Here is a 57,671-nt window from a genome sequence, read left to right on the forward strand (position 1 = left end):
TGGGCCTGGGCCATGGATGGCCCTTCGCGGCGGCCCACGGAGCAATGCCGGAGTGAGGGCATGCCGAGCCTAAGCGAGGCACCGAGTGGTGGGGCAAAGCGCTTTTGGTTACTTTTGGCGCTCTTCCAAAAGTGACCCGCTGTAAGAGCGGAACCCTAAGCAGCCGTGACCGCAACAACGGATATACACACAAAACCCACACCCAATAAAAAACCCGCTGATCCACTCAGCGGGTTTTTCATTTAGCGATTCAAGCGATTCAAGCGCAGGAAGATCAAAAATCCTCCAACCGCCACACCTCATACGCCGGCGTCTCATAGGGATGGCTGAGCTTCAAAGCCACCACCACCGCACGAATCAACTCATCAGCAACGACAAGCTCCACCTTCCACTCCTCGACCTGCTCAACCTGCCCCGCCTCGCCAATGAACGGCTGGCTGCCGTCCAGAGGGCGAAACTGGCCCAGGCCCAACACTTGCCAGGCGCAGTGCTCATAGTCGCCGATTCGCCCGCCACCGGCAGCGAATACGGCGCTTTTGACCACGTCCAGATGGCTGGCCGGGACGAAGAAGCAGAGCTTGTACACCGCCTTAGTTCACCCAGACGCGCGCGTTGCGGAACATGCGCATCCAAGGTGCGTCTTCGTTCCAGTCATCCGAGCGCCACGAGTTCTGCACCGCGCGGAACACACGCTCCGGGTGCGGCATCATGATCGTGACGCGGCCGTCGCGGCTGGTCAGGCCGGTGATCCCGCGCGGCGAGCCGTTCGGGTTGGCCGGGTAGGTTTCGGTGACCTTGCCGTGGTTGTCGACGAAACGCAGCGACACGCAACCGGACAAGTCGGCTTCGAGCAGCGCTTCTTCGCTTTCGAATTCCGCGTGGCCTTCGCCGTGGGCGATGGCGATCGGCATGCGCGAACCGGCCATGCCCTGCAGGAAGATCGAATTCGACTCCTGCACCTGGACCATCGCCACGCGGGCTTCGAACTGCTCGGAACGGTTACGCACGAAGTGCGGCCAGAACTCGCTGCCCGGGATCAGCTCGTGCAGGTTGGACATCATCTGGCAACCGTTGCACACGCCGAGGGTGAAGCTGTCGGTGCGTTCGAAGAAACCCTGGAACGCATCGCGGGCGCGGCTGTTGAACAGCGCCGACTTGGCCCAGCCTTCACCGGCACCCAACACGTCACCGTAGGAGAAACCGCCACAAGCGACCATGCCCTTGAAGTCGTTCAGGTCGACACGACCAGCGAGGATGTCGCTCATGTGCACGTCGATCGCGTTGAAACCGGCGCGGTCGAACGCTGCCGCCATTTCCACCTGACCGTTGACGCCCTGCTCGCGCAGGACCGCCACTTGTGGGCGAATGCCCTTCTTGATGTAAGGCGCGGCCACATTTTCGTTGACGTCGTAGCTTAGCTTGGCGCTCAGGCCCGGGTTGTCTTCTTCCAGCAGCGCGTCGAATTCCTGCTCGGCGCAGTCGGCGTTGTCGCGCAGGCGCTGGATCTGGTAGCTGGTTTCCGCCCACTGGCGCTGCAACAGGCTACGCTGGCCTTCGAAGACGGTGTCGCCGTTGAAGGTGATGTTGATGTGGGCGTTGTTGATCGGCTGGCCGATCACCGAGACGCAGTCGGCCAGGCCAGCCGCGCTGAACTGGGCGAGGATGTCCGGGGTGGCGTCCTGGCGAACCTGGATCACCGCGCCCAACTCTTCGTTGAACAGGATGGCCGGGATTTCGGCCTTGGACTCGGCAACGCTGTCGAGGGTCAGGCTCAGGCCGCAGTGGCCGGCAAAGGCCATTTCCACCACGGTGGTCAGCAAACCGCCGTCGGAACGGTCGTGGTAGGCCAGCAGGTGACCGTCGGCGTTGAGACCCTGGATGACGGCGAAGAACGCCTTCAGGTCTTCGGCATCGTCGACGTCCGGCGCTTGCGAGCCGAGCTTGCCATGCACCTGGGCCAGGATCGAGGCGCCCATGCGGTTCTGGCCACGGCCCAGGTCGATCAGGATCAGGTCGGTGGTGCCCTTGTCCATGCGCAGTTGCGGGGTCAGGGTCTGGCGGATGTCGGTGACCGGGGCGAAACCGGTCACGATCAGCGACAGCGGCGAGGTCACGCTCTTGTCCACGCCTTCGTCGTTCCAGCGCGTGGCCATGGACATGGAGTCCTTGCCCACCGGAATGGTGATGCCCAGCTCAGGGCACAGCTCCATGCCGACGGCCTTGACGGTGTCGTACAGACGGGCGTCTTCACCCGGGTGACCGGCGGCGGACATCCAGTTGGCCGACAGCTTGATGTCGGAAATCTTGCCAATGCGCGAAGCCACGATGTTGGTCAGGGTCTCGCCGATCGCCATGCGGCCCGACGCCGGGGCGTCCAGCAGTGCCAGCGGCGTGCGCTCACCCATCGCCATGGCTTCACCGGTGTAGACGTCGAAGCTGGTGGCGGTCACGGCAACGTCAGCCACCGGCACCTGCCACGGGCCAACCATCTGGTCACGGGCCACAAGGCCGGTGATGGTGCGGTCGCCGATGGTGATCAGAAAGCTCTTGCTCGCCACGGCCGGGTGATGCAGCACGCGCTCGATGGACTCGGCGACATCGAGGGTCGACGGATCGAAATCGTCGCCCAGCTCTGCTTCGCGAACGGCCGAACGGTGCATGCGCGGGGCCTTGCCCAGCAGCACTTCCAGCGGCATGTCCACCGGGCTGTTGCCGAAATGGCTGTCGGTGACGGTCAGTTGCGGCTCGGCGGTCGCTTCACCCACTACCGCAAACGGGCAGCGCTCGCGCTCGCAAATGGCCTGGAAACGTTCGAAGTCGGCCGGGCCGACCGCCAGGACGTAACGCTCCTGGGATTCGTTGCTCCAGATTTCGTGCGGGGCCATGCCCGGCTCGTCGTTTGGAATGTTGCGCAGTTCGAAGCGGCCACCGCGGCCACCGTCATTGACCAGTTCCGGGAAGGCGTTGGACAGGCCGCCCGCACCGACGTCATGGATGAAGCTGATGGGGTTGTGTTCACCCAACTGCCAGCAACGGTCGATGACTTCCTGGCAACGGCGTTCCATTTCCGGGTTTTCCCGCTGGACCGAGGCGAAGTCCAGGTCTGCCGAGCTGGTGCCGGTAGCCATGGAGGAAGCGGCGCCGCCACCCAGGCCGATGAGCATGGCCGGGCCACCGAGGACGATCAGCTTGGAGCCGACCAGGATCTCGCCTTTCTGCACGTGTTCGGCGCGGATGTTGCCCATGCCGCCAGCGAGCATGATCGGCTTGTGGTAACCACGGACTTCCTCACCACGCGGGGTGGTGATGGACTGTTCGAAGGTACGGAAATAGCCGGTCAGGGCCGGACGGCCGAATTCGTTGTTGAACGCCGCGCCCCCCAGGGGGCCTTCGATCATGATGTCGAGGGCGTTGACGATGCGCTCTGGCTTGCCGTACGGCTTTTCCCACGGCTGTTCAAAGCCCGGTATCTGCAGGTTCGACACGGTGAAGCCGGTCAGGCCGGCCTTGGGCTTGGCACCGCGCCCGGTGGCGCCTTCGTCGCGGATCTCGCCACCGGAACCGGTGGACGCGCCCGGGAACGGGGCAATCGCGGTCGGGTGGTTGTGGGTCTCGACCTTCATGAGGATGTGCACCGGCTCCTGGACCGCACCGTACTGGCGGGTCTCAGGGTTCGGGTAGAAACGACCGGCAACGTTGCCGACGATCACCGCCGCGTTGTCCTTGTAGGCCGACAGCACACCTTCGTTGTGCATCTGGTAGGTGTTCTTGATCATGCCGAACAGGCTTTTTTCCTGGTCCTGGCCGTCAATGTCCCAACTGGCGTTGAAGATCTTGTGGCGGCAGTGCTCGGAGTTGGCCTGGGCGAACATCATCAGTTCGATGTCGTGCGGGTTGCGCTTCAAGCCCTGGAAGGCGCTGACCAGGTAATCGATCTCGTCTTCGGCCAGGGCCAGGCCCAGCTCGACGTTGGCTTTTTCCAGCGCGGCACGGCCGCCGCCCAGTACGTCGATAGCGGTCAGTGGCTTGGGTTCGGCGTGGCTGAACAGGCCGGCGGCCTGCTCCAGGTTGCCCAGCACGACCTGGGTCATGCGGTCATGCAGGCCGTCGGCGATCAGTTGGGCCTCGGCCTCGCTGAACTCACCGGCGACATAAAAGGCAATACCACGCTCCAGGCGCTGGATTTTCGCCAGGCCGCAGTTGCGGGCGATGTCGCTGGCCTTGCTCGACCACGGCGAAATGGTGCCGAAACGCGGCAGTACCAGGAACAGGCGTCCGGCCGGCTCCTGGACAGGAACACTGGGACCGTACTTCAGAAGGCGCGCGAGCACCTGCTGTTCGTCGCCGGTCAAACCGCCGGTGACTTCGGCGAAGTGAGCGAATTCAGCATACAAGCCACTGACAGCCGGAACCTTCTGGCTCAGTTGCTCAAGGAGTTTGCTGTGGCGAAAGGCAGAAAGGGCAGGAGCGCCGCGCAGGATCAACATCTTCGGGACAGCCTCGGGAAGGGGTGTGCTTTGAGGCCGTGCATTCTAGCCTAAACCGCCGGCAACGGCACCCGAAACGGCACGCGCAGTGCTGGCCGAATGTCGGTCTTTGCGCGCACGGCGCTATTGGACACCCGCGCCAAGGTTTTCGCAGAGATATTTTTCAGCCACGCAAAGCCCTGCGCACCCCGGCCGGCCGGTGCTGCGGACATGTTTTGCAATGGCTAGCAGACTGGCCTTTTGCTGTCGAGATATGGCGGTAGGGGCCGTTTGCGTATACTGCGCAGATGTTTTCCCCAACGGCTTTGCGTCCGCGATATGCCAGATGGCTGATCGCAACCGGACTCTTCCTGGTGCTCAGTGGTTGTGTTGAGAAACCCAACACACTGGAGCGCGTAAAGGAGGATGGCGTGCTGCGGGTGGTTACCCGAAACAGCCCCGCCACCTACTTTGAGGATCGTAACGGTGAAACCGGCTTCGAATACGAGCTGGTGAAGCGTTTCGCCGACGATTTGGGGGTGGAACTGAAGATAGAGACCGCCGACAACCTCGACGACCTGTTCAGCCAGATCGGCAAGCCCAACGGTCCGGTACTCGCGGCCGCGGGCCTGGTCAGCAGCGAACAGCGCAAGAAGCAGGTACGGTTTTCCCGCTCCTACCTGGAAGTCACCCCGCAGATCATCTACCGCAACGGCCAGTCACGCCCCACCGACGCCGCCGCCTTGGCCGGCAAAAAGATCATGGTGCTCAAGGGCAGCACTCACGCCGAACAACTGGCACAGCTTAAACAGCAGTACCCGGGCATCGAATACGAAGAGTCCGACGCAGTCGAGGTTGTCGACCTGCTGCGCATGGTCGACGAGGGCCAGATCGACCTGACGCTGGTGGACTCCAACGAAGTGGCGATGAACCAGGTGTACTTCCCCAACGTGCGCGTGGCTTTCGACCTGGGCGATGCCCGCAGCCAGAGTTGGGCGGTCGCCCCCGGCGAGGACAACAGCCTGCTCAACGAGATCAACAGCTATCTGGACAAGGTGCAGAAGAACGGCACCCTGCAGCGCCTCAAAGACCGCTATTACGGGCACGTCGATGTCCTCGGCTACATGGGCGCCACCACGTTCGCCCAGCATTTGCAGCAACGCCTGCCCAAATACGAACAGCACTTCAAGGCCTACGCCAAGCAAGAGAAAGTCGATTGGCGCCTGCTGGCCGCGATCGGCTATCAGGAATCGTTGTGGCAACCGGCGGTCACGTCCAAGACCGGCGTGCGCGGCCTGATGATGCTGACCCAGAACACGGCCCAGGCCATGGGCGTGTCCAACCGCCTGGATCCGAAGCAAAGCATCATGGGCGGCGCCAAGTACCTGGCCTACATGAAGGACCAACTGGACGAAAGCATCCAGGAGCCCGACCGCACCTGGTTCGCCCTCGCCGCCTATAACGTGGGCAGCGGTCACCTGGACGACGCCCGCAAACTGGCGGCCAAGGAAGGGCTGAACCCGAACAAGTGGCTGGATGTGAAAAAGATCCTGCCGCGCCTGTCGCAGAAACAGTGGTACAGCAAGACCCGCTATGGCTACGCCCGAGGCGGCGAGCCGGTGCATTTCGTGGCGAACATCCGTCGCTACTACGACATCCTCACCTGGGTGACGCAGCCGCAGCTCGAAGGCAACCAGGTGGCCGAGGGCAACCTGCACGTGCCGGGTGTCGACAAGAGCAAGCCTAACCAGGAATCCCCGCAGCTATAAGCTGTACACAACTTCTGATGCTGTGAGATGAACCCGTGGCGAGGGAGCTTGCTCCCGCTCGGTTGCGTAGCGACCGCAAAATCTTGGGGGCCGCTTCGCCCGAAGCGTCGGACCGGCCCAGCGGGAGCAAGCTCCCTCGCCACAATGGATCAGGCAAGCCTTAAGTAAGCTTTATGGGATGGGCTCAGGACTTGGCGGCAGCCAGGATCAGCGCTTTCATTTCCGACACAGCCGACTTGAACCCGACGAACAACGCATGGGCCACCAGCGCGTGGCCGATATTCAGCTCGTTGATGCCCTTGATGGCCGCGACGGCTTCGACGTTGTGGTAATGCAGGCCATGGCCGGCGTTGACGATCAAGCCCTGGGCCAGGCCGAAGGCGACGCCGTCAGCGACTCGCTGCAGCTCGTCGGCTACGTCCGTGGGGGTCACGGCATCGGCGTAACGACCCGTGTGCAGCTCGATGGCTGGCGCGCCAACACGCTTGGACGCCTCGATCTGTCGTTCGTCGGCATCAATGAACAGCGATACCTCGGCGCCGATCTTCGACAGGCGCTCCACTGCCAAGCTGATCCGCGCCTCCTGCCCCGCCACGTCGAGGCCGCCTTCGGTGGTCAGTTCCTGGCGCGTCTCCGGCACCAGGCAGATGTGCGCCGGGCGGATGAGCTCGGCGAACGCCATCATTTCTTCGGTCACGCCCATTTCGAAGTTCATGCGGGTTTGCAGCACATCCTTGAGCAGCAGCACGTCACGCTCCTGGATGTGACGACGGTCTTCACGCAGGTGAACGGTGATGCCGTCGGCGCCCGCCTCTTCCGCGTCCAATGCGGCCTTGACCGGATCCGGGTAACGCGTACCGCGGGCCTGGCGCAGGGTGGCGACATGGTCGATGTTCACGCCGAGAAGAATGCGATTGCTGGTGCTCACGAAAAGGCTCCTGAATGGACGAATAGTCGGCCCACAGCATACGGGTTGATCAGGGCTTGCGAAACAACTCGCGACTGACCAGTGGCCGCCCGCCCAGATGCACGGCCAGGGCCTGGCGCATCAGCCGCTTGGCTGCCGACAAGGCGCCTGGCGCACTCCAGTCGGCCTCGGCCATCGCCAGCAGCTCGGCACCGTTGAACAGCCCCGGTTGCAACAGGTAGACCTGCTCCAGGCCGGCATCCACCTGTAAGCGGTAAAGACCGTCCGCCGCAATGGGTTCGCCGTGCAGGTCAGTGTTCAGGGCGAAGCCGTAGCCCAGGTCATCCAGCAGACGCCATTCGAAGGAGCGCAGCAGCGGCTCCAGCGGCCGGCCTTCAGCCAGGGCCAGCAGCGTGGCGGCGTAGTGGTCGAAGACGGCCGGGTGGGGATCTTCGGCGGGCAGCAGGCGGATCAGCAGTTCATTGAGGTACAAGCCGCTGAACAATGCCTCGCCGTTGAGCCACGCCGCGACGCCATTGCTTTCCATGCGCCCGACATTTTTCAACTCGCCCCGGCCACGGAATTCGACTTCCAGCGGCACGAACGGCCGCGCCAGCGTCCCGGCCTTGCCCCGCGCCCCACGCAACACCGCCCGCAGCCGCCCTTGCGGCGTGAGGAAGTCCACCAGGGCGCTGCTTTCGCGGTAGGCGCGGCTGTGGAGGACGTAGGCGGATTGGCCGGTGGGTTGGGTTGGGGGCATGGGAATCAGAGTTCTCAATGGACGAGCAGAGTTTTAAACAGCCCCAAACCAATGTGGGAGCGAGCTTGCTCGCGATAGCGGTCTGTCAGTCAACATCCATGTTGAACATCAGGCCCTCATCGCGAGCAAGCTCGCTCCCACAATGGTTCTCGGTACATCCAGTCAGCTGATCAGAGGTCGCCGTAACCCAACGAACGCAACGCCCGCTCGTCGTCGGACCAGCCACCCTTCACCTTGACCCACAGGTTGAGCATGATCTTGGAGTCGAACAGCAGCTCCATGTCCTTGCGCGCCTCGGTGCCGATGCGCTTGATGCGCTCGCCCTTGTCGCCAATGATGATTTTCTTCTGGCCGTCACGTTCGACGAGGATCAATGCATGAATGTGCAGGGTCTTGCCCTGCTGCTTGAACTCTTCGATCTCGACCGTGATCTGGTAGGGCAACTCGGCACCCATCTGACGCATGATTTTCTCACGCACCAGCTCGGCGGCGAGGAAACGGCTGCTGCGGTCAGTGATCTGGTCTTCGGGGAAGAAATGATCGTTTTCCGGCAGGTGTTCGGTAATCACCCGCTCCAGCGCGTCGAGGTTATGGCCGTGCTGGGCAGAGATCGGGATGATCTGGGCGTTCGGCAACTGTTCCTGCAACCAGGTCAGGTGCGGCATCAGGTCAGCCTTGTCTTCGATGCGATCGGTCTTGTTCAGCGCCACGATCAAGGGACCTGTCACGTACTGGACGCGCTCGAGGACCATCTGGTCCTCTTCGGTCCACTTGGTGCGGTCGACCACGAAGATCACCACGTCGACGTCTTTCAACGCCGCCGAGGCAGTCTTGTTCATGTAGCGGTTCAGGGCCTTTTCGCCGCCCTTGTGCATGCCCGGGGTGTCGACGTAGATCGCCTGCACGGCGCCTTCGGTCTTGATGCCCAGCATGTTGTGGCGGGTGGTCTGGGGCTTGCGCGAGGTGATCGCCAGCTTCTGGCCCAGGATGTGGTTCAGCAGCGTGGACTTGCCCACGTTCGGCCGACCGACAATGGCGACATAGCCGCAGCGGGTGACGGTTGTATCAGTCATTGCCATTCTCCACACCCAGGGCAATCAGTGCTGCGGCGGCCGCTACCTGTTCGGCAATACGACGACTCACACCCTGACCCCGGCTTTTTTCATTCAATAGGACCACTTCGCATTCGACGAAGAAGGTACGGCAATGCGGCTCACCCTGGATATCCACGACTTCGTAGCGCGGTAGCTCGCAACTGCGCGATTGCAGGAATTCCTGCAAACGGGTCTTCGGATCCTTGTTGGTGTCCACCAGCGTGAGGCTGTCGATCTCGGAGGTCAGCCAGGCCAGCACGCGTTCGCGCGCCATTTCCATGCCCGCATCCAGGTAGATCGCGCCAATCAACGCTTCCAGGGCATCGGCCAGGATCGACTCACGACGGAAACCGCCGCTTTTCAACTCACCGGAACCCAGGCGCAGGTAGTCGCCCAGGTCGAAACCACGGGCCAGTACGGCCAGGGTCTCACCTTTTACCAATCGTGCGCGCAAACGCGACAACTGGCCTTCGCGGGCCAGCGGGAAACGCTCGAACAGCGCCTCGCCGGCCACGAAGTTGAGGATGGCATCACCGAGGAATTCCAGGCGTTCGTTGTTGCGCCCGGCAAAACTGCGGTGAGTGAGGGCCAGGAGCATCAGGTCCTGATCCTTGAAGGTGTAGCCGAGCTGACGCTCGAGACGACTTAGAGAAACGCTCACGGTTTACCCACGCTGAGTTCGTGGCTGGATTCCACCGCCACGGCGGCAAGGCGCCGTTGGCTTGGGACAATTAACGCTGTGTTCAAAAATACGTCCTGACTATCGTTGGCTTCATGCCTTCGGGCAACCTTGCGCAGGCTCCAGAAAAGCATTCGGCGCTGTGTTCAACAGCGCCGTGGGTGATTACTTGATCAGGCCAACCCGCGAGAAATTCGGCAGGTGACTGAGTTTGGGTTCCGGCCAGCTCATCCAGACCGCAAAGGCCTTGCCGACGATGTTCCGGTCCGGGACCATGCCCAGCAGGTCCTTGGGAATGTTCGGATCATCCCAGTACCGGCTGTCGTTGGAGTTGTCGCGGTTGTCGCCCATCATGAAGTAGTGCCCCGCCGGTACGGTCCACGAATGGTCCGGTGTAGCGCGGTAGCGGCTCATTTCCTTGCGGATCAGGTGCTCGGCCTCGCCGAGTTTTTCCCGGTAGAGCTCGGCACTGCCCAGCGTACCCGGCTCGGAGCCGAGCAACTGTTCGGCCACCGATTCACCATTGACGAACAGGCGCTTGTCGGCGGTGTAGCGAACCGTGTCGCCCGGCAGGCCGACGACACGCTTGATGTAGTTGACGTTCGGGTCGCTCGGGAAGCGGAACACCATGACATCGCCGCGTTGCGGGTCACCGACTTCGATGACTTTCTTGTCGATCACCGGCAGGCGGATCCCGTAGGAGAACTTGTTCACCAGGATGAAGTCGCCCACGTCCAGGGTCGGCTTCATCGAGCCGGACGGAATCTGGAAAGGCTCCACCAGGAACGAGCGCAGCACCAGCACGATGAACAGCACCGGGAAGAACGACTTGCCGTACTCGACCAGCAGCGGTTCCTTGTTGAGCTTTTCGACCACTACACCATCAGGCTGGCTGACGCTGCCCTGATAAGAGGCGATGGCCGCCCGGCGCCGAGGCGCCAGGAACAACAGATCAAGCAACGCCAACAGGCCGCAGACAAACACGGCGATAACCAGCAACAGCGGGAAATTTAGCGACATAGGACCTAACTATCCAACCTGAGCACCGCAAGGAAGGCTTCCTGTGGAATTTCCACGTTACCGACCTGCTTCATGCGTTTTTTACCGGCCTTCTGCTTTTCCAACAGCTTGCGCTTACGGCTGACGTCGCCACCGTAGCATTTGGCCAATACGTTCTTTCTGAGCGCCTTGACGGTTGTACGCGCCACAATCTGCCCGCCAATGGCGGCCTGGATTGCCACATCGAACATCTGCCGCGGAATCAGTTCCTTCATCTTCTCGGTCAATGCACGACCTTTGTAGTGCGCGTTGTCACGGTGCACGATCAATGCCAGGGCATCGACTTTCTCACCGTTGATCAGCACATCCAGCTTCACCAGATTAGCCGATTGGTAGCGATCGAAATGATAGTCCAGCGAAGCATAACCGCGACTGGTGGATTTGAGGCGGTCGAAGAAGTCCAGTACCACCTCGTTCATCGGCAGGTCGTAGGTCACCTGGACCTGCGTGCCGAGGAACAGCATGTCATGTTGTACGCCACGCTTCTCGATGCACAACGTAATGACGTTGCCCAGGTGCTCCTGAGGCACAAGGATGTTGGCCCGCACGATCGGTTCGCGCATGTCTTCGATGGCCGACAGGTCCGGCAGCTTGGACGGGTTGTCGACGTAGATGGTTTCGCCGTTCTTGAGCAGCAGCTCGAAGATTACGGTCGGTGCCGTGGTAATCAGGTCCAGGTCGTATTCGCGCTCCAGGCGCTCCTGGATGATTTCCATGTGCAACATGCCCAGGAACCCGCAGCGGAAGCCGAAGCCCAGGGCATCGGAGCTTTCCGGGGTGTATTGCAGGGACGAGTCGTTCAGGGTCAGCTTTTGCAGGGCTTCGCGGAAATCCTCGAAGTCGTCGGAGCTGACCGGGAACAGGCCGGCATAGACCTGCGGCTGGATGCGTTTGAAACCTGGCAGCACATCGACGTCGGGGGTGGAGCTCAAGGTCAGGGTGTCGCCGACCGGCGCCCCGTGGATGTCCTTGATACCGGCGATGATGAAGCCCACTTCACCGGCCTTCAGGTCTACGGTGGCGGTGTGTTTCGGGTTGAATACACCGACGCTGTCCACCAGGTGGATCTTGCCGGTGGACTTGACCAGGATCTTGTCGCCCTTCTTCACGCGGCCATGGCGCACGCGAACCAGGGACACCACGCCCAGGTAGTTGTCGAACCAGGAGTCGATGATCAACGCTTGCAGCGGATCTTCGATGTTGCCGGTCGGTGCGGGAATGGTGTGCACCAGGCGCTCGAGCACTTCGTCCACGCCCAGGCCGGTCTTGGCACTGCAGGTGACAGCGTCGGTGGCATCGATGCCGATGATTTTCTCGATTTCTTCCTTCACGCGGTCCGGATCGGCCTGGGGCAGGTCGATCTTGTTCAGTACCGGCATGACTTCCAGGCCCTGCTCGATGGCCGTGTAGCAGTTGGCAACCGACTGGGCTTCGACGCCCTGGCCGGCATCGACCACCAGCAGCGCACCTTCGCAGGCCGCCAGCGACCGGCTGACTTCATAGGTGAAGTCGACGTGGCCTGGGGTATCGATGAAGTTCAGCTGATAGGTGATGCCGTCGCGGGCCTTGTAGTAGAGGGTAACGCTGTGGGCCTTGATGGTGATCCCGCGTTCACGCTCCAGGTCCATGGAGTCCAGGACCTGGGCTTCCATTTCACGCTCGGCCAGGCCGCCGCACATCTGGATGAAGCGATCGGCCAGCGTCGACTTGCCATGGTCAATGTGGGCGATGATGGAGAAATTGCGGATATGACTCAAATCACTCACGGATCAACACTCAAAAAGGCTGCAGGCATAGCCCGCCGAAAAATAGCCGGGAATTGTACCTGATACACCGCGCGAGTGGGAGCAAAGCTTGCTCGCGAAACGGCCGCCCCGATCCATGAAAGACCGCAGGGCCTTCATCGCGGGCAAGCCTTGCTCCCACAGATTGCCACACAGCCTTGCTTCCACAGCCCCCTCGCTACACGTGCAATCAACCGGCCCGACGCAACAGCCAGAGCCCGGCCAACGCGCAGACACCGGCCGGCACCAGCACCGCAAACAGCGGCGAGAAGCCGAACACCAGGCTCGACGGCCCCAGCAGATCCTGGGCAATGCGGAAAGTGAAGCCCACCAGTACGCCGGTAAACACCCGCTGGCCAAGGGTCACCGAACGCAGCGGACCGAAAATGAAGGAAATCGCCATCAACACCAGGGCGGCGGTGACCAACGGCTGCAACACCTTGACCCAAAAAGCCAGCCAGTAGCGGCCGTTATTCAAGCCCTGGTCCGCCAGGTAGTGGATATACCCCCACAAGCCGGTAATCGACAGGGATTCAGGCGCCATCACCACGGTGCTGAGCAGCTGCGGGCTGATCGACACGTCCCAACGCTCCTGCGGGGCGGCGACCACCTCGGTGCGCTTGTCATGGAACAAGGTGGTCGTGACATCGCTCAACTGCCAGTGGTCCTCGGCGAAATTGGCGCGCTTGGCAAAGCTCGACGACAGCATGTGCCGCTGGTCGTCGAAGCGATAACGGGTCACGCCGTACAGAATGCCGTTGGGCTGGACCGAGTTGATATGGATGAACTCGTCGCCCTGGCGGTGCCACAGGCCGTGCTTGGCGCTTTGCGCATCGCCGCCGCCCTGGGCCAGGGAACGGTTGGCCTGGGCAGTATTTTCGGTGGCTGGGGCGATGTATTCGCCGATCAACACACCCACCAGCATCAACACCAGCATGGGCTTCATCACCGCCCAGACGATCCGACCAATGGACACGCCGGCGGCGCGCATGATGGTCAGCTCGCTGTTGCTGGCCAGGCTGCCCAGGCCGATCAGGCAACCGATCAGCGCGGCCATCGGCAGCATGTCGTACAAACGCCGTGGTGCCGTCAGCAGCACGTAGCTCGCCACGTCCGTCAGCGTGTAGGTGTCGCTGACATCGCTCATTTCATCGATGAAGGCAAACAGGGTCGCCAGGCCGAGGATGATCCCCAGCACCGCGAGGATCGCCATGAACACGCTGCTGCCGATGTAGCGATCGAGTTTAACCACGGGCCACCTCCAGCGCGCTGCGACGACTGGCCAGCTTCAGGCGTAGCGGCTCCCAATAGAGCAGCCCCAGGCCGATGGCCAGGAAGATCGAGTGCACCCACCACAGGCCCAAGGCTGGCGGGATCTTGCCTTTTTCCAACGCACCGCGAGCGGAAATCAGGATGGTCAGGTAAGCCATATACAGAAGAATCGCCGGCAGCAGCTTGAGGAAACGCCCCTGGCGCGGGTTGACCCGCGACAGCGGGACCGCCATGAGGGTCACGATAAACACCAGCAGCGGCAAGGACAGGCGCCATTGCAGCTCGGTACGGGCACGAATGTCCTTGTTGCCCAGCAGGCTGGCGGTGGGCATCGCGTCGCGATCAGTGACTTCGTCGCTGACCTCGGGCTTGGGCAACAGCACGCCATAGGTGTCGTACTGGATGGCCCGGTAATCGGCCTGCCCCGGCTTGCCGTCATAGCGATAGCCGTTTTTCAGGATCAGGTAGCGGTTGCCGTCGGGACTGATTTCCTGCCGGCCCTTCTCGGCCACCAGCACGGAAATGCCGCGGTCCTTCTTGGTATCCGAAGACAGGTTCTTTTGGGTAATGAAGACGCCACCCAGGTCGATCCGGTCGTCCGAGAGCTGTTCGGTGTAGGTCACCCGCGTACCGTCGCGCAGGGCCTGGAAACGCCCCGGCACCAGGGTGTCGAACTCGGTCATGGCGTCCTGCTGGTTGATCAGCAACTGGAACTGGTTGGCGCCCTGGGGGGCCAGGCTCAGGCTCAGCCAGGCCACCACCAGCGCCACCAACGTGGCCGGGAACAGCGTCATGCGAAACAGGCGCTGTTGGCTCATGCCGGTGGCCGACAGCACGGTCATTTCGCTGTCCAGGTACAAGCGCCCGTAGGCCAGCAGGATGCCGAGGAACAACCCCAGTGGCAGGATCAATTGCAAGAAGCCCGGCAGGCGGAACCCCATGATCAGGAACAGCGAGCCCGGGTCCAGGGCGCCGGAGGCCGCCTGGGCGAGGTATTTGATGAAGCGCCCGCTCATGATGATGACCAGCAGCACGGCGCTGACGGCGCTCAGGGTCAGCAGGACTTCACGGGATAGATAACGAAAGACGATCAAACCAGACACTCCAGGGTTGTCAGGCTAAGGCGGCCAAACAAGAAACGTATCGAGTCGGCCCGCCAACGCGAGCCGCCGAAAAAAGAGCCGCATTATCCTGTGATTGGAGGCGCCTGTCACTTCGCACGCTTTAAGCCGGTGCTTAAAGCCAAAAGTTAGCGCCGTCGAGGGTTGTCAGGCTCGGGCGCCGGGGTTCAAACTGCGGCCTTTGTCGCCGGCAAGCACCGGCGCTTCTTTTATATAGAAGAAGCTCGCTCAGCGCGCCATTGTGTCGGCGCCTGGCCTCTTGACCATTGACTCAGGGATCCGGACATGGAACTGGTTGTAAAAAGCGTCAGCCCAGAAACGTTGAAAACCGCCACACTGGTAGTCGCCGTCGGTGAAAACCGCAAGCTCGGCGTAGTCGCCACCCAGCTCGATACCCTGAGCGGCGGGGCCATCAGCGCCGTACTCAAGCGCGGCGACCTGGCCGGCAAGGTCGGCCAGAGCCTGTTGCTGCACAACCTGCCCAATCTCAAGGCCGAGCGCGTGCTGCTGGTGGGCGTGGGCAAGGACGCTGAACTGGGCGATCGTCCGTTCCGTAAAATCATTGCCGGCGTGCTGGGCACCCTCAAGGGCCTTGGCGGCGCTGAGGCCGCCCTGGCGTTGGACGAATTGGTGATCAAGGGCCGCGACAGCTACGGCAAGAACCGCTTGCTGGCCGAAACCCTGGTAGACGGCGAATACCAGTTCGACCAGTTCAAGAGCCAGAAAGCCGAACCCCGCGCCCTGAAAAAAATCACCGTGCTGACCATCAAGGCCGCCCAGGCTGAAGTCCAGCGTGCCGTGACCCACGCCACCGCGATTGCCAACGGCATGGCGTTCACCCGCGACCTGGGCAACCTGCCACCGAATATCTGCCACCCAACGTTCCTCGGCGAACAAGCCAAGGCACTGGGCAAGGAATTCAAGGGCCTGAAGGTCGAAGTCTTCGACGAGAAGAAAATCAAGGACCTGGGCATGGGTTCGTTCTACTCCGTCGGCCAGGGCAGCGCCCAGCCACCGCGCCTGATCGTCATGCAATACAACGGTGGCAAGAAATCCGAGAAGCCGTACGCACTGGTCGGCAAGGGCATCACCTTCGACACCGGCGGCATCAGCCTCAAGCCGGGCGCTGGCATGGATGAGATGAAATACGACATGGGCGGCGCCGCGAGCGTGTTCGGCACCCTGCGCGCCGTGCTCGAACTGCAACTGCCGATCAACCTGGTGTGCATCCTGGCCTGCGCCGAGAACATGCCCAGCGGCACGGCCTCGCGCCCAGGCGACATCGTCACCACCATGAGCGGCCAGACCGTGGAAATCCTCAATACCGACGCCGAAGGCCGCCTGGTGCTGTGCGATGCCCTCACCTACTCCGAGCGCTTCAAGCCGCAAGCAGTGATCGACATCGCGACCCTGACCGGCGCCTGCATCGTCGCCCTCGGCTCCCACACCTCGGGCCTGCTGGGCAACAACGACGAGCTGATCGGCCAACTGCTCAGCGCCGGCCAACAAGCCGACGACCGCGCCTGGCAGTTGCCGCTGTTCGACGAGTACCAGGAACAACTGGACAGCCCGTTTGCCGACATCGCCAACATCGGCGGCCCGAAAGCCGGGACCATCACCGCAGCCTGCTTCCTGTCGCGCTTTACCAAGAACCTGAACTGGGCGCACCTGGACATCGCCGGCACGGCGTGGACCAGCGGAGGCAAGGACAAGGGCGCCACCGGTCGTCCGGTGCCCCTGCTGACCCAGTACCTGCTGGACCGCGCCAAGGCCTGACACCAATGACCGTCGTTGGCGTCACCCTCGGGTGGCGTCAGCGGCGGCTCAGGAACCGCAATGACCAAAGTCGATTTCTATATCCTGCCCAGCGCCGACCCGTCGGCGCGGCTGGATTTCGCCTGCAAGCTCGTTGAAAAGGCCTGGCGCATGGGGCACCGCATCTACCTGCATTGCAGCGATGCCGCCCAGCGCGAGGACCTGGACGCACGCTTGTGGGCTTTCAAGGGCGAGAGCTTCGTGCCCCACGGCCCGGCCGAAAACGAACCCGAAGGGTTGATCGTGCTTGGGCTGGGGGATGACTGCGGCCAGCACCAGGACCTGCTGGTCAACCTCGACCTGAAAGTACCGGCCTTTGCCCAGCGCTTCGCCCGTGTGGCGGAAGTGGTGGTCGAAGACCCGGCCATCCGACAAGCCGCGCGGGAGAGTTTCCGTTTCTACCGCGAACAGGGCTATCCTCTGCAAGACCACCGTTTACAGCGACTCTGAGCCCTACGATGGACACTCCAAAACCGCCACAAAAGCCCGCGCACCTGCTGGATGACCTCGAGTCGATCCGCCAACTGCTCGGCGACGACAACCTGCAACCGCCGCTGCTGACCGACACGGTCGTGCACGAGCCGGTGCATGACGAACAGATCCCCCTGCTGTTCGACCCGATCAACGGCCAGCCGGAACCCAAGCCTGCTGCCAAGACCGAAGCCAAAGGGCCCGACGCCCTGCTGCACCTGGACAGCGAACTGCGCGCTGCCGCGCAGCTGATCATGCAAGACGTCATCGACGACTTCGCCCCGCACATCGAGACCGAGATCAAGCGTCGGCTGGATGCGCGGATGGAGCGGTTGCTCAGCCAGTACGAGTAACCCCCAGACTTACTGACCACCGAATACCTTGTGGGAGCGAGCTTGCTCGCGATAGCCGTGTGTCAGTCAACATCAATGTTGCTGATCTGCCGTTATCGCGAGCAAGCTCGCTCCCACATCGTTCCGTTGCGCCCACAAGCCATCTGCCAAGCTTCCAGCTTGCTGCATGTGGCTTGCACCAGCCCCGCCCGCTATACTTCCCGGCTTTTCCTGAATAAATGCCAATAGGGTCCCGCCGCGCATGGATAAGACCTACCAGCCGCACGCCATTGAAACTTCCTGGTACAACACCTGGGAGTCCGAGAATTATTTCGCTCCGCAAGGCGCGGGCGATTCCTACACCATCATGATCCCGCCGCCAAACGTCACTGGCAGCCTGCACATGGGCCACGGTTTCAACAACGCAATCATGGACGCGCTGATCCGTTTCCGGCGCATGCAAGGTCGCAACACCTTGTGGCAGCCGGGCACCGACCACGCTGGTATCGCCACGCAGATGCTGGTGGAACGCCGCCTCGAAGCCCAGGGCCAGAATCGCCATGACCTGGGTCGCGAGAAATTCCTCGAGAAAGTCTGGGAATGGAAAGACGAGTCCGGTGGCAACATCAGCCGCCAGATCCGTCGCCTCGGCTCGTCCGTGGACTGGAGCCGCGAACGCTTCACCATGGACGACGGTCTCTCGGAAGCGGTGAAGGAAGCCTTCGTGCGCCTGCACGAAGACGGGCTGATCTATCGCGGCAAGCGCCTGGTCAACTGGGACACCAAGTTGCACACGGCCATTTCCGACCTCGAAGTGGAGAACCATGACGAGAAAGGTTTCCTGTGGAACCTGAAGTACCCTCTGGCCGACGGCGCCAAGACCGCCGAAGGCAAGGATTACCTGATCGTTGCCACCACGCGTCCGGAAACCATGCTGGGCGACTCCGCCGTGGCGGTGAACCCGAACGATGAACGCTACCAGGCGCTGATCGGCAAGTTCGTCGAACTGCCGCTGGTTGGCCGTCGTATCCCGATCATCGGCGACGACTACTGCGACCCTGAATTCGGCACCGGCTGCGTGAAAATCACCCCGGCCCACGACTTCAACGACTACGAAGTCGGCAAGCGCCACAACCTGCCGCTGCTGAACATCTTCGACAAGAACGCCAACATATTGCCGGCAGCCCAGGCATTCAACCTTGACGGCACGCTGAACGAAAGCGTCGACGGCCAGATCCCGGCCGAATACGCCGGCCTGGACCGCTTCGAAGCACGCAAGCAGATCGTCGCGGCATTCGATGCCGCCGGCCTGCTGGTCAGCGTCGACGACCATGCCCTGAAAGTCCCGAAAGGCGACCGCTCCGGCACCATCATCGAACCGTGGTTGACCGACCAGTGGTACGTGTCCACCAAGCCGCTGGCTGAACCTGCGATTGCCGCCGTGGAAGACGGCCGCATCCAGTTCGTGCCCAAGCAATACGAAAACATGTACTTCTCGTGGATGCGCGACATCCAGGATTGGTGCATCAGCCGCCAGCTGTGGTGGGGCCATCGCATTCCGGCCTGGTACGACGAGTCGGGCAAGGTCTATGTCGGCCGCGATGAAGCCGAAGTCCGCGCCAAGCACAACCTCGGCCCGGACGTTGCCCTGGCGCAGGACAACGACGTCCTCGACACCTGGTTCAGCTCGGGCCTGTGGACCTTCTCGACACTGGGCTGGCCGCAGCAGACCGAGTTCCTGAAGAAATTCCACTCCACCGACGTGCTGGTCACCGGCTTCGACATCATTTTCTTCTGGGTCGCCCGGATGATCATGATGACCATGCACCTGATGAAGAACGAAGACGGCACGCCGCAAGTGCCGTTCAAGACCGTCTACGTCCACGGCCTGGTGCGCGACGGCCAGGGCCAGAAGATGTCCAAGTCCAAGGGCAACGTCCTCGACCCGCTGGACATCATCGACGGCATCGACCTGGAAACCCTGGTGCAGAAACGCACCTCCGGCCTGATGCAGCCGAAACTGGCGAAGAAAATCGAGAAAGCCACCCGCGAAGAATTCGCCGAGGGCATCGCCAGCTACGGCACCGACGCCCTGCGCTTCACCTTCTGCTCACTGGCGTCCACCGGTCGCGACATCAAGTTCGACATGGGCCGCGTCGAAGGCTATCGCAACTTCTGCAACAAGATCTGGAACGCCGCGCGCTACGTGCTGGACAAAGGCGAAGACTGCGGCCAGAACGGCGAAGCCTTTGAGCTGACCCTGGCCGATCGCTGGATCATTTCGCAGTTGCAACGCACCGAAGCCGAAGTGACCCGCCAGCTCGATCAGTTCCGTTTCGACCTGGCCGCGCAAGCCTTGTACGAGTTCATCTGGAACCAGTATTGCGACTGGTACCTGGAGCTGTCCAAGCCGGTGCTGTGGGACGAAAACGCACCGGTCGAACGCCAGCGCGGCACCCGTCGCACCCTGGTGCGCGTACTGGAAGTGGCCCTGCGCCTGGCGCATCCGTTCATGCCGTTTATCACCGAGGAAATCTGGCAGCGCATCGCACCGCTGGCAGGCGTCCAAGGCAAGACGATCATGCTGCAACCTTGGCCAGTGGCCAACGAAAGCCGCATCGATCCGGCGGCCGAAGACGACATCGAGTGGCTCAAGACCTTCATGCTCGGCCTGCGTAACATCCGCGCCGAAATGAACATCGGCCCGGGCAAGCCACTGGCCTTGTTCCTGAAGAACGCCAGCGCCGAAGACCTGCGCCGCCTCAACGAAAACGAGGCGCTGCTCAAGAAACTGGCGAAGCTTGAATCGGTGACGGTCCTGGCCGCCGGCGAAGAAGCACCACTGTCGGCCACCGCCCTGGTTGGCGAGATGGAAGTGCTGGTGCCGATGGCGGGCCTGATCGACAAGGCCGCGGAACTGGCGCGCCTGGACAAGGAAATCCTGCGCCTCAAAGGCGAAGTGCAGCGGGTCGGCGGCAAGCTGTCCAACGCCGGCTTCGTCGACAAGGCGCCGGCCGAAGTCATCGAGAAGGAACGGGCCAAACTGGCCGAGGCTGAACAGGCCTTGGGCAAGCTGGCCGAGCAGCATGGGCGGATCTCCAGCCTGTAACGGCGGTTCGCAATGAAAAAGGAGGTCCTATTGGACCTCCTTTTTTATGCCCACCCCTTTCCTTTCAAGTACCGCAACCCCTGTGGGAGCGAGCTTGCTCGCGATAGCGGCGGGTCAGCCAACCCATATGCCAACTGACAAACTGCTATCGCGAGCAAGCTCGCTCCCACATTTAAATCGCGCAGTCATCAAGACCGGGCCGGATGTGGGACAATGCCCGCCACTTTTTGAACCATCCCCGAATCGACTCGCCCATGACCGCCCCCCGCACACCCAAACCTGCCCGCCAGAAGCCCAAGCCCGCCCCAGCGGCTAAAACCGTGGCGCCGCGCGAGAAGGCCAGCCTGCATCCGCGCAACCGCCACCAGGGCCGCTACGACTTCCCAGCGTTGATCAAGAGCACGCCGGAACTGGCAAAGTTCGTGATCATCAACCCCTACGGCAAGGAAAGCATCGACTTTGCCAGCCCCGAAGCCGTACGGGTGTTCAACCGGGCGCTGCTCAAAGCTTTCTATGGCATCGCCCACTGGGATATTCCGGCCGACTACCTGTGCCCGCCGGTGCCAGGTCGGGCGGACTATGTGCACTTTCTCGCCGATTTGCTCGCCAGCCACAACGCCGGTGAAATCCCCCGCGGGGCGGCAGTCAAGGTGCTGGACATCGGCACCGGCGCCAACTGCGTCTATCCGTTGATCGGCTACAGCGACTACCGCTGGCACTTCCTCGGTTCGGAGATCGACCCGACGGCCATCGCCTCGGCCAAGGCCATCGTCCAATCCAATGGTTTGAACAAGGCCATCCAGTTGCGCCAGCAAGCCAACCGCAAGCAGATCCTCCTGGGCCTGTTGGAGGATGGCGAACGGTTCGACCTGACGATGTGCAACCCGCCGTTCCATGCGTCCCTGGAGGAAGCCACCAAGGGCAGCCAGCGCAAGTGGCGGGCACTGGGCAAGGCCGATCCGAAGCGCAAGCTGCCGGTGCTGAATTTCGGCGGTCAGGCTGCGGAGTTGTGGTGCGAGGGCGGGGAAGCCCGGTTCGTGACGCAACTGATCGGCGAAAGCGCGCAGTTGGCCGGGCAAGTGCTGTGGTTCAGCACCCTGGTGTCGAAAGCGTCGAACCTGCCGGCGATTCAAGCCGCGCTGAAAAAGGCCGGGGCGCTGCACAGCCAGGTGGTGGAGATGTCCCAGGGCCAGAAGCAGAGTCGTTTCGTGGCCTGGACCTTCCAGACCGAGGCCCAGCAACAAGCCTGGCGCCAGTCGCGTTGGGTTCGCAAGGATTAGAAAGACGCTGCTCTACTGTAGGAGCTGCCGAGCGAAGCGAGGCTGCGATCTTTTGATCTTTCACTTGAGATTCAACTGCCAGGGGAAAGATCGCAGCCTCGCTTCACTCGGCAGCTCCTACAGGTGGTTTCAAGGCAATAAAAAACCGTGCCCGGATCGCTCCGAGGCACGGTTTTTTTTACTGCGGTCTTACTTGTTGACCGCGTCGGTCAGGCCTTTGGCCACAACCAGCTTGATCACTTTCTTGGCAGCGATTTCGATGGCAGCGCCAGTCGAAGGGTTGCGGCCGGTACGGGCAGGACGCTCGGTGACTTTCAGCTTGCCAACACCTGGCAGAGTGATTTCGCCGCCATTTTCCAGCTGATCGGCAACGACTTGGCCCAGTTGGTCCAGCAGCGAACGCACGGTAGCTTTTGGTGCGTCTACAGATTCAGCCAAATCAGCGATCAGTTGGTCTTTAGTAAGAGCCATGTAGTGTTCCTTCCCTATCAAATTCATATGGATTGCAGAGTGCAGTGTCAGCCATCGAGCCCGATCTCTCTTGATCAGGCACCCTCGGCAATCACCGCGACGGATCGGGGTAATAGATGCCGAAAACCGGGTTTGGTTCGACCTGACAGATGCTGAATGCACGCTTAACGCAGTGACTTCGCGTAAGACCGGGCAAAACTAGCACAACGCCTCTGAAATATCCGCCTCTAGCTACCCATTTGGTCAGCTTTCTTGCGCTAAAACGTTAAAAAAATGCATATAGGGTGTCGGACGGGTCTGAAAGGGCCTTTGCCGGGTTCCAAAACCAGTGATTGCGGTACACTGGGCCCTTTTTCGGGGAGCGCGCCCTCCTCTCTTTCAACAGCCGAGAAATCCATGCCGATCCGTCATTGCATCGTCCACCTGATCGACAAAAAACCCGACGGCACCCCAGCAGTGCTCCATGCCCGCGACTCCGAACTGGCAGAGTCCTCGGCCATCGAGAACATGCTCGCCGACCTCAACGAGAGCTATAACGCCAAGCAAGGCAAGGCCTGGGGCTTTTTTCATGCCGAGTCCGGGGCGCATCCGTTCAGCGGCTGGCTTAAGGAGTACCTGGACGGCGGCAAGGACTTCACCGCCTTCAGTCGCGTGGCGGTGGAACACCTGCAAAAGCTGATGGAAGAGTCCAACCTGTCGGTGGGCGGCCACGTGCTGTTTGCGCATTACCAGCAAGGCATGACCGACTACCTGGCCATCGCCCTGCTGCACCATAGCGAAGGCGTGGCGGTGACCGATGAGCTGGACGTGACCCCGTCCCGCCACCTGGACCTGGGCCAGTTGCACCTGGCGGCGCGGATCAACGTGTCGGAATGGCAGAACAACAAGCAATCGAAGCAGTACATCTCGTTCATCAAGGGCAAGAACGGCAAGAAGGTCTCGGAATACTTCCGTGACTTCATCGGCTGCCAGGAAGGTGTCGACGGCCCCGGTGAGACCCGCACCCTGCTCAAGGCCTTCAGTGACTTCGTCGAAAGCGAAGACCTGCCGGAAGACGATGCCCGGGAAAAGACCAAGACCCTGGTCGACTACGCCAGCAGCCAGGCCAAGCTCGGCGAGCCGATGGGCCTGGAAGAACTGTCCGGGCTGATCGATGAAGATCGCCCGAAAGCCTTCTACGATCACATCCGCAACAAGGACTACGGGTTGTCGCCGGAAATCCCGGCGGATAAACGCACCCTCAACCAGTTCCGCCGCTTCACCGGCCGCGCCGAGGGCTTGTCCATCAGCTTCGAAGCGCACTTGCTGGGCTCCAAGATCGAGTACGACGAAGAGGCCGGCACGCTGATCATCAAGGGCCTGCCCACGTCGCTGACCGACCAGCTCAAACGTCGCAATTGATGTTTGGTGGGGTGCTGAAGAAATTCCTGCTGATTCTGCTGGTGGTGGTGGCCTATCAGAACTGGGGCAAGATCGAGCGGGTGTTCAACCCGTCACAGATGGTTTCCGAGCAGGTTCGCAGCAACGCCCGCGTCGTGCTGTATGCCACCGACTGGTGCGGCTACTGCAAGGCAACCCGGCGGTTCCTGGATGAGAAAGGCGTGCCGTTTCGCGAGTTCGATATCGAAAAGGACATCCAGGCGCGCAAGGCCTATGAGGCTCTAGGCGGTCGAGGGATTCCGATCCTGGACGTGAACGGCACGTTGATTCGTGGGTATGAGCCGGAGAATATTCTCAGGGCGTTGTCCGCGATATAGGTATGAGGGCCTCATCGCGAGCAAGCTCGCTCACGCACAGTGATTGGCGGCAAACGCAGATCCAGTGAACCACACACTGCCCCTGTGGGAGCGAGCTTGCTCGCGATAACGGACCGATATTCAACATCAATATCGACTGATCTGGCGCCATCGCGAGCAAGCTCGCTCCCACAGGGTCATTCGTTGTTCATCGAGCTTCGATCCGGAAGCCAAACCGCGGAAAGTGCACATGCACCACCCCGCCCCGCGCGTCTTCGCGACGCAGAATCAATTCTTCGCTGCCAGCAAACAACAACTCCCCGACCACCGGATCGACGCCATAGTCGGTCGCAGCGATACTCACCTGTTGCCCTGTCATGAACCCGTTCGGATCGTCGAATGCCTCATCCGGCAGCGCTGCCGGCGTAGCGTTGCGGGCAACGTCCAAGGCTTCTTCGGCGCTCATCTGGCTCGAGGCACCATGGCCGAAACCCAACACCCGCGCCAGCCAGGCCGAGACAGCCGGATACGCATCCACCAGCGACGAAGTGACCGGAGTGCCCTTGAGGAACCACAGCGGATGGGCCATGGCGAAGTCGGCAATCGACGGATCACCCAACAGGAAATCGCCCTCCTCACGCTGCAACTGTTGCTCCAGCCGGGCCATGATCGTCGGCCATTGGTGCTTGGCCTGCTCGGCGGCCAAGCGTGTAGTCGTGCCGCCACTGAACAGCCCGGCACGATCACTGATGAACGCCTTGATCGCTTCGGGCGATAGCTTGGCGAACCGCACCGCCACCGACTCCGGCTGGAACACCAGGCTCACCGTATGCTGGAACACCACCGAATCGGCCCAGGCCGCAAAGGACGCGGCAAGCATTTCCCGGCCTTCGGGGAACAGTGCCGGCGAGGCTTTTTCCTGCTCCAGGCGGCGGGCCATCAGCGACGTATCGCAATAGATATCCGCGCCGACCTGCAATACCGGCGTCTTGCGGTAACCACCCGTCAGCGCCGTCAGGTCAGGCTTGGGCATCATCGGCGGGATGCTCACCGAACGCCAGGACAGCCCCTTGAAGCCCAGCAGCAGCCGGGCTTTTTCCGCGAAAGGAGACGTTGGGTAATGATGAAGGATCAGCTCTGACATGAGATTAGCCACTGCAGGAATGAAGTCCTACAGCTTAGCGCGCCTGATCGAGACAGCCTACCGGCCTGATAAAGGCCTATCAGCCCGGCTGATCGAGCGACAGCGCACTGGCCACCAGGCATTCCTTGGCGCTTTTCTTGAGTTTTTTGATCAGCCGCTCCTGGCGCAGGGCCTCGCCCTTGTCGCGACAGGCCTCGGTGTACACCAAAGCCACTGCCGGGCTGGACAGGAAGAAGCGTGCCCCCTTGCCGCTTTGATGCTTGGCGAAACGCCGCACCGGGTCATCACTGATGCCGCAGTACAGCGAGCCGTTGGCGGCCCGCACCAGGTAGACAAACCAGGGTTTGTCCGCTTCGGTTGGGCCTTGTGCAGGCAGATCGGGAGAGGGGGTGGCGGTCGTCACTAGATGTTCAACAGATCGGCAAAGACAAGCCGCGATCTTATCAGCGACTGGCCTGGAACGCCCGCAGCCCCTTGAGCGCCTGGGCCCTGACGGCGTTGCGCACCAGTGGTGTCCAGCCCAGCAACAGGCCCTTGGCACCTAATGCCTGGCGAGACCAGCGCCACAGATCGAAGCTGTCGTGGTGCTCGCAGATCTTGCCGTCGCGAAAAACGAAGCGCGCCTGAATGTCATTGATCACGACGTTGCCGGTCTGGCTGAACAAGTACGTCGCCACCCAATGAGCACCACCGGTACGCTCATCGCTGCGCACGTTATCGAAGGTCAGGGAAAAATCCTTGGCCCGGGTCGTCAGCATGCGCCACATGTCGCCGGCATCGCGCCCGCGCAGCTCGCCGAACGCCGGGTCGCTGAACAGCACGTCGTCGGTGTAGCAAGCGCTCATGGCTTCGGCGTCCAGGCGTTGGAAGGCCTGATAAAAACGACTGATCAAGGCGTTGTGGGCATCACTCATGGACAGGCTCCGAAAAACGTTTCAGTAGGCCAGTACGATAATCTGCCGCCGCAGGGAAGACTATCGTCATTCGCCATGAAAATGATATCAACGAAGGTCAATGACCCTTTCGCTGCTGACCCCGACGTAAAACGCCCGGCCTGCGCCGATGCCCGCGACGATCGCCCCCAGGCCAACCAGGCCGAAGATCCAGCCCAGGGCATTCCAGCCGCCGGTCAAGTCGTGGACCACACCCACCGCGAACGGCCCCAGGGACGCCAGCGTATAGCCGAAGCCCTGGGCCATGCTGGAAAGGTTGGCGGCCACGTGGGCGTCCCGCGAACGCAGCACGATCAGCGTGAGCGCCAGGCTGAATGATCCGCCCTGCCCCAGCCCCAGCAGGATCGCCCAGCCCCACAAGCCATCGAGCGGAGCGTAGAGGCAACCGAACAACCCGCCCAGGACCATGAGCATGACGATCACGATGGCCAGGCGTTGGTCCTTGCCACGTGTTGCCAACCAGGGCGCCGCGAGGGAACTGATCAACTGCACGATGACCGAACCGGACAGCACCAGCCCGGCCTGGGTTGGCGTCAGGCCGCGTCCAATCAGGATCGACGGCAGCCAGCCAAAGACGATGTAGGCCAGGGACGATTGCAGCCCCATGTACAAGGTTACTTGCCAGGCCAGGGGATCTCGCAGCAAACCGCGGACCCGGTACGCCACTTGGTGGGCACCGTGTTTCTCGCCCACTTGCGGTAACCAGAACATCGCGGCCAGGAGCGCCGGGACCACCCAGAAGCCCAGGCCCAAGGCCCAGCTGTGGCCAAGCTGCTCGCTCAGCGGCACGGTCGCCCCGGCCGCCATCGCCGCGCCCAGGCACAAAGCCATGGTGTAGACACCGGTCATGGTGCCAGCCTGCTTGGCGAAGTCACGCTTGACGATGCCCGGCAGCAGCACGCCGATCACACCGATACTCGCGCCGGCCAGGATGCTGCCGACAAACAGCCCGACCTGACCGAAGGCGCTGCGCAAGACAATCCCACCCGCCAGCGTCAACAAGATCCCCAGCACCACGCGCTCGGCACCGAAGCGCCGCGCCAGCACCGGCGCCAGCGGCGCGAACAGGCCCAGGCAAAGCACAGGCAATGTGGTCAGCAAACCGGCCTGGGCAGCCGACAGGCCGAGGCTTCTTGATACTTCGCTGAGCAACGGCGCCATGCTCGACAACGCCGGACGCAGGTTCAGCGCCACCAGGATCAACCCGAGCAGCAACAGCCAGGGACGACGCACCAACGGATGGCGCTGCTGGGCCTGCTCATCGTCGGCCTCGGCGTCAATCAACAGTTCTTCGAGTTCGGCGGCGCGTTTGGGCGCCGTCGAAGTGGCAGGGTCAAGCAGATCGCGGGACATGGAAAGCTCGGGTTCAGGGTTCATTGATCAACTGCCGGCAAAGGGCCTTGGCCTGCTCCGGATCCTGTCGTTCGACGGCCTCAAGGATTTCGACGTGCAGGTCGAACACATGTTGATGGCGGGGAATGATGTTGAGGCTCTGGCGCAGCTGTGCGCCGATGACGCTCGAAAAGTAGCGATACAGCTCGCTAAGTGCGGGGTTGTGCGCGGCATCCACCAATAGACGGTGGAACACCAGGTCGCAGGCGATGTAGTGCTCCAGGTCCCCGTGGTAATGCTCGGCACTGGTTCGCAACGCCTGGCGCAAGGCAAGCAAATCCGCCTCGGTGCGCCGTAGCGCCGCCAGGCCAATGGCTTCAACTTCGAGGATGTGCCGGGTTTCCCGGGCCTGTTCCAGAGAGCAGCGCGACAGCACCTTGAGGGTATCCAGCGGATCGACCACCGCACGCACGTAGCTGCCGTCGCCCTGACGGATCTCGATCAAACCGGAAAACGCCAGCACACGCATGGCTTCGCGCACGGTGTTGCGGCTGATCCCCAGCTCCGCGACCAAATCCGGTTCGGTGGGCAAGCGCTGGCCGACAGCCCATACCCCGTCGCTGATACGCCGACGCAATTGCTCCAGGGCCTGATCGACCAGGGAGCGTTTTATTAATGGAGAAATATCTGACATGGAGTTCGCCCTTTCATCCAATCATGGGATGAATTTTCTGACATGTTAGTCAGCTTCGCGTAGGACAACAACCGCCTAGGGTCAATGGAGGGAAAAGAAGCTAAATTTTTGATTAGTAAAAACTACCCTATAAGGGTAATTTTGGAACAAGACCTCATGGAAAAGAGCACACCCCATTACGACCTAGGCGTGATCAAGGCGGATATCAAGCGGCTTGGAAGAAAGGCGTTCACCATCACCGCGACAAAAACCGCCGGGACGCTGGGTTTGGCAGTTTCGGACATGTTGGAGGTCGCTTGTGGGCTTCGGCGCCAGCAGTTCTACAAGTCCGTAACGACCTACGATGACCATCGGGTCTGGCACGACGTTTATCACACCGACTCACAGGGTCTGGAAATTTACATCAAGGTGACCTACCGCCCAAGCGGCGGCCCACCGGTGATTTCATTCAAGGAGAAAACCCCATGAAAGCTCAGCAGTGTTTCAGCTGCGGCGCTCCGCAGGGCATGTTGCATTTCGAGGGGCGCGCAGAGACCCTGTGCGTCAAGGGACTGGAACGCCGGATCGATGATTTGTCTGGCTGGGAATGCCAGATGTGTGGCGAGGTCGAACTCGACCCCGGTTGCTCGGATCGTTACACAGATGCGGGGGATGAACTGGTCATCGCCGCCAGGAAGATGATTGGCGAAGAGATGAAACGCATCCGTCGCAAACTGCATCTGTCGCAAAAAGAAGCGGTGTCGTTTTTGTCAGGTGGCGGGCACAACGCGTTTTCCCGCTACGAGCGCGGTGAGGTGTTGCCGCCAAGAGCGTTGATGCTGCTGATGCGCCTGCTTGATCGCTACCCGCATTTGCTTGCAGACGCGCGAGCCCTGGCTGAAGGTGCGGACTTGAGAGGATTCAAGACGACGGTGCACAAGGAGCACGAAACCCTCACGGCTTCCTGAACAGCCGAAGCAGCAAAAAATAAACCCGGACAAGTCCGGGTTTATTTCACTGCCTAAGGCCGGATCAATGCAGGATCTGGCTCAGGAACAGCTTGGTGCGGTCATTCTGCGGGTTGTCGAAGAAGTCGTTCGGCGCGGCCTGTTCGACGATTTCACCCTTGTCCATGAAGATCACGCGGTTGGCCACGGTACGGGCGAAGCCCATTTCGTGGGTCACGCAGAGCATGGTCATGCCGTCTTCGGCCAGACCGATCATGGTGTCCAGCACCTCTTTCACCATTTCCGGGTCGAGGGCCGAGGTCGGCTCGTCGAACAGCATGATTTTCGGCTTCATGCACAGGGCGCGGGCGATGGCCACACGCTGTTGCTGACCGCCGGAGAGCTGGCCCGGGTACTTGTTCGCCTGCTCTGGAATGCGTACGCGCTCCAGGTAATGCATGGCGATTTCCTCGGCCTTGCGCTTGGGCATCTTGCGTACCCACATCGGCGCCAGGGTGCAGTTCTGCAGGATGGTCAGGTGCGGGAACAGGTTGAAGTGCTGGAACACCATGCCGACTTCACGGCGGATCGCTTCGATCTGCTTGAGGTCGTTGGTCAGTTCCACGCCGTCGACCACGATGCGACCCTGCTGGTGCTCTTCCAGGCGGTTGAGGCAGCGGATGGTAGTGGACTTGCCGGAGCCCGACGGACCGCACAGCACGATACGCTCGCCCTGCTTGACGTTCAGGTTGATGTCTTTCAACACGTGGAACTGGCCGTACCACTTGTTGACGCCCTGCATCTGAATAATGCCTTCAGGGCTCACAGGCTGTTTGATCGCTTCACTCATAAACTACGCTCCTAACGCTTGTGGCCAGTGTCCAGCTTGCGTTCCAAATGCATGGAATAGCGGGACATACCAAAACAGAAAATCCAGAACACCAGGGCGGCGAACACATAGCCTTCAGTGGCCATGCCCAGCCATTTCGGGTCGGCGGCAGCTTGTTTCACGCTGTTGAGCAGGTCGAACAGGCCGATGATGATCACCAGGCTCGTGTCCTTGAACAACGCAATGAAGGTGTTGACGATACCCGGAATCACCAGCTTCAGGGCTTGCGGCAGAATCACCAGGCCCATGCTGCGCCAGTAACCCAGGCCCATCGCTGCGGCCGCTTCGTATTGCCCCTTGGGAATGGCTTGCAGGCCACCACGCACCACTTCGGCAATGTAGGCCGACTGGAACAGGATCACCCCGATCAACGCCCGCAGCAGCTTGTCGAAGTTCATGCCTTCAGGCAGGAACAGCGGCAACATCACCGAGGACATGAACAGCACCGTGATCAACGGCACGCCGCGCCAGAACTCGATGAAGGTCACGCAGACTACACGAATCGCCGGCATGTTCGAACGACGGCCCAAGGCCAGGACGATACCTAGCGGCAGTGCACCGACGATACCGACGGTGGCGATCACCAGGGTCAGCATCAGGCCGCCCCATTGGCTGGTCGCCACGGCGTCCATGCCGAACACGCCGCCGTGCAGCAGGCACCAGGCGATGATCGGATACAGCACCAGGAAACTCAGGCCGTAGATCGCCTTGCGCGGGAAGCGCGAGATGAACAACGGCGCCACACCGATCACTGCCAGCCACACGGTCAGGTCGACGCGCCAGCGCAGATCCGTCGGGTAATAGCCGTACATGAACTGACCGAAACGCTGCTGGATGAACACCCAGCAGGCGCCTTCCTTGGTGCAGTCGGCGCGGGTGGTACCGACCCAGTTGGCATCGAGGATCGCCCAGTGCAACAGCGGTGGAACGATCAGGTAGATCAGGTAGAACGCAAACAGGGTCAGCAGCGTGTTGATCCAGCTGGAGAACATGTTGGCGCGCATCCACGCCACCACGCCGATGCTGCTGCCCGGCGGGGGCATGTCTGGTTTGAAAGTATGAGTCGTCATGCGCGTTTCCTCACCGCTCGATCAGCGCAATGCGCTTGTTGTACCAGTTCATCAGCAACGAAATGCTGATACTGATCGCCAGGTACACACTCATGGTGATCGCAATCACCTCGATGGCCTGGCCCGTCTGGTTCAACACTGTGCCAGCAAACAGCGAAACCATTTCCGGGTAGCCGATACCGGCCGCCAGGGAGGAGTTTTTCGCCAGGTTCAGGTATTGGCTGGTCAACGGTGGAATGATCACACGCAGGGCCTGCGGGATGATCACTTTGCGCAGGGTCGGACCGTTGCGCAGTCCCAGGGAACGGGCGGCTTCGGTCTGGCCGTGGCTGACCGACTTGATGCCCGAGCGCACGATCTCGGCGATGAACGCCGCGGTGTACACGGTCAAGGCCAGGGTCAAGGCCAGCAGTTCCGGGATCAGCACCCAGCCACCGACGAAGTTGAAGCCCTTGAGCTCCGGCATCTCCCAATGCACCGGCGCACCAAAAAGCAGCGCGCTCAACGCCGGGATCACCAGGAACAACGCCAGGCCGACCCAGAACTTATGAAACGGCTCGCCAGTCGCTTCGAAACGCTTGTTGGCCCAACGCGTCATCAGCACGATGGCGACGATCGCCAGCACAACACTGATCACGAACGGCCAGAAGCCTTCGGCCATCAGCGCGGCAGGCATGTTCAGGCCCCGGCTGCTGACAAAGAAGGTATCGCCGAAGTTATGGGCGGCCCTCGGTCCTGGCATGCTCAGGAATACCGCGAAGTACCAGAACAGGATTTGCAGCAGTGGCGGGATATTACGGAAAACCTCGACATAAACGGTTGCCAGCTTGGAAATGATCCAGTTCTGCGACAGCCGTGCCACACCGATGATGAACCCCAGGATGGTTGCCAGGATCACACCGATGAACGTGACCAACAGCGTATTGAGCAACCCGATGAGAAAGACCCGGGCATAGCTGTCCGCTTCGGTGTAGTCGATCAGGTGTTGGGCGATGCCGAAACCGGCACTGCGTTCCAGGAAACCGAAACCGGAGGTGATGCCTCGGTGCTGAAGATTGGTTTGTGTGTTATCGAACAGAAACCAGCCCAGCGCGATAACCGCCACGACAGTGACGATTTGAAATACCCACGCACGCACTCGTGGATCGCTGAGGCTGAGCCTCTGCTTAGGTGCGCCGATTGAATTTTGCATGAAGTGCCCCGCAAAGAATGGAACAGAACATCACCCGGTGGTTGGCCCACCGGGTGATAGAACCATCAGCGCACTGGTGGTGCGTATTGAATGCCGCCAGCGTTCCACAGAGCGTTCAGGCCGCGATCGATTTCCAGCGGAGTGCCCTTGCCGAGGTTGCGCTCGAACATTTCACCGTAGTTGCCGACCTGCTTGACGATCTGCACAACCCAGTCTTTCGGCAGTTTCAGGTCTTTGCCGTATTCACCGTCAGCGCCGAGCATACGCGCGACGTCAGGGTTCTTGGTGGACTTGGCTTCGGCCTCGACGTTCTTCGAGGTCACGCCGGCTTCTTCTGCGTTGAGCATGGCGTAGCCAGTCCAACGGACAATGGCCAGCCACTCGTCGTCACCGTTACGCACGACTGGGCCCAGAGGCTCCTTGGAAATGGTTTCCGGCAGAACCACGTAGTCCTTTGGCGAAGCCAGCTTGCTGCGCTGGGCGAACAGCTGGGATTTGTCCGAGGTCAGTACGTCGCAACGACCGGATTCCAGCGACTTGGCGCTTTCATCGGAGGTGTCGAAAGTGATCGGGGTGTACTTCAGGCCGTTGGCGCGGAAGTAGTCGGAAACGTTCAGCTCGGTGGTGGTACCGGCCTGGATGCAGATGGTTGCACCGTCCAGTTCCTTGGCGCTCTTGACGCCCAGCTTGTTGTTGGCCAGGAAGCCGATGCCGTCGTAGTAGGTGATGAAGCCTGGGAATTTCAAGCCCATGCCCGCGTCACGGGAGCTGGTCATGGTGGAGTTGCGCGAGAGCATGTCGATTTCGCCCGACTGCAGCGCGGTGAAGCGCTCCTTGGCGTTCAACTGGCTGAACTTGACCTTGGTCGCATCGCCAAATACAGCAGCGGCCACGGCACGGCAGAAGTCAGCGTCGATACCGACGATCTTGCCGGTCGAATCAGGCACCGAGAAACCCGGCAGGCCATCACTCACACCACATTGCACAAAACCTTTTTTCTGCACGGCATCCAGAGTTGCACCCGCCTGAGCGAACCCGCTGACACCAAGGACTGCTGCTGCAGTCATGACGGCCAGGGTGGATTTCAGTAACTTCATTCAAACCTCCAGTTTTGCTCTTGTTGTGTCGGAGCTCGAGTCCTGTCGCACCCTTTTGGGGCGTTGCCGACCCTTGTTGGCTTTTTTTAGGGTCAACCGACGTCTGGACCTTCGCTATGAGTCTAATAATGAGGATGTCCGTAAACAGTGGTCATGCCCATCTCTCACCAATCGGCCGAACGGGCTGTAGCCCTTCACGTTCGCGAAGCCCGTAGCGGCTGCTGGCGAACATTCATCACCGGATTTCTGATATCCCATGCGTAGCGGTGAACTGATAGTGTTACCGCACAGCGTAAGAATCATCACTCAGGTACACCCATAGCAAAGCCCGTACCAGACCGCTGCGCTTAGCCCTTGTAAAACACGTCAAGACAAAAACTTTCAATTTTGCGACATCTAATTAACTGAGACACCGGGCACGCACTGTAATCACGCACTGATAGGGCGCGCCCGCACAGATTTGGAGCACAACCATGACCGACCCCCTGATTCTCGAGCCCAGCAGCACTGCCGACGCGTGCGTTATCTGGCTTCACGGCCTGGGCGCCGATCGTTTTGATTTCCTGCCAGTCGCCGAAATGTTGCAGCAAAGTTTGCTCACCACACGTTTCCTTCTACCCCAGGCACCGACCCAACCAGTAACGATCAACGGCGGCTATGCCATGCCCAGTTGGTACGACATCCGGGCCTTGAGCCCGGCGCGGGCCATTGACGAACAGCAACTCGAAGCCTCGGCACAACGGGTCATCGACCTGATCGAAACCCAGCGAGCCAGCGGAATAGACGCCTCGCGGATTTTCCTGGCGGGTTTTTCCCAGGGTGGCGCAGTGGTCTATCACACGGCATTCGTGAAATGGCAGGGCCCGCTGGGCGGCGTGGTCGCGCTGTCTACTTATGCACCGACTTTCAGCGATGAGCTGCAATTGTCGGCCAGCCAGCAACGCATTCCGGTCCTGGCGCTGCACGGGCAATACGACGAAGTGGTACTCAACCCCATGGGGCGGACCGCGAAAGAGTATTTAAAGCAGCATGGTGTCACCGTGACATGGCAAGAATACCCAATGGGCCACGAAGTGTTACCCGAGGAGATTCGCGACATCGGTACCTGGCTGGCCGAGCGGTTGCGCTAAGAGGCAGATCGCCACGCCGGTCCTTTGACGATCACACTACGCCGCGCCCGTTTCTTGCATTACACTGGCCGGCGTACATTCCTTAACCAATCGATGAGATGACCGTGCTCAAAGCACTCAAGAAGATGTTCGGTAAAAGCGAGGCCGAGCAACTCGCGCCTGGCTCCACTGCGCCGACCCACGGCCCGAGCCGTACCGATGCACAACAACCACGCCAGGCGGCACCCGTTGCACAAGCAACAAAAGAACCCGTCGCCCAGCCTGTTATGGCCCCCGAGCCCGAGAAACCACGCAACGAAGCCCCCAAGCCACGCCGCGAACGCGCACCAAAACCGCCGGTCGTCGCCTGGAAGCTCGAGGACTTTGCCGTAGAACCCCAGGAAGGCAAGACCCGCTTCCACGATTTCAAGCTCGCCCCGGAACTGATGCATGCCATCCAGGACCTGGGTTTCCCGTATTGCACGCCGATCCAGGCGCAAGTGCTCGGTTACACCCTCGCCGGCAAAGACGCCATCGGTCGCGCCCAGACCGGCACCGGCAAGACCGCCGCGTTCCTGATTTCCATCATCACCCAGTTGCTCCAGACCCCGCCGCCCAAGGAACGCTACATGGGCGAACCGCGGGCGCTGATCATCGCGCCGACCCGCGAGCTGGTGGTGCAGATCGCCAAGGACGCCGCCGACCTGACCAAGTACACCGGCCTGAACGTCATGACGTTCGTGGGCGGCATGGATTTCGACAAGCAGCTCAAGCACCTCGAGGCCCGTCACTGCGACATCCTGGTCGCCACGCCGGGCCGCCTGCTGGACTTCAACCAGCGCGGCGACGTGCACCTGGACATGGTCGAAGTGATGGTGCTGGACGAAGCCGACCGCATGCTCGACATGGGCTTCATCCCGCAAGTGCGCCAGATCATTCGCCAGACGCCACCGAAAAGCGAACGCCAGACCCTGCTGTTCTCCGCCACCTTCACCGAAGACGTGATGAACCTGGCCAAGCAATGGACCACCGACCCGGCCATCGTCGAGATCGAAGCCGAGAACGTCGCCAGCGAAAACGTCGAACAACATATCTACGCAGTCGCCGGTGCCGACAAGTACAAGCTGCTCTACAACCTGGTCAACGACAACGGTTGGGAACGCGTGATGGTATTCGCCAACCGCAAGGACGAAGTGCGCCGTATCGAAGAACGCCTGGTGCGCGATGGCGTCAACGCGGCCCAGCTCTCGGGCGACGTGCCGCAGCACAAGCGCATCAAGACCCTCGAAGGCTTCCGCGAAGGCAAGATCCGCGTATTGGTCGCCACTGACGTGGCCGGTCGCGGCATCCACATCGACGGCATCAGCCACGTGATCAACTTCACCCTGCCGGAAGTGCCGGACGACTACGTGCACCGCATCGGCCGTACCGGTCGTGCCGGGGCCGCCGGGGTTTCGATCAGCTTCGCTGGCGAAGATGACTCCTACCAGTTGCCGTCGATCGAAGCTTTGTTGGGGAAAAAGATCAATTGCGAAACTCCGCCGACGCATCTGTTGCGGCCGGTTGAGCGCAAGCGTCCCTGACGGCCAATAAAAACCCGCTGATCCAATCAGCGGGTTTTTCATTTAAGCGAGGAAGATCAGAAGTCCTCCAACCGCCACACTTCATAAGCGGGCGTTGGAGGCGGTGGTGCTGAGTCGTCAGGCGGATGTCAAAGCCTGAGCTTTCGTTGTCTGAAAGTCCGCTATCGCGAGCAAGCTCGCTCCCACAGTGGAGTTGTGTTGTTCACAAAACGTGTGATCCACACCAGACCCTGTGGGAGCGAGCTTGCTCGCGATGAGACCGGCACAAGCAAAACCAAATAACTGACACCCCCCAATCCCCGTGGCGAGGGAGCTTGCTCCCTCGCCACGGGTTTCGTCTTCACCCTGAATCGCGGCCAAACAGAAAGCGCAGCCACAAAGGCTGCGCTTTTTTTTCGCCCGGGATATTGCTCAAGCAAACTAAACGTCCATAATGGACAAATTAGTTTATAAAAAGCGCTCCGGAGCCCAGGATGTCCAGCACGCCTTATGTCATCACCCAAGCCCAGGCCCGAGCACTGCTCGCGCAAGTCGATGTGCCGCAAATCCTGCGCAAGCTGTTCCGCGACCTCGCCGCCGGGCAAGCGGTCCAACCGTCTCAGCAGCTTGTGGAATTTCCCAAGGGCGCCGGGGACTTCATCAACTACCTGGGTGTGCTGGCTGAAGACCAGGTCTACGGGGTCAAGACCTCGCCCTACATCGTGCGCGAGCAAGGCCCGCTGGTGACTGCCTGGACCTTGCTGATGTCGATGCAGACCGGCCAGCCGCTGCTGTTGTGCGATGCCGCCGAGTTGACCACCGCCCGCACCGCTGCCACCACGGCTGTTGCCGTCGATGCCCTCGCCCCGCACAACGCCCGGCGCCTGGCGGTCATTGGCAGCGGCGCCGTGGCGCGGGCACACGTGCAATACGTCAAGGGCCTGCGGGACTGGCAAGGTATCAGCCTCTATTCGCCAGGCCTGAAGACCAAGTCGGCAGAAGAACTTGCCTCCATCACCGATCTGGACCCGCGCCTGCACATCGCCGCCAGCCTTGAAGCGGCGCTGCACGACGCCGACGTGGTGATGCTCTGCACCTCGTCCGCCAAAGCGGTACTCGACCCGCAGACCCTGGGCAAACCGGCGCTGATCACCTCCATCAGCACCAACGCCCCACGCGCCCACGAAGTCCCCCCTCAAAGCCTCAACGACATGGACGTGTTCTGCGACTATCGTCAGACCACCCCAGGCTCGGCCGGTGAAATGCTGATAGCCGGCGAACAGCATGGCTGGGACGCGTCGCGCATTGTCGGCGATTTGCCCGACCTGCTCAGCGAACGGGTGGCGCGCCCAAGCTATGGACGCCATGTGTTCTTCCGTTCCATCGGCCTGGGGCTGGAAGACGTTGCGCTGGCGAATGCCCTGTATCGGTTGCATAACTGACACACCCATTTCCCCTTGTGGGAGCGAGCTTGCTCGCGATGGCGGTGGGTCAGTCACCTTCAATGTCGACTGTCAGGCCGCCTTCGCGAGCAAGCTCGCTCCCACAGGGGTCTTCGAGTTCCCGGGCACATTCTTCGCAGGAGAATTCATGAAACAAGCAGATTTCATCATCATCGGCGGCGGCATTGCCGGTGCATCCACCGGTTACTGGCTGGCCCCCCACGGCCGTGTGATTGTGCTCGAACGCGAATCCCATCCGGCCTACCACTCCACCGGACGCTCGGCGGCGCTGTATACCGCCGCCTACGGCACCCCACAGGTGCGGGCGCTGACCCAGGCCAGCCGGGATTTTTTCGACGCCCCGCCGGCCGGTTTCTGCGAACACCCCTTGCTGACCCCACGGGGCGAAATGACCGTGGACTTTACCGGTGACCCGGCCGAGTTGAACAACCAGTACCTCAGCGCCAAGGCCACGGTGCCGCAGATGCAACTGCTCAGCGCCGACGAGGCCTGTGTGCGGCTGCCGATCCTGCGACGGGACAAAGTCCACGGAGCGATCTACGACCCCACGGCCTGCGACATCGACACCGATGCGCTGCACCAAGGCTACCTGCGCGGTATTCGTCGTAATGGCGGTGAAGTGCACACCGACAGCGAAGTGCAGCAATTGAGCCGCGATGATCAGGGGCTGTGGCAGGTGAAAACCGCCAACCAGACATTCACGGCACCGGTCCTGATCAATGCAGCCGGCGCATGGGCCGATCACATTGCCGAAATGGCCGGCGCCCGGAAGCTGGGGTTGCAGCCCAAGCGGCGTGCAGCGTTCATTTTTGCCGGGCCCGAGGGCGTGGATATCCATGACTGGCCGATGCTGGTGAGCCTGGACGAATCCTTCTATATGAAGCCCGACGCTGGCATGTTCCTCGGCTCGCCGGCCAACGCCGACCCGGTGGAACCCCACGACGTGCAGCCGGAAGAGCTGGACATCGCCATGGGCATCTACCAGATCGAAGAAGCCACCACCCTGACCATCCGCCGCCCGACCCGCACCTGGGCCGGCTTGCGCAGTTTCGTACCCGACGGTGATTTGCTGTCCGGCTTCGATCCACAGGTGCCCGGACTCTACTGGGTCGCGGCCCAGGGCGGCTACGGCATCCAGACCTCGCCGGCCATGGGCCAGGCTAGCGCGGCACTGGTGCGTGGCGAACCGCTGCCCAAGGCCCTGGCCCGCTTTGGTCTGAACAGCGCCATGCTGTCACCCGAGCGCCTGGGCTGAGCCACCTTGAGGTGACGCATCGCCGCGATTGCGGCACACTCCCCCGCGCCCCTGTTTCACGGGGCGCTGACGCTGCCTGGAGCCCTGTCATGACTGCCTCGCCACCCGATCCGGCGCTGGAAAACTTCCGCACCATCGCCGACGCTATCGCCACGCTGTTCTACCCCCACGCCGAAGTGGTGCTGCACGACCTGCGCACCCAGAAAGTCGATTACATCGCCAATAACCTGTCCAAGCGCGAGATTGGCGATGACTCGTCCCTGGAGGACATGCTCAGCGAGGACATCAGCGAACGTAACATCGGGCCCTACGAAAAATTGAACTGGGACGGACAGAAGATTCGCAGCCTCAGCAGCGTACTGCGCGACGCCGACGGGCATCCGCTGGCGGTGCTGTGCATCAACCTGAATATTTCGCTGTTCGAGAATGCCAAGGCCGCGCTGGATCTGTTCCTGTCGCCGAGCAAGTTGATCCCCCAGCCGGACTCACTGTTTCGCGATGACTGGCAGGAACGAATCAACACCTTCCTGCATGCCTGGATGCGCGAGCGTCAGTTGAGCCTGAACCTGCTGACCCGCGACCACAAACGCGAGCTGGTGCTGGCGCTGCATGCCGAAGGCGCGTTCAAGGGCAAGAGCGCGTCCAACTATGTGGCCAATGTGCTGAATATGGGGCGGGCGACGGTGTACAAGCATTTGAAGGAGTTGAAGGGCTGAGGTTTGTGTTACCTGGCCTGACGCCATCGCGAGCAAGCTCGCTCCCACAGGGGACCTGGGTACAAAGATCCAGTGTGGGAGCGAGCTTGCTCGCGAAGGCGATGTATCAGTCGCCGTAGATATCCGACTTGAAATACTTGCCCTGGATCTTCTGATACTCCCCATTGGCCCGAATCCCATCGATGGCCTTGTTCAAATCCGCCACCAGTTGGGTATTGCCCTTGCGCACCGCGATACCGGCGCCTTCACCGACGTATTTGGGGTCCTTGAGCTCGGGCCCGACAAAGGCGTAGCCCTTGCCACGGGGCATCGACAGGAAGTCTTCCAGCGGGATGGTGTCGGCGAAAATCGCGTCGAGGCGACCGGACGCCAGGTCCATGTAGATTTCTTCGTTGTTGCTATAGCGCTTGACGATCACACCCTTGGGTTCGAGGACTTCAGTGGCGTAGCGGTCAGTGGTGGTGGCCCGCTGCACACCGACGGTCTTGCCCTTGAGGCTGGCGTACTGGTCATCGACCACCGCCCCTTCCTTCATGACCAGGCGCGATGAGGTGAAGTAGTACTTGTGGGTGAAATCCACCGATTTCTTGCGCTCTTCGGTGATGGTCATGGACGACAGCGCCAAGTCGATCTTCTTCACCTTGAGCGCCGGAATCAGCCCGTCGAACTCGCCTTCGATCCACTCGCACTTGACCTGCATCTGCGCGCACAGGGCGTTACCGATGTCGTAGTCGAACCCCTCGATCTTCCCTTCCGAGGTCTTGGAAGCAAACGGCGGGTACGCCGCCTCGATGCCGATGCGCAAGGTTTTCTCAGCGGCGAACAGGCTGCTGGAGGCCAACAAGCTCAAGGCCAGGCCGGTGATAAGGGGGAGTTTCTTCATGATCGATCTCTCGCGGGTTGTTGTTGGTTTGGCAGAGAAAGGTGGAGCGGTGACTTTGTGTGTACTTATAAATCCATACTGGACTTTAATGTATACATCGTCAATCGGTAGGCAGGGGAATGTGATGGGAGGTTGATGGCCTCATCGCGAGCAAGCTCGCTCCCACAGGGGCCCTGGGTACAACGAAGATCCACTGTGGGAGCGAGCTTGCTCCGGGCGGCGATCCGACGATGGCGACTTATGGCTTGCGAAAAAACAACAGGTTGCTTACTGCTTCCAGCGATCCGCCGCCGCATGATCACTGTCCCGCCCTTCAACCCAGCGCGGGCCGTCGACGGTGTTTTCCTTCTTCCAGAACGGCGCTCGGGTCTTGAGGTAGTCCATGACAAAGGCGCAGGCGTCGAACGCCGCCTGGCGATGGGCACTGGCGGCCCCGACGAAGACGATCGGCTCGCCCGGTTCCAGGGCGCCGATGCGGTGCAGCACCTCCAGCTTGAGCAATGGCCAGCGCTGCTCGGCCTCGCTGGCGATCTTGCCCAAGGCTTTTTCGGTCATGCCTGGATAATGCTCCAGGAACATCCCGGACACATCGAGGCCGTCATTGAAGTCACGCACGTAGCCGACAAAACTCACCACCGCCCCCACGCCGACATTGGCCGCGTGCATCGCGTTGACTTCGCCCCCTGCGTCAAACGGTTCGACCTGCACACGAATCGCCATGGTTCAGCCTCCGGTCACGGTGGGGAAAAACGCCACTTCGTCGCCGTCCGCCAGCGGTTCGTCGAGCTGGCAAAGGTCTTCATTGCGCGCGCACATCAGGTTTTGTTCCTTCAGCACTTCGGCCCCATCACGCTGGGCAAGCAGCACGCGCACATCGTCGACCGTGGCGAAATCACCTTCCACCTTTACCGAATCCACACCAAGCGCTTCACGGTAACGGGCAAAGAACTTCACGTTGATTTTCATGACGCATCCGCCTGGAAATGGCCGCTCTTGCCGCCGAGTTTTTCCAACACCCGCACGCCTTCGATGGTCATGCCACGGTCGACGGCCTTGCACATGTCGTAGATAGTCAGCGCGGCGACGCTGGCGGCGGTGAGGGCCTCCATTTCCACGCCGGTCTGCCCCGAGAGTTTGCAACGGGCGACGATGCGTACCCGGTCCTCGCCTTCGGCATTGAGCTCGACCTTGACGCTAGTGAGCAGCAGCGGGTGGCAGAGCGGAATCAGGTCACTGGTTTTCTTGGCCGCCTGGATGCCGGCAATGCGTGCGACGGCGAACACATCGCCCTTGGGGTGACCGCCGCTGACGATCATCTGCAGCGTGTCGGGCAGCATGCGCACAAAGGCCTCGGCCGTGGCTTCACGGAACGTCACGGCCTTGTCGGTCACGTCGACCATGTTGGCGCGACCTTGGGAATCGAGATGAGTCAGCACAGGGTTACTCCTGATCGGGAGTGTCGATTGTAAACCCGTGGGTCAAATTCCGGCAGGGCTGATTGTCGCACCTGCAATTTGCAGAACACCGGAGATCCCTTGTGGGAGCGAGCTTGCTCGCGATGAGGGTGTGTCAGATAAAAATAGGTGCCTGACTCGCCGCCATCGCGAGCAAGCTCGCTCCCACAGGGGTTATGTGTCAGGCATGAAAAACCGGGCGACCATAGGGTCGCCCGGTTTGGCTGGGGTTACAGGTGGGATTCGGCGTATTCGGCCAGGATCGAGCGCGGTACGCCCTGCAGGGTGATGTGGACCCCGTTGGGGAAGTCCTTGAAGCGTTCGGTCAGGTAGGTCAGCCCGGAGCTGGTCGCGGACAGATAAGGGGTGTCGATCTGCGCCAGGTTACCCAGGCACACCACTTTGGAACCGGCACCGGCACGGGTGATGATGGTTTTCATCTGGTGCGGGGTCAGGTTCTGGCATTCGTCGATCAGTATCAGGCTCTGCTGGAAGCTGCGCCCGCGAATGTAGTTGAGGGATTTGAACTGCAACGGCACTTTGCTGAGGATGTAGTCGACGCTGCCATGGGTGCTTTCGTCATCCATGTGCAAGGCTTCGAGGTTGTCGGTGATCGCCCCCAGCCACGGCTCCATTTTTTCCGCTTCGGTACCGGGCAGGAAACCGATTTCCTGGTCCAGGCCCTGCACGCTGCGGGTGGCGATGATGCGCCGGTAGCGTTTGCTGACCATGGTCTGCTCGATGGCAGCGGCCAGGGCCAGGATGGTCTTGCCGGAACCGGCGGCGCCGGACAGGTTGACCAGGTGGATATCCGGGTCGAGCAAGGCGAACAGCGCCAGGCTCTGGTAGATGTCACGGGGCTTGAGGCCCCAGGCTTCCTGATGCAGCAAAGGCTCCTGGTGCAGGTCGAGGATCAGCAGCTTGTCGACCTGGATTTCCTTGATCCAGCCGACGAAGCCTTGTTCGTCGATGATGAACTCGTTGATGTGCACCGCCGGCAGGTTGTCGATCAATTGCACCTGGTGCCAGGTGCGGCCGTGGTCCTGGCGGGTCTCGACCTTGCTCACACGGTCCCAGAAGGAGCCGGTCATGTTGTGGTAGCCATTGGGCAACAGCGAGACGTCGTCGACCAACTGGTCGGTGCTGTAGTCCTCCGCCGCGATCCCGCAGGCGCGGGCCTTGAGGCGCATGTTGATGTCTTTGGTCACCAGCACCACGGCCTGGTCCTTGGTGCGCGCGTGCAGATCGATCAACTGGTTGATGATGATGTTGTCGTTCAGGTGTTCAGGCAGCACCAGGTTGGGTTCGGTGCGCTTGCTCATCAGGATCGAAAGCAGGCCCTTGGGACCACTTTTGCCGCGCTGGATCGGCACGCCGAGCTCAACGTCCTCCGGAGAGGCGTCACCCAGGGTCTTGTCGATCAGGCGGATCGCCTGCCGGCATTCGGCCGCAACGCTGTGGTGTCCGCTCTTGAGTTTGTCCAGCTCCTCAAGCACGGTCATCGGGATGGCAACGTGGTGTTCTTCGAAGTTCAGCAGGGCGTTTGGATCGTGGATCAATACGTTGGTATCGAGTACATAGAGGATTGGCTGGTTGGAGGAAGGGCTACGTCCGTGGTCATCCATACTCGGTCACCTATGTGGGGGCCATTCGACGCAATACCATGACAGTGCTGCGCCTCGAGGTAGCCACCGAATTCACCCGCGAGGATTCAGGTGAACTGCACACAATCTGGGTCTTGGAAGACGCCACCTGTGTTGCAGGTTTCGGCGGTCTGACTTCTTGATACTCCAAAAACCATGACAGGAAAAAGCACTTTGACGCTTTTTTGAAATTTATTTTTCAGAGTGACGAATAACGCTTGGCGTACCGCCGTTGCGCCGTTAAAGTCGGAAGTCCGGTTGTCATGAATGTGTACCGGTTTTTCCGCCATCCCCAATGTTTCCGGGCCTTTTCAGGTTTCAGCGAAACGCTTCCTGGCAGTCCGCCCAACCGATCCCGCTTTGCGCCGTCTGCGTCATCAACCAGGGCATCGCCGTTTTCACCCCATCCTGCTTGGCATTGAAATTGATCACCCCGTGGCGCCACAGCAGCATCAGGGTGAGCACACGCTGGGCGCTTTGCTCAGGCTTGAGTCGATTGTTGCTGTCCTGGGGATCGATGTCCCACAGCGCCACTTGCAAGCCCTGCTGCTCAAAGAACGCTTGCGCATCGCCACGACGCTGGCCCTGGGGCGGACGGAACAGCGGCACATAATTTTCGGGCAGCTTGCCCTTGACCAGCTCGACACTGCGCCGGACCGAGTCTTGCCAGTCCTGCCAATAACTGTGGGAGCGGAACTCCCAGCCCTGCACGCCCACGCATTGTCTCGAATACAACGCCTGGAGATTGTTGACCGAGCCCTCTTGCAGCCGCGCCTGGATGTCCTTGCCCAGCACGAAGAAGGTGCCGTTGATGTTCGCCTTGCGCAGGTATTCGGTTAGCCACGCAGTGTTGTCCGGCACAACGTTGGCGGCGCTGTCGAAGGTCAACAGGAACAGGCGGTCGTTCATGTCTTCGCCGTTGCGTTCGTAATCGCCAAAACGTGCGATTTCGCTGCTGGTTTGCGGAAAAAGCGCGGCTTTACGCAGCAGTTCGTCGCGGTATTGGGTATGAAATATCTGGCTCGGCGCGGCCCACTTGATGTAGTAGGAGTTGTCATCCAGATGAAACCTGCGCGCCTCTTCGCGCAGGGTCGCCATGTCCTCGACCAGGTAACAGAAGGACGCGTCCTGATCGCAACTGCGTTGGGCAAAGTTGTAGCTGGCCAACAACCGCTGCCACAGCCGGGCGCGAAGCGCGTCGATCGCAACCATGTTGACCGAGCGCAGCCCCAGGTACTGCTTGAGCGCGATCTCGTCCATGGCATCGACGTCCAGCAGGACCCGGGCGAACATCAGGATCTCGGCCCGCGAGGCCACGTCGAACAGCGTCGGGCTGGTGAGTTGTTCCGGCCAGGTGCTGCGGTCCAGGGTCGCGGCATCATTGGGCGCGGGCGCGGCCATGGCACCCAGGCTCAACAGCCAGGCCGATAACAGAAGAACGATACGCAAAAGGGATGTCTCCATAACGAAACCCGCGCGGCATCATAGCCGATCCTGGCCCAATACCCTTGTGGTCAGCGGACTTAGGGAGCAGACGTGTGGGAGCAAAGCTTGCTCGCGATGCAGGCGACAAGGTCCATCTGCAAGATTGCGTCATCGTTCATCGCGAGCAAGCTTTGCTCCCACAGACTTTGCTCCCACAGCTCCCTCGCCACAAAAGCACCACCACCGATCACCTATCACCCCAATAGCTGGAGTCCACCCGGACAACCCCCTAGAATCGCCGCACCCTCAAGGAGACGATTTCATGCTGATGGTGATTTCCCCCGCCAAGACCCTCGATTACGAAACACCGCCGGCCACCGAGCGTTTTACCCAGCCGCAGTACCTGGATCATTCCCAGGAACTGATCGAGCAACTGCGCGAACTCTCCCCGGCACAGATCAGCGAGCTGATGCATGTCTCCGACAAGATCGGCGGCCTCAATGCCGCGCGATTCGGCAGTTGGACACCGGCGTTCACCCCGGCCAATGCCAAACAGGCGCTGCTGGCCTTCAAGGGCGACGTGTACACGGGTCTCGATGCGCAAAGCTTTGGCGAAGCCGACTTCGACTACGCCCAGCAACACCTGCGCATGCTCTCTGGCCTCTATGGCCTGTTGCGGCCACTGGACCTGATGCAACCCTATCGCCTGGAAATGGGCACGAAGCTGGCCAATGCCCGGGGCAAGGACCTGTATGCCTTCTGGGGCACGCGCATCAGCGAATGGCTGAACGAAGCCCTCGCCGACCAGGGCGACGACGTACTGCTGAACCTGGCTTCAAATGAATACTTCTCGGCGGTCAAGCGCAGCGCACTGAAAGCGCGCGTCATCGATACCGAATTCCGCGACTTGAAAAATGGCCAGTACAAGATCATCAGCTTCTACGCCAAAAAAGCCCGGGGCCTGATGAGTCGTTTCATCATTGAAGAACGGATCAACGACCCTGCGGCACTTAGCCAATTCGATGTTCAGGGCTATCGTTTCAACGCACAACAGTCGAGCCAGGACAAACTAGTGTTCTTGCGCGATCACGCTCCCGAATAAAGCATAACCTTATATCGCCCCTGATCGGGGGCTTCGATCAAGCCCCGATCTATCATCTTAGTTCCCCGCCTGTTTCGACAGTTTCATGACGTCAATAAATCGCCCCACTCCCCCGCTAACTTTTCTTTCACTCGACACTCGTCAGTTTTTTGCGTAGTGGCACCAAAAATTTTTATCCGTAGTGGCACAAAACTATCTCACCCCCCTAACTCCCCATTAATAAAGGGCGAAACGGCAAGTGCCATCATATTGAGGGCAGTGCCATCTCCGATAATATTTCGAAAAATTACGAAAATCGCGATGAGCGGATCGGAACTATGTGAAATTGCACGGCTCATACCACCCGTAACGATTCTCACGGAGCGTGTAAGAGATGACTTACACAGGCCGTCGATCCAAGTAACCAAGTTGTCATGGCAATTTAGCGAAACGGTCGCCTATTTGGATCCACCTTATAAAGGACAGGAGATAACGCACCATTACTATCCCCTACAAGGCCAAGGCTGCGCCCCTATAACGTGCTCACCCGAGCACACAAGCTTCTGATTTTGTGGGCTTTTGCCAGGGATCAGGGGTGAAAGACTTTTTGCACGAGCGTTCTTGATTTACAGGGACTGGCTGCATAACAGGGCAGGTCATAACAACTAGGCCGCTTTGCGCACAACTTGAGTGCACTTATTTAGACACTCGGAACTTAGTATGCCTGCACACGGCACTGTGGCGCCTGCATTCCACACTTCCGAGTGCTCGATGACCGCTGAACACTATTAACTCCGGCCATTTAATGGCGTGAAAACAGAGGTAAATGCGATGCGCATTAGCATATTTGGTTTGGGTTACGTCGGTGCAGTATGTGCCGGTTGCCTGTCTGCACGGGGCCATGATGTAGTTGGCGTAGATGTCGCCAAAGACAAAATCGACATGATCAACGCTGGCAAATCGCCAATCGTTGAACCGGGTCTTGGTGAGCTGTTGGCGCAAGGCATTCAAACAGGCCGACTGCGCGGCACGACCAACTTCGCCGAAGCCATTCGCGATACTGACTTGTCGATGATTTGCGTCGGTACTCCGAGCAAAAAGAACGGCGACCTGGAACTGAACTACATCGAGGCAGTGTGCCGCGAGATCGGTTTTGTCCTGCGTGACAAGACCACCCGCCACACCATCGTAGTGCGCAGCACCGTATTGCCGGGCACTGTGGCAAACGTTGTCATCCCGATCCTGGAAGACTGCTCCGGCAAGAAAGCCGGCGTCGATTTCGGTGTCGCAGTGAACCCTGAGTTCCTGCGCGAAAGCACCGCGATCAAAGACTACGACCAGCCGCCGATGACCGTTATCGGTGAGTTCGACACCGCCTCCGGTGACGTTCTGCAGTCGCTGTACGAAGAGCTCGATGCGCCGATCATCCGCAAGGACATCGCCGTCGCCGAGATGATCAAGTACACCTGCAACGTGTGGCATGCCACCAAGGTGACCTTCGCCAACGAGATCGGCAACATCGCCAAGGCCGTCGGCGTCGATGGTCGTGAAGTGATGGATGTGGTCTGCCAGGACAAGACTCTGAACCTGTCCCAGTACTACATGCGCCCAGGCTTTGCCTTCGGCGGTTCCTGCCTGCCCAAGGACGTTCGCGCCCTGACCTACCGCGCCGGCACCCTGGACGTGGAAGCGCCACTGCTCAACTCGCTGATGCGCAGCAACGAGTCCCAGGTACAGAACGCCTTCGACATCGTTTCCAGCCACGACAAGCGCAAAGTCGCCCTGCTGGGCCTGAGCTTCAAGGCCGGCACCGACGACCTGCGTGAAAGCCCACTGGTAGAACTGGCGGAAATGCTGATCGGCAAGGGTTTCGACCTGAAGATCTACGACAGCAACGTCGAATACGCCCGCGTCCACGGTGCGAACAAGGATTACATCGAGTCGAAGATCCCTCACGTCTCGTCCTTGCTCAACTCCGACTTCGACTCGGTGATCGACAGCTCCGACATCATCATCCTGGGTAACCGCGACGAGAAGTTCCGCGCGCTGACCGAAAACGTACCGGAAGGCAAGCAGGTCATCGACCTGGTCGGCTTCATGTCCAAGGCCACCAACCCGAGTGGCCGGACCGAAGGCATCTGCTGGTAAGTCTGTTTGCCGGCCGGGGCATGCTCCGGCCGGCCTTTCGCCTGCCTTAACCCATCGGGCCGCCCACAAGGCCCGCCCGAGATAGAGACGGATGCAGATTATGCACAGGCTAAAGCACGGCCTGCTTCAGGCCGCCGGTTGGCTGTTTTACTTGAGTTTATTGATGGGCATCGCCATGGCGCTGCCCACGTCCACGTTCGACTCCGAATCCAAGGACTTCATCTTCCTGATCGGCGCCGTGGGCATCTGGCGTTACTCCATGGGAGCAACGCATTTCGTGCGCGGCATGATCTTCCTGTACATCGTCTACCCGCACCTGCGCCGCAAGGTACGCAAGCTGGGCAAGGCGGCGGATCCGTCCCATGTGTACCTGATGGTCACCAGCTTCCGGATCGATGCGCTGACCACCGCCCAGGTGTATGGCTCGGTGATTCGCGAGGCCATCGAATGCGGGCTGCCCACCACCGTGGTCTGCTCCATCGTGGAAATGTCCGACGAACTGCTGGTCAAGAGCCTCTGGGCCCGCATGAACCCGCCAGCGCGGGTCAAGCTGGACTTCGTGCGTATCCCTGGCACCGGCAAGCGCGACGGCCTGGCCTACGGTTTCCGCGCCATCTCCCGCCACTTGCCGGACGACCGCGCCGTAGTAGCGGTGATCGACGGTGACACCGTGCTCGCCGAAGGCGTCGTGCGCAAGACCGTGCCGTGGTTCCAGCTGTTCGGCAACGTCGGCGGCCTGACCACCAACGAGTTCTGCGAAGTGCGCGGCGGCTACATCATGAGCGAATGGCACAAGCTGCGTTTCGCCCAGCGTCACATCAACATGTGCTCCATGGCCTTGTCCAAGCGCGTGCTGACCATGACCGGCCGCATGTCGGTGTTCCGCGCCACCGTGGTCACCAACCCGGACTTCATCGCCGACGTGGAAAGCGACTCGCTGCAACACTGGCGCCTGGGTCGCTTCAAGTTCCTGACCGGCGATGACAAGTCGAGCTGGTTCAGCCTGATGCGCCTGGGCTACGACACGTTCTACGTGCCCGATGCGGCGATCAACACCGTTGAACACCCGCCGGAGAAGAGCTTCATCAAGGCCAGCCGCAAATTGATGTTCCGCTGGTACGGCAACAACCTGCGGCAGAACTCCCGGGCACTGGGCCTGGGTCTGCGTCGTCTGGGCCTGTTCACCTCGGTGGTGCTGTTCGACCAGCGTGTGTCGATGTGGACGTCGCTGCTGGGCCTGACCGTGGCACTGATCGCCAGCTTCAAGTACGGCACCGCGTTCATCCTGGTGTACCTGCTGTGGATCGGCATCACGCGGTTGATCCTGACCCTGTTGCTGTCGTGTTCCGGACACCGGATCGGCCCTGCCTACCCGGCGATTCTCTATTACAACCAGATCGTCGGTGCCCTGGTGAAGATCTACGTGTTCTTCCGCCTCGATCAACAGTCCTGGACCCGCCAGCCCACCCACCTGACCCGTGATCTCGCCAGCTTTCAACGTTGGTTCAACACTTGGTCGTCTCGGACCATGACCTTCTCCGCCGGCAGCATTTTTGTTGCCGTGCTGCTGACGATGGTCTGACCGGACTTGAATGAATTAACTAGGAAATCGCCCCTATGAACACCGCCGTGAATGTCAACGTAGTGCATGAATCCGAAGCCCAGCGCCAACACGCCCGGGTCAAAATCCCGGCCAAGCTGCGCTTCTTCGGTCCTGACCGTACGCCGATGGAAGTCAAGGTCCTGGACCTGTCCGCCGGCGGCCTGAGCTTCAACGCCGGCCAGATGCCCCTCAAGACCGGAGAGTCCTACAAAGGTCGCCTGCAGTTCGTCATCGACAACCTTGGCCTGGCCATGGACGTGGAATTGCAGATCCGTTCCTACGACCGCCAGACCGGCCGCACCGGTTGCCAGTTCCAGAACCTGGAGCCTCGGGACATCTCGACACTGCGTCACATCATCACCTCGCACCTGGCCGGCGACATCGTCGGTGTCGGCGACGTGCTGGCGACCCTGCAGCGCGATAACTTCACCAAGGCTCGCAAGCAGAAAGACGCAAACGGTGGCATGAGTGCCTTTGGCCGCCTGCGCGCCGTGACCTTCAGCCTGGGGGTCTTTGTCGTTGGCCTGGCGGCGTTCGGTTTCGTTTTCAAGTCGGTGTACGGCATGTACTTCGTCAGCCACGCCCAGGCCGGCCTGGTGAACGTACCGGGCATGGCCATCACCATGCCGCGCGACGGCACCGTGCAGAGCCTGGTCAAGGCCGACGGCGTGGCTGCCAAGGGCGCCCCGCTGGCGACCTTCAGCACCAGCATGCTCGACGTGCTCAAGGGTCACCTGGACGACAACCAGTTGCAGCCGGCCAAGGTCGAGGAGCTGTTCGGCAAGCAAATGACCGGCACCCTGACGTCGCCGTGCGACTGCATCGTGTCCCAGCAACTGGTCGCCAACGGCCAATACGCCAGCAAGGGTGACGTGATCTTCCAACTGGTCCCACGGGGCACCGAGGCCAACGTCGAAGCGCGTTTCTCCTATCGCCAGTTCGGCGACGTGCGCCCAGGTACGCCTGTCAGCTTCCAGGTTGCCGGCGAAGACACCACCCGTACCGGCAAGATCGTCAGCAGCACCAGCCTGAAAAGTGCCGACCTGTCCTCCGATATCCGTGTGCTGATCCAACCTGACGAACCCCTGGACAGCTCGCTGGCCGGCCGTCCGGTGGAAGTCACCAGCTCCCGTGGCCCTAACCTGAACTGGCTGATCGACAAAGCCATGGCCGTCGGTATTTAAGTCGAGGATATGCCCGTGACCATTATAAAAATCCTGAACACCCCACAGACTCTGTGGGAGCGAGCTTGCTCGCGAAAGGATCAACGCGGTCAGGATGCTATGCCGCAAACTCGTTCCCACATGGGCACACTGTGTGCCCTGGCACTGGCCGTCAGCCTGGCCGGTTGTGCCGGCCTGCCCGATCAACGCCTGGCCAACGAAGCCCTCAAGCGCGGCGACACGGCGCTGGCGCAGCAGAACTACCAGCAACTGGCCGACCTGGGCTACAGCGAGGCCCAGGTGGGCCTGGCTGACATCCAGGTGGACAGCCGCGACCCCGAGCAGATGAGAAAAGCCGAGGCGACTTACCGCGCCGCGGCCGACATCTCGCCACGGGCCCAGGCGCGCCTGGGTCGCCTGCTGGTGGCCAAGCCCGGTTCCACTGAAGCGGAAAAACACGAAGCCGAAGGCCTGTTGAAGAAAGCCTTCGCCAACGGAGAAGGCAACACCCTGATCCCGCTGGCGATGCTGTACCTGCAATATCCCCACAGCTTCCCGAACGTCAACGCCCAGCAGCAGATCAGCCAATGGCGCAGCGCCGGTTACCCGGAAGCGGGCCTGGCGCAGATTCTGCTCTATCGCACCCAGGGCACCTACGACCAGCACCTGGACGAAGTCGAGAAGGTCTGCAAGGCCGCGCTGGCGACCACGGACATCTGCTACGTCGAACTGGCCACGGTCTATCAGAAACGCGGCCAGCCGGAACAGCAGGCCGCGCTGCTCAAGCAAATGCAGGACGGTCACGCCCGTGGCGTCGTATCCGCCCAGCGCGTGGACAGCGTCGCACGTGTCCTGGCCGATGCCAGCCTGGGCAAGACCGATGAAAAGACCGCCCAGTCGTTGCTCGAAGGCATCGCTCCTGGCTACCCCGCTGCCTGGGTCAGCCTGGCGCAACTGCTCTACGACTTCCCGGAACTGGGTGACGTCGACAAGATGATGCAGTACCTGGAAAACGGCCGCGCCGCCGACCAGCCGCGCGCCGAGCTGTTGCTGGGCAAGCTTTACTACGAAGGCAAGTGGGTCCCGGCCGATGCCAAGGTCGCCGAGGCGCATTTCCAGAAAGCCGTTGGCCGCGAAGTGGCCGCCGACTACTACCTCGGCCAGATCTATCGCCGCGGTTACCTGGGCCAGGTGTACTCGCAAAAAGCCCTGGACCACCTGCTCAAGGCCGCTCGCAACGGCCAGAACAGCGCCGATTTCGCCATTGCCCAGCTGTTCTCCCAGGGCAAGGGCACCAAGCCCGACCCGGTCAACGCCTATGTGTTCAGCCAGCTGGCCAAGGCGCAGAACACCCCACAAGCCACCGAGCTTGCCCAAACTCTCGAAGCACAATTACCGCCGCAGCAACTTGCACAAGCCAAACGCCTGCTACAACAAGAGCAGGCCATTCGCGGCGCCATGAGCCCCGATACGCTTGAACTGCAAGCCCTAAAAGAAGATGACGGCGAGGAACCTCTATGAAGCTTTTGAAGCTCAATCCTTTTGTGCAGGCTGGTATTGGCCTGTCGTTTGCCCTGCTGTGGTCCTGTCCGACCCTGGCGGCACTGACCGATAGCAAGAATTTCGGCCTGGAAGTGAAGATCACCGGGCAGTCCGAAGATGACCGTGACCTCGGCACCCAGAGCGGTGGCGACGTCAACGGTGTCGGCCTGGACCTGCGTCCATGGGTCTACGGTGAAAGTGAAAGCGGCGCCTGGAGCGCCTACGCCATGGCCCAGGCCGTGACGTCCAGCGACATCATCGAGACCGACACCCTGCAACAGTCCGATGGCAGCACCCAGCAAACCGACAGCGGTGACCGCGAAGCCAAGAAAAGCTACCTGGCCATGCGCGAGTTCTGGATTGGCTACCGTGGCCTGACCCCCTACCCGGGCGAGCAGTTGAAGTTCGGTCGCCAGCGCCTGCGCAACGACGACGGCCAATGGCGCGACACCAACATCGAAGCCCTGAACTGGACCTTCGACACCACCTTGCTGCGGGCCAACCTCGGCGTTGCCGAACGGTTCAGCGAATACCGCACCGACCTCAAGGAATTGTCCCCCAAGGACAAGGACCGCCTGCACGTCTATGGCGACGTGGGCTACCAGTGGATGCCCGGCCAATGGGCCGGTATCCGTGCCCACCACTCCCATGACAACGGCAGCCTCGACTACCCGACCCCGGGTGAGCCCACCGACACCCTGGACAAGACCCAGAACGGCGACATCTCCTGGCTGGGCCTGGAAGCCAACAGCGACGCCTACAACTGGCGCAACACCAACACCGTCAACTACTGGGCCAGCATCACCGGCATGAGCGGCGAGCGCGACACCGTCAACCCGCTCAACGCCGATGGCACACGCCCGGCGCAAGCCAAGCACAGCGATGACGTGGACGGCTGGGCCACTGACCTGGGTATCCGCCTGCGCCTGGACCCACAATGGCAAGTCGGTGCGGCCTATGCCCGCGCCAGCGATGAGTACCAACAGAACGGCCTGCAAAGCAACCGCTCGAACTTCACCGGCACCCGCTCGCGCGTGCACCGTTTCGGCGAAGCGTTCCGTGGCGAAATGGCCAACACCCAGAGCGCCAGCCTGTTCGGTTCCTGGCAGCTGCGTGACGAATACGACGCCAGCCTTGTGTACCACAAGTTCTGGCGCGTGGACGGCAACAAGCCAGTGGGTAGCAACGGTATCAATGCCGTGGAAAACAACACCGACGACGTGACCGGCGCCATCCTGTCCACCTCGACCCTGCCGCTGAATGATGGCGACAAGGACCTGGGCCAGGAAGTCGATCTGGTCGTCACCAAGTACTTCAAGCAAGGCCTGCTGCCGGCCGCGCTGAGTCAGTCAATTGATGAGCCGTCGGCGCTGGTGCGCTTTCGTGGCGGCGTGTTCAAGCCAGGCGACGCCTACGGCAAAGAGGTCGATTCGTACATGCATCGCGCCTTTGTCGACGTGATCTGGCGCTTCTGATGCGAATGGCCATGGGAGTGCCCGAAATGAACCGCTACCTCAGGAACAGCCAGGCGATGAAAGGTTCGATCAGCCTGTTGGTCGCAGCGATGCTGCTGGCCGGCTCGCCGGCGTTCGCCAACGTTGAACCGGTGGTCAAGCCGGGCAACGTGGCCAAGGGCCTGCAACGGGCCAAGACCTACACCGTCAACAGTGCACCGACCGCGCCACTGGAGCTGGCCAAGCCAACCTTGCCCGACCTCTCCGGCTACACCGCCGAAGCGGCCGCGGCAAAAATTGTCCGCTCCAAGCCCGGCAAGGTCAGTGTGCGCCGGATGATGCAGGAAGACGCCTTGAAGGACTTCATCGGCGGCGACAACAAGATGGCCGAGTGGGTCGTGCGTCAGCACGGCATCCCACAGGCCATCTTCGTCGACGATGGCTACATGAACCTCAAGGAGCTGGCCAAGAAACAGCCCAAGTACATCATCGAATCTTCGCCAGGTGTCTACCTGGCGAAGATTCCGATCGTGGTCGGCCGCAAAGGCATCCTTGAAATCGACAAACAGACCCAGGAATTGCGCATGTCCCAGGAGGGCGGCGCGTTCCTGGTCAACGATGGCCAGATGTTCATCCGCGACACCAAGGTCACGGGCTGGCGTGAAAAGGACAACGGCCCTGCGACCTTCCGTTCACCCAAGGAATTCCGTCCATTCCTGCTGGCCTGGGGTGGCACCGAGACCTACATCGTCAACACCAAGATGGCCAGCTTCGGCTACGCCAACAGTAAGTCGTACGGGGTGAGTATTTCCCAGTACACGCCGAACATGGCCAAGGTCCTCAAGCGCCCGGAACCGACCGGTTGGATCATCGGTTCCGAGTTCTCGGACATGTGGTACGGCTTCTACTGCTACGAAACCCGCGACTTCGTGGTCAAGGGCAACACCTACAAAGACAACATTGTCTACGGCATCGACCCCCACGACCGTTCCCATCGGCTGATCATCGCCGACAACACCGTCTACGGGACCAAGAAGAAGCACGGGATCATTATTTCCCGTGAGGTCAACGACAGCTTCATTTTCAACAACCGCAGCTATGACAACAAACTCTCGGGCCTGGTGATCGACCGTAACAGCGTGAACAACCTGATCGCCTACAACGAGATCTACAAGAACCACACCGACGGCATCACGCTCTATGAGAGTGCTGACAACCTGTTGTGGGGCAACAAGGTGATCAGCAACCGCCGCCACGGCATCCGTATTCGTAACAGCGTGAACATTCGCCTCTACGAAAACGTGTCCATGGCCAACGGCCTGACCGGTATCTACGGTCACATCAAGGACCTGTCCGACACCGACCGTGACATCAAGCTCGACCCGTTCGACGCCGAAGTCTCGCTGATCGTGGTCGGCGGCGAACTGGCTGCCAACGGCAGCGGCCCGCTGTCCATCGACTCGCCGTTGAGCGTCGAGCTGTACCGCGTGTCCATGCTCGCGCCGACCAAATCCAGCGGCATCAGCTTCACGGGAATCCTTGGCGAGCGCCAGGATGAAATTCTCGACCTGCTGGTGCGCCAGCAGAAAGCCGTGCTGATCGACCCCGTCGAACGCCAGACCGAAATGCGGGACTGAGGATGACCTTTATGAACCCAAAGATGATCAAACTCCTGGGCCTGTCCGCCCTGACTGCCGGCATTCTCGCCGCCGCAAGCGGCGCTCGCGCCGATGAAATCAAGGCCCCGAGCTTCACCGCCGAGCCATGCTGCAACCTGTGCCCCGAAGCCCACGACGCGAAGAACTACACCACGCGCTACCAGCAGAACTTCACCACGCTGGTGCAGGCCCAGGGCGACTGGTTGTTCCGGACCCAGGAAGACCTGCGGACCGAATTCAACACCACCCCGGCCGGCTACAAGCGCCTGCAGCAGTTGCACGATGCGTTCAAGGCAAAAGGCGTCGAGCTGGTGCTCGTCTACCAGCCGACCCGGGGCCTGGTGAACCGCAACAAGCTCAACCCACAGGAGAAGGCCGCTTTCGACTATGAGAAAGCCCTGACCAACTACAAATCCATGCTCGGCCGTTTCGCCCAGATGGGTTACGTGGTGCCGGACCTGTCGCCGCTGACCAACGAAAACCTGCCCGAAACCCTGCCGGCCCACGATTTCTATTTCCGTGGCGACCAGCACTGGACGCCATACGGCGCCCAGCGCACCGCCAAGATCGTCGCCGAGAAGGTCAAGCAGCTCCCGGCCTTCGCCGACATTCCCAAGCGTGAGTTCGAGACCAAGAAGTCCGGCCGCATGGGCAAGACCGGCACCCTGCACAACATGGCCGGGCAGTTGTGCGGCACCAGCTATGCGATCCAGTACATGGACCAGTTCACCACCGAGCCTAAGGGCGAGGCAGGTGACGGCGACCTGTTCAGCGATTCCGGCAACCCGCAGATCACCCTCGTGGGCACCAGTCACAGCGGCAAGAACTACAACTTCGCCGGCTTCCTGGAAGAGTCCATCGGCGCCGACATCCTCAACGTAGCCTTCCCCGGCGGCGGTTTCGAGGGCGCGATGATCCAGTACCTGGGCAGCGAAGAGTTCCAGAAGAACCCGCCGAAAATCCTCATCTGGGAATTCTCGCCGCTGTATCGCCTGGACCAGGAAACCATCTATCGCCAGATGATGGCGCTGCTGGACAACAACGGTTGCGAAGGCAAGCCGGCATTGATGAGCAGCAAGACCGCGCTCAAGCCAGGCAAAAACGAATTGATGGTCAATAGCAAGAACATGGATCTGCGTAACGGCAGCCACCAGGTCGACATCCGCTTCGCCGATACCTCGGTGAAAACCTTGCAAGCCACCCTCTGGTACATGAATGGGCGCCACGAGGATATCAAGATCGAAAAACCGGATACCTCCGAAACCGACGGACGTTTCGCCTTCCAGCTGCGCACCGACGAGGACTGGGCTTCGCAAAACCTTCTGGCTGTCGAAGTCCAGGGCCCTGAAGCCGGTAAAGAGCCGCAGCAGATCGAAGCGAAAATCTGTAAACGCAACGCATCTCCGCAAGCCGAACAAACGGCTCAAATCGGACAATGAGGTCTCGTCTCATGACCAGTACCACGCGCACCCGAACGTTGAAAACGCTGCTGGCGCCCTCCCTGCTGACCCTGGCGATGTTCGCCGGGGCCACGCAGGCCGCGGCCCCGCTGCGCCCGCCACAGGGTTACTTCGCACCGATCGAAAAGGTCAAGGCCGGCGAAGCGGCCCAAGGCTGCGACGCCACGCCGACGCCCTACACCGGCTCCCTGCAATTTCGCAGCAAGTACGAGGGCTCCGACAAGGCCCGTGCGACCCTGAACGTGCAGTCGGAAAAAGCCTTCCGTGACAGCACCGCCGACATCACCAAGATCGAGCGTGGCGTCAGCAAGCAAGTGATGCAATTCATGCGTGACGGCCGTCCCGAACAATTGGAATGCACCCTCAACTGGCTGACCGCGTGGGCCCAGGCCGATGCGCTGATGTCCAAGGACTTCAACCACACCGGCAAGTCCATGCGCAAATGGGCGCTGGGCAGCATGGCGTCGGCCTATGTGCGCCTGAAGTTCTCCGAGTCCCGCCCACTGGCCAATCACCCGGAGCAGGCGCAACTGATCGAAGGCTGGTTCAGCCGGATGGCCGACCAGGTGGTCAGCGACTGGGACAACCTGCCGCTGGACAAGACCAACAACCACTCCTACTGGGCCGCCT

At 61.0% G+C, this 57,671-nt stretch carries 51 protein-coding genes (1 of these 51 running past the window's edge); 24 read left to right on the forward strand and 27 right to left on the reverse strand.

What is annotated here, in order from left to right; genetic code table 11:
- Positions 1 to 274: 274 nt before the first annotated feature.
- Positions 275 to 586, reverse strand: a complete 312-nt coding sequence (locus tag AB4Z20_RS19990) for a Nif3-like dinuclear metal center hexameric protein (protein ID WP_046064858.1) — start codon at positions 584 to 586, stop codon at positions 275 to 277.
- Positions 587 to 590: 4 nt separating this feature from the next.
- Positions 591 to 4,487 carry a phosphoribosylformylglycinamidine synthase gene (purL, locus tag AB4Z20_RS19995; RefSeq protein WP_442090478.1) on the reverse strand — a complete coding sequence of 1,299 codons (3,897 nt, stop codon included), beginning with the start codon at positions 4,485 to 4,487 and terminating at the stop codon, positions 591 to 593.
- A gap of 287 nt (positions 4,488 to 4,774) precedes the next feature.
- Between purL and mltF the strand changes: the two genes are divergently transcribed.
- A complete protein-coding gene (gene mltF / locus AB4Z20_RS20000) occupies positions 4,775 to 6,235 on the forward strand; it encodes a membrane-bound lytic murein transglycosylase MltF (protein WP_072345608.1) in 1,461 nt (486 codons plus the stop codon).
- A 184-nt stretch (positions 6,236 to 6,419) separates the two neighbouring features.
- Here the strand turns inward: mltF and pdxJ are convergent, their stop codons facing one another.
- The 8 genes from pdxJ to lptF all read right to left on the reverse strand — a co-directional run bounded on the left by pdxJ (position 6,420) and on the right by lptF (position 14,884).
- Complete coding sequence (pdxJ, locus tag AB4Z20_RS20005; protein WP_442090479.1) at positions 6,420 to 7,163, reverse strand: pyridoxine 5'-phosphate synthase; 744 nt, start codon at positions 7,161 to 7,163, stop codon at positions 6,420 to 6,422.
- A gap of 49 nt (positions 7,164 to 7,212) precedes the next feature.
- A complete protein-coding gene (recO, locus tag AB4Z20_RS20010) occupies positions 7,213 to 7,902 on the reverse strand; it encodes a DNA repair protein RecO (RefSeq protein ID WP_003205262.1) in 690 nt (229 codons plus the stop codon).
- Between the two features lie 170 nt (positions 7,903 to 8,072).
- Positions 8,073 to 8,975: a GTPase Era gene (era, locus tag AB4Z20_RS20015; RefSeq protein ID WP_442090480.1), complete on the reverse strand. Its 903-nt coding sequence runs from the start codon at positions 8,973 to 8,975 to the stop codon at positions 8,073 to 8,075.
- The gene (gene rnc, locus AB4Z20_RS20020) at positions 8,968 to 9,657 is read right to left on the reverse strand and encodes a ribonuclease III (protein WP_003205268.1); all 690 of its coding nucleotides are present in this window, start codon (positions 9,655 to 9,657) and stop codon (positions 8,968 to 8,970) included. Before rnc ends, era begins: the two co-directional genes overlap by 8 nt.
- 183 nt (positions 9,658 to 9,840) lie before the next feature.
- The gene (lepB, locus tag AB4Z20_RS20025) at positions 9,841 to 10,695 is read right to left on the reverse strand and encodes a signal peptidase I (protein ID WP_003205272.1); all 855 of its coding nucleotides are present in this window, start codon (positions 10,693 to 10,695) and stop codon (positions 9,841 to 9,843) included.
- Positions 10,696 to 10,700: 5 nt separating this feature from the next.
- Positions 10,701 to 12,500 (reverse strand): translation elongation factor 4, encoded by a 1,800-nt coding sequence (gene lepA / locus AB4Z20_RS20030; protein ID WP_003205274.1) that lies wholly within the window; start codon positions 12,498 to 12,500, stop codon positions 10,701 to 10,703.
- A 208-nt stretch (positions 12,501 to 12,708) separates the two neighbouring features.
- Entirely contained in the window at positions 12,709 to 13,770 is a 1,062-nt protein-coding gene (gene lptG, locus AB4Z20_RS20035; protein WP_060740808.1) for an LPS export ABC transporter permease LptG, read from the reverse strand.
- Entirely contained in the window at positions 13,763 to 14,884 is a 1,122-nt protein-coding gene (lptF, locus tag AB4Z20_RS20040; RefSeq protein ID WP_214512406.1) for an LPS export ABC transporter permease LptF, read from the reverse strand. The genes lptG and lptF overlap by 8 nt, the downstream gene beginning before the upstream one ends.
- A gap of 312 nt (positions 14,885 to 15,196) precedes the next feature.
- Here lptF and AB4Z20_RS20045 point away from each other — a divergent pair, with 312 nt between their 5' ends.
- From AB4Z20_RS20045 to rlmF, 5 genes are all read left to right on the forward strand, one after another.
- Positions 15,197 to 16,687, forward strand: a complete 1,491-nt coding sequence (locus AB4Z20_RS20045) for a leucyl aminopeptidase (RefSeq protein ID WP_253477761.1) — start codon at positions 15,197 to 15,199, stop codon at positions 16,685 to 16,687.
- Between the two features lie 60 nt (positions 16,688 to 16,747).
- Positions 16,748 to 17,176: a DNA polymerase III subunit chi gene (locus tag AB4Z20_RS20050; RefSeq protein ID WP_014340012.1), complete on the forward strand. Its 429-nt coding sequence runs from the start codon at positions 16,748 to 16,750 to the stop codon at positions 17,174 to 17,176.
- A gap of 8 nt (positions 17,177 to 17,184) precedes the next feature.
- A complete protein-coding gene (locus tag AB4Z20_RS20055; protein ID WP_214512403.1) occupies positions 17,185 to 17,550 on the forward strand; it encodes a DNA polymerase III subunit chi in 366 nt (121 codons plus the stop codon).
- 241 nt (positions 17,551 to 17,791) lie between these two features.
- Complete coding sequence (locus AB4Z20_RS20060) at positions 17,792 to 20,638, forward strand: valine--tRNA ligase (protein ID WP_253477785.1); 2,847 nt, start codon at positions 17,792 to 17,794, stop codon at positions 20,636 to 20,638.
- Positions 20,639 to 20,892: 254 nt separating this feature from the next.
- Positions 20,893 to 21,918 (forward strand): 23S rRNA (adenine(1618)-N(6))-methyltransferase RlmF, encoded by a 1,026-nt coding sequence (gene rlmF, locus AB4Z20_RS20065; protein ID WP_442090481.1) that lies wholly within the window; start codon positions 20,893 to 20,895, stop codon positions 21,916 to 21,918.
- Positions 21,919 to 22,107: 189 nt separating this feature from the next.
- Here the strand turns inward: rlmF and AB4Z20_RS20070 are convergent, their stop codons facing one another.
- Positions 22,108 to 22,389 (reverse strand): HU family DNA-binding protein, encoded by a 282-nt coding sequence (locus AB4Z20_RS20070; RefSeq protein WP_003205289.1) that lies wholly within the window; start codon positions 22,387 to 22,389, stop codon positions 22,108 to 22,110.
- A gap of 396 nt (positions 22,390 to 22,785) precedes the next feature.
- Between AB4Z20_RS20070 and yejK the strand changes: the two genes are divergently transcribed.
- Together yejK and AB4Z20_RS20080 are read left to right on the forward strand one after the other, a co-directional pair.
- Positions 22,786 to 23,790, forward strand: coding sequence for a nucleoid-associated protein YejK (yejK, locus tag AB4Z20_RS20075; protein WP_253477790.1), 1,005 nt, complete (start codon positions 22,786 to 22,788; stop codon positions 23,788 to 23,790).
- Positions 23,790 to 24,146 carry a glutaredoxin family protein gene (locus tag AB4Z20_RS20080; RefSeq protein WP_253477794.1) on the forward strand — a complete coding sequence of 119 codons (357 nt, stop codon included), beginning with the start codon at positions 23,790 to 23,792 and terminating at the stop codon, positions 24,144 to 24,146. The genes yejK and AB4Z20_RS20080 overlap by 1 nt, the downstream gene beginning before the upstream one ends.
- Positions 24,147 to 24,333: 187 nt before the next feature.
- On the opposite strand, the gene AB4Z20_RS20085 is transcribed toward AB4Z20_RS20080, so the two are convergent.
- The 5 genes from AB4Z20_RS20085 to AB4Z20_RS20105 all read right to left on the reverse strand — a co-directional run bounded on the left by AB4Z20_RS20085 (position 24,334) and on the right by AB4Z20_RS20105 (position 28,248).
- Complete coding sequence (locus AB4Z20_RS20085) at positions 24,334 to 25,269, reverse strand: glutathione S-transferase family protein (RefSeq protein WP_253477797.1); 936 nt, start codon at positions 25,267 to 25,269, stop codon at positions 24,334 to 24,336.
- Positions 25,270 to 25,348: 79 nt separating this feature from the next.
- Positions 25,349 to 25,672 (reverse strand): GIY-YIG nuclease family protein, encoded by a 324-nt coding sequence (locus AB4Z20_RS20090; protein ID WP_253477800.1) that lies wholly within the window; start codon positions 25,670 to 25,672, stop codon positions 25,349 to 25,351.
- A gap of 40 nt (positions 25,673 to 25,712) precedes the next feature.
- The gene (locus AB4Z20_RS20095) at positions 25,713 to 26,183 is read right to left on the reverse strand and encodes a nuclear transport factor 2 family protein (protein ID WP_063324522.1); all 471 of its coding nucleotides are present in this window, start codon (positions 26,181 to 26,183) and stop codon (positions 25,713 to 25,715) included.
- Between the two features lie 87 nt (positions 26,184 to 26,270).
- Complete coding sequence (locus tag AB4Z20_RS20100; protein WP_442090482.1) at positions 26,271 to 27,599, reverse strand: CynX/NimT family MFS transporter; 1,329 nt, start codon at positions 27,597 to 27,599, stop codon at positions 26,271 to 26,273.
- A complete protein-coding gene (locus AB4Z20_RS20105; RefSeq protein ID WP_442090483.1) occupies positions 27,589 to 28,248 on the reverse strand; it encodes a FadR/GntR family transcriptional regulator in 660 nt (219 codons plus the stop codon). Before AB4Z20_RS20105 ends, AB4Z20_RS20100 begins: the two co-directional genes overlap by 11 nt.
- 156 nt (positions 28,249 to 28,404) lie before the next feature.
- Between AB4Z20_RS20105 and AB4Z20_RS20110 the strand changes: the two genes are divergently transcribed.
- Positions 28,405 to 28,716, forward strand: coding sequence for a type II toxin-antitoxin system MqsR family toxin (locus tag AB4Z20_RS20110; RefSeq protein ID WP_253477810.1), 312 nt, complete (start codon positions 28,405 to 28,407; stop codon positions 28,714 to 28,716).
- Positions 28,713 to 29,195, forward strand: a complete 483-nt coding sequence (locus AB4Z20_RS20115) for a type II toxin-antitoxin system MqsA family antitoxin (protein ID WP_442090484.1) — start codon at positions 28,713 to 28,715, stop codon at positions 29,193 to 29,195. Before AB4Z20_RS20110 ends, AB4Z20_RS20115 begins: the two co-directional genes overlap by 4 nt.
- A gap of 64 nt (positions 29,196 to 29,259) precedes the next feature.
- Here AB4Z20_RS20115 and AB4Z20_RS20120 read toward each other — a convergent pair whose 3' ends face one another.
- The 4 genes from AB4Z20_RS20120 to AB4Z20_RS20135 all read right to left on the reverse strand — a co-directional run bounded on the left by AB4Z20_RS20120 (position 29,260) and on the right by AB4Z20_RS20135 (position 33,422).
- On the reverse strand, positions 29,260 to 30,024 hold the full coding sequence (locus AB4Z20_RS20120) for an amino acid ABC transporter ATP-binding protein (RefSeq protein WP_003205299.1): 765 nt from the start codon (positions 30,022 to 30,024) through the stop codon (positions 29,260 to 29,262).
- Positions 30,025 to 30,035: 11 nt separating this feature from the next.
- Positions 30,036 to 31,133 carry an amino acid ABC transporter permease gene (locus AB4Z20_RS20125; protein WP_214512393.1) on the reverse strand — a complete coding sequence of 366 codons (1,098 nt, stop codon included), beginning with the start codon at positions 31,131 to 31,133 and terminating at the stop codon, positions 30,036 to 30,038.
- A gap of 10 nt (positions 31,134 to 31,143) precedes the next feature.
- Positions 31,144 to 32,325 (reverse strand): amino acid ABC transporter permease, encoded by a 1,182-nt coding sequence (locus AB4Z20_RS20130; RefSeq protein WP_214512392.1) that lies wholly within the window; start codon positions 32,323 to 32,325, stop codon positions 31,144 to 31,146.
- A 65-nt stretch (positions 32,326 to 32,390) separates the two neighbouring features.
- Positions 32,391 to 33,422: an amino acid ABC transporter substrate-binding protein gene (locus AB4Z20_RS20135; protein WP_253477816.1), complete on the reverse strand. Its 1,032-nt coding sequence runs from the start codon at positions 33,420 to 33,422 to the stop codon at positions 32,391 to 32,393.
- 473 nt (positions 33,423 to 33,895) lie between these two features.
- Here AB4Z20_RS20135 and AB4Z20_RS20140 point away from each other — a divergent pair, with 473 nt between their 5' ends.
- The 5 genes from AB4Z20_RS20140 to AB4Z20_RS20160 all read left to right on the forward strand — a co-directional run bounded on the left by AB4Z20_RS20140 (position 33,896) and on the right by AB4Z20_RS20160 (position 39,527).
- Positions 33,896 to 34,552: an alpha/beta hydrolase gene (locus tag AB4Z20_RS20140; RefSeq protein WP_214512390.1), complete on the forward strand. Its 657-nt coding sequence runs from the start codon at positions 33,896 to 33,898 to the stop codon at positions 34,550 to 34,552.
- A gap of 98 nt (positions 34,553 to 34,650) precedes the next feature.
- Complete coding sequence (gene rhlB / locus AB4Z20_RS20145; protein WP_258689277.1) at positions 34,651 to 36,114, forward strand: ATP-dependent RNA helicase RhlB; 1,464 nt, start codon at positions 34,651 to 34,653, stop codon at positions 36,112 to 36,114.
- Between the two features lie 473 nt (positions 36,115 to 36,587).
- On the forward strand, positions 36,588 to 37,535 hold the full coding sequence (locus AB4Z20_RS20150; RefSeq protein WP_258689279.1) for an ornithine cyclodeaminase family protein: 948 nt from the start codon (positions 36,588 to 36,590) through the stop codon (positions 37,533 to 37,535).
- 148 nt (positions 37,536 to 37,683) lie between these two features.
- The gene (locus tag AB4Z20_RS20155; protein ID WP_442090485.1) at positions 37,684 to 38,811 is read left to right on the forward strand and encodes an NAD(P)/FAD-dependent oxidoreductase; all 1,128 of its coding nucleotides are present in this window, start codon (positions 37,684 to 37,686) and stop codon (positions 38,809 to 38,811) included.
- A gap of 89 nt (positions 38,812 to 38,900) precedes the next feature.
- Entirely contained in the window at positions 38,901 to 39,527 is a 627-nt protein-coding gene (locus tag AB4Z20_RS20160) for a helix-turn-helix transcriptional regulator (RefSeq protein ID WP_253477839.1), read from the forward strand.
- A gap of 106 nt (positions 39,528 to 39,633) precedes the next feature.
- Here the strand turns inward: AB4Z20_RS20160 and AB4Z20_RS20165 are convergent, their stop codons facing one another.
- The 7 genes from AB4Z20_RS20165 to AB4Z20_RS20195 form a co-directional block, all read right to left on the reverse strand.
- Positions 39,634 to 40,410, reverse strand: a complete 777-nt coding sequence (locus tag AB4Z20_RS20165; protein WP_003205308.1) for an ABC transporter substrate-binding protein — start codon at positions 40,408 to 40,410, stop codon at positions 39,634 to 39,636.
- Positions 40,411 to 40,677: 267 nt separating this feature from the next.
- Entirely contained in the window at positions 40,678 to 41,130 is a 453-nt protein-coding gene (moaE, locus tag AB4Z20_RS20170) for a molybdopterin synthase catalytic subunit MoaE (RefSeq protein ID WP_077505778.1), read from the reverse strand.
- Between the two features lie 3 nt (positions 41,131 to 41,133).
- Complete coding sequence (gene moaD, locus AB4Z20_RS20175; protein ID WP_053189805.1) at positions 41,134 to 41,376, reverse strand: molybdopterin converting factor subunit 1; 243 nt, start codon at positions 41,374 to 41,376, stop codon at positions 41,134 to 41,136.
- On the reverse strand, positions 41,373 to 41,846 hold the full coding sequence (gene moaC, locus AB4Z20_RS20180; RefSeq protein WP_003205311.1) for a cyclic pyranopterin monophosphate synthase MoaC: 474 nt from the start codon (positions 41,844 to 41,846) through the stop codon (positions 41,373 to 41,375). Before moaC ends, moaD begins: the two co-directional genes overlap by 4 nt.
- 248 nt (positions 41,847 to 42,094) lie before the next feature.
- Positions 42,095 to 43,489, reverse strand: a complete 1,395-nt coding sequence (locus AB4Z20_RS20185) for a PhoH family protein (protein ID WP_018606162.1) — start codon at positions 43,487 to 43,489, stop codon at positions 42,095 to 42,097.
- Positions 43,490 to 43,575: 86 nt separating this feature from the next.
- Positions 43,576 to 43,797 (reverse strand): hypothetical protein, encoded by a 222-nt coding sequence (locus AB4Z20_RS20190; protein ID WP_253477845.1) that lies wholly within the window; start codon positions 43,795 to 43,797, stop codon positions 43,576 to 43,578.
- A 28-nt stretch (positions 43,798 to 43,825) separates the two neighbouring features.
- On the reverse strand, positions 43,826 to 44,956 hold the full coding sequence (locus AB4Z20_RS20195) for a polysaccharide deacetylase family protein (RefSeq protein ID WP_442090486.1): 1,131 nt from the start codon (positions 44,954 to 44,956) through the stop codon (positions 43,826 to 43,828).
- 298 nt (positions 44,957 to 45,254) lie between these two features.
- Between AB4Z20_RS20195 and yaaA the strand changes: the two genes are divergently transcribed.
- From yaaA to AB4Z20_RS20240, 9 genes are all read left to right on the forward strand, one after another.
- Entirely contained in the window at positions 45,255 to 46,034 is a 780-nt protein-coding gene (gene yaaA / locus AB4Z20_RS20200) for a peroxide stress protein YaaA (protein WP_253477851.1), read from the forward strand.
- A gap of 810 nt (positions 46,035 to 46,844) precedes the next feature.
- Positions 46,845 to 48,161 (forward strand): nucleotide sugar dehydrogenase, encoded by a 1,317-nt coding sequence (locus AB4Z20_RS20205; RefSeq protein WP_214512381.1) that lies wholly within the window; start codon positions 46,845 to 46,847, stop codon positions 48,159 to 48,161.
- Positions 48,162 to 48,261: 100 nt separating this feature from the next.
- Complete coding sequence (alg8, locus tag AB4Z20_RS20210) at positions 48,262 to 49,743, forward strand: mannuronan synthase (RefSeq protein WP_003205316.1); 1,482 nt, start codon at positions 48,262 to 48,264, stop codon at positions 49,741 to 49,743.
- A 35-nt stretch (positions 49,744 to 49,778) separates the two neighbouring features.
- A complete protein-coding gene (locus AB4Z20_RS20215) occupies positions 49,779 to 50,948 on the forward strand; it encodes an alginate biosynthesis protein Alg44 (protein ID WP_214512380.1) in 1,170 nt (389 codons plus the stop codon).
- Between the two features lie 15 nt (positions 50,949 to 50,963).
- Positions 50,964 to 52,448 carry an alginate biosynthesis TPR repeat lipoprotein AlgK gene (gene algK, locus AB4Z20_RS20220; protein WP_309475803.1) on the forward strand — a complete coding sequence of 495 codons (1,485 nt, stop codon included), beginning with the start codon at positions 50,964 to 50,966 and terminating at the stop codon, positions 52,446 to 52,448.
- Positions 52,449 to 52,453: 5 nt separating this feature from the next.
- Positions 52,454 to 53,944 (forward strand): alginate export family protein, encoded by a 1,491-nt coding sequence (locus AB4Z20_RS20225; RefSeq protein WP_253478657.1) that lies wholly within the window; start codon positions 52,454 to 52,456, stop codon positions 53,942 to 53,944.
- A gap of 26 nt (positions 53,945 to 53,970) precedes the next feature.
- Complete coding sequence (gene algG, locus AB4Z20_RS20230) at positions 53,971 to 55,560, forward strand: mannuronan 5-epimerase AlgG (RefSeq protein ID WP_253477854.1); 1,590 nt, start codon at positions 53,971 to 53,973, stop codon at positions 55,558 to 55,560.
- A gap of 11 nt (positions 55,561 to 55,571) precedes the next feature.
- The gene (locus AB4Z20_RS20235; protein ID WP_214512377.1) at positions 55,572 to 57,020 is read left to right on the forward strand and encodes an alginate O-acetyltransferase; all 1,449 of its coding nucleotides are present in this window, start codon (positions 55,572 to 55,574) and stop codon (positions 57,018 to 57,020) included.
- A gap of 11 nt (positions 57,021 to 57,031) precedes the next feature.
- Positions 57,032 to 57,671 carry the 5' portion of a mannuronate-specific alginate lyase gene (locus AB4Z20_RS20240; RefSeq protein WP_258689283.1) on the forward strand. 497 nt of this gene lie beyond the right edge of the window, so only the first 640 of its 1,137 coding nucleotides appear in the window; the start codon lies at positions 57,032 to 57,034; the stop codon falls past the right edge of the window.

Origin of the sequence: Pseudomonas sp. KB_12 (assembly GCF_052114545.1) — a bacterium.
In the GTDB taxonomy this organism is placed as follows: domain Bacteria; phylum Pseudomonadota; class Gammaproteobacteria; order Pseudomonadales; family Pseudomonadaceae; genus Aquipseudomonas; species Aquipseudomonas brassicacearum.

Bases quoted from the DNA above. Each gene is read 5' to 3' on its own strand.
- AB4Z20_RS20120 (WP_003205299.1), bottom strand. From the start codon at position 30,024: ATGAGTGAAGCGATCAAACAGCCTGTGAGCCCTGAAGGCATTATTCAG.
- AB4Z20_RS20045 (WP_253477761.1), top strand. From the start codon at position 15,197: ATGGAACTGGTTGTAAAAAGCGTCAGCCCAGAAACGTTGAAAACCGCC.
- AB4Z20_RS20140 (WP_214512390.1), top strand. From the start codon at position 33,896: ATGACCGACCCCCTGATTCTCGAGCCCAGCAGCACTGCCGACGCGTGC.
- AB4Z20_RS20185 (WP_018606162.1), bottom strand. From the start codon at position 43,489: ATGGATGACCACGGACGTAGCCCTTCCTCCAACCAGCCAATCCTCTAT.
- AB4Z20_RS20135 (WP_253477816.1), bottom strand. From the start codon at position 33,422: ATGAAGTTACTGAAATCCACCCTGGCCGTCATGACTGCAGCAGCAGTC.
- AB4Z20_RS20070 (WP_003205289.1), bottom strand. From the start codon at position 22,389: ATGGCTCTTACTAAAGACCAACTGATCGCTGATTTGGCTGAATCTGTA.
- AB4Z20_RS20215 (WP_214512380.1), top strand. From the start codon at position 49,779: ATGAACACCGCCGTGAATGTCAACGTAGTGCATGAATCCGAAGCCCAG.
- era (WP_442090480.1), bottom strand. From the start codon at position 8,975: ATGACTGATACAACCGTCACCCGCTGCGGCTATGTCGCCATTGTCGGT.
- AB4Z20_RS20155 (WP_442090485.1), top strand. From the start codon at position 37,684: ATGAAACAAGCAGATTTCATCATCATCGGCGGCGGCATTGCCGGTGCA.
- yejK (WP_253477790.1), top strand. From the start codon at position 22,786: ATGCCGATCCGTCATTGCATCGTCCACCTGATCGACAAAAAACCCGAC.
- AB4Z20_RS20080 (WP_253477794.1), top strand. From the start codon at position 23,790: ATGTTTGGTGGGGTGCTGAAGAAATTCCTGCTGATTCTGCTGGTGGTG.
- AB4Z20_RS20190 (WP_253477845.1), bottom strand. From the start codon at position 43,797: ATGGCGGAAAAACCGGTACACATTCATGACAACCGGACTTCCGACTTT.
- rhlB (WP_258689277.1), top strand. From the start codon at position 34,651: ATGACCGTGCTCAAAGCACTCAAGAAGATGTTCGGTAAAAGCGAGGCC.
- mltF (WP_072345608.1), top strand. From the start codon at position 4,775: ATGTTTTCCCCAACGGCTTTGCGTCCGCGATATGCCAGATGGCTGATC.
- AB4Z20_RS20160 (WP_253477839.1), top strand. From the start codon at position 38,901: ATGACTGCCTCGCCACCCGATCCGGCGCTGGAAAACTTCCGCACCATC.
- AB4Z20_RS20085 (WP_253477797.1), bottom strand. From the start codon at position 25,269: ATGTCAGAGCTGATCCTTCATCATTACCCAACGTCTCCTTTCGCGGAA.
- AB4Z20_RS20105 (WP_442090483.1), bottom strand. From the start codon at position 28,248: ATGTCAGATATTTCTCCATTAATAAAACGCTCCCTGGTCGATCAGGCC.
- AB4Z20_RS20055 (WP_214512403.1), top strand. From the start codon at position 17,185: ATGGACACTCCAAAACCGCCACAAAAGCCCGCGCACCTGCTGGATGAC.
- AB4Z20_RS20205 (WP_214512381.1), top strand. From the start codon at position 46,845: ATGCGCATTAGCATATTTGGTTTGGGTTACGTCGGTGCAGTATGTGCC.
- moaD (WP_053189805.1), bottom strand. From the start codon at position 41,376: ATGAAAATCAACGTGAAGTTCTTTGCCCGTTACCGTGAAGCGCTTGGT.
- AB4Z20_RS20100 (WP_442090482.1), bottom strand. From the start codon at position 27,599: ATGAACCCTGAACCCGAGCTTTCCATGTCCCGCGATCTGCTTGACCCT.
- AB4Z20_RS20115 (WP_442090484.1), top strand. From the start codon at position 28,713: ATGAAAGCTCAGCAGTGTTTCAGCTGCGGCGCTCCGCAGGGCATGTTG.
- AB4Z20_RS20235 (WP_214512377.1), top strand. From the start codon at position 55,572: ATGAACCCAAAGATGATCAAACTCCTGGGCCTGTCCGCCCTGACTGCC.
- AB4Z20_RS20095 (WP_063324522.1), bottom strand. From the start codon at position 26,183: ATGAGTGATGCCCACAACGCCTTGATCAGTCGTTTTTATCAGGCCTTC.
- purL (WP_442090478.1), bottom strand. From the start codon at position 4,487: ATGTTGATCCTGCGCGGCGCTCCTGCCCTTTCTGCCTTTCGCCACAGC.
- AB4Z20_RS20130 (WP_214512392.1), bottom strand. From the start codon at position 32,325: ATGCAAAATTCAATCGGCGCACCTAAGCAGAGGCTCAGCCTCAGCGAT.
- moaE (WP_077505778.1), bottom strand. From the start codon at position 41,130: ATGGCGATTCGTGTGCAGGTCGAACCGTTTGACGCAGGGGGCGAAGTC.
- alg8 (WP_003205316.1), top strand. From the start codon at position 48,262: ATGCACAGGCTAAAGCACGGCCTGCTTCAGGCCGCCGGTTGGCTGTTT.
- AB4Z20_RS20150 (WP_258689279.1), top strand. From the start codon at position 36,588: ATGTCCAGCACGCCTTATGTCATCACCCAAGCCCAGGCCCGAGCACTG.
- algG (WP_253477854.1), top strand. From the start codon at position 53,971: ATGAACCGCTACCTCAGGAACAGCCAGGCGATGAAAGGTTCGATCAGC.
- yaaA (WP_253477851.1), top strand. From the start codon at position 45,255: ATGCTGATGGTGATTTCCCCCGCCAAGACCCTCGATTACGAAACACCG.
- lepB (WP_003205272.1), bottom strand. From the start codon at position 10,695: ATGTCGCTAAATTTCCCGCTGTTGCTGGTTATCGCCGTGTTTGTCTGC.
- rlmF (WP_442090481.1), top strand. From the start codon at position 20,893: ATGACCGCCCCCCGCACACCCAAACCTGCCCGCCAGAAGCCCAAGCCC.
- AB4Z20_RS20060 (WP_253477785.1), top strand. From the start codon at position 17,792: ATGGATAAGACCTACCAGCCGCACGCCATTGAAACTTCCTGGTACAAC.
- AB4Z20_RS20125 (WP_214512393.1), bottom strand. From the start codon at position 31,133: ATGACGACTCATACTTTCAAACCAGACATGCCCCCGCCGGGCAGCAGC.
- AB4Z20_RS20110 (WP_253477810.1), top strand. From the start codon at position 28,405: ATGGAAAAGAGCACACCCCATTACGACCTAGGCGTGATCAAGGCGGAT.
- recO (WP_003205262.1), bottom strand. From the start codon at position 7,902: ATGCCCCCAACCCAACCCACCGGCCAATCCGCCTACGTCCTCCACAGC.
- AB4Z20_RS20165 (WP_003205308.1), bottom strand. From the start codon at position 40,410: ATGAAGAAACTCCCCCTTATCACCGGCCTGGCCTTGAGCTTGTTGGCC.
- AB4Z20_RS20050 (WP_014340012.1), top strand. From the start codon at position 16,748: ATGACCAAAGTCGATTTCTATATCCTGCCCAGCGCCGACCCGTCGGCG.